Source organism: Sphingomonas sp. ATCC 31555 (assembly GCF_000282895.1).
In the GTDB taxonomy this organism is placed as follows: domain Bacteria; phylum Pseudomonadota; class Alphaproteobacteria; order Sphingomonadales; family Sphingomonadaceae; genus Sphingomonas.
On the sequence record NZ_ALBQ01000042.1, the window covers coordinates 56,532 to 114,202 of the forward strand.

The following is a 57,671-nucleotide window of genomic DNA, read 5'->3' on the forward strand; positions in this document are numbered from 1 at the left end:
GGTATTCGTTCAAAAGCGTCTGGACCGATCCGGACATCCATGACCGAACCAGACGCATCGATTGTGCGGAAGTGCGACGGCGATAGCATTTCCCCATGAGCGAAAACGCTCCGGATGCTTGCTTGCCGCATCCTCCGAGTCGCTGACCTTAAACCGTCAACTTGAAAATGCTTCGGGCGCCCGCCGTAGCGTCCCTGTCGGGCGGCGGCGGGGGCCGCGGCGATTCTGCTGTCCGCCCGCGCATTGCCCGCGCCGATCAGCGCGCGGCGGGAACCACGCCCCTGGGTGCGGCCGACAGCCGCTGGATCAGGTCGACCTCGGCCTGGCGATAGGGCTTGCCGTCGCCGTGGAAGACCTCGTGGAACCAGATGGTTGGCTCCTCATAGGTATAGGGCTTCTTCCAACTGTCCCAGGGCAGCCGGGTCTGCGACTTGCCGTCGACGAAGCCCCAGTTGAACATACCGATGTTCAGGCGCTTGCCGATCGGCAGCGTGCCGTCGAAGGTCGATCCGTTGCCGCGCGCCATATATTCGGTGCACAGCACCGGGCGGCCATAGCTGAGCATCTGGTTGGCGCGGCGCTCGAACGTCTCGGGCCAGCTGTAATCGTGGAAGCTCAGCACGTCGGACTGGGCGATCTGGATCTTCTCGACCGCGTCCAGCTTGCTCTGATCGTCCCAATGCTCGCCGATCCAAACGCCCGAGGTGAGCGGCTGGATCGGATCGGCCGCGCGCGCCGCCGCGAACATCCGGGGCAGCAGCAACGCAACATACTTGTTCTTGTCCGGCGTTGGCGCGTAGTTGCCGCCGCCGCCGTTGTTGGGCTCGTTCCAGATGTCCCAGCCAAGGACGCGCTCGTCCTTCGCAAAAGTGGTGACAAGGTCCTTCACATAGGCTTCGAGCTTCCCGTACTGCGCCGCATCCTTCAGCCGTGCCGCACCAGGCGACTGCGCGGAACCCGAGTTATGGACGCCGGGGATCGGCGGATGCTGTGGGCCGGCCCTGGGATCGGGATCCCAGCAGCTGTCGAAGAAGATCCACAGCGTCTTGATGTGGTGCTTCGCCGCGATCGTCATGAAATCGTCCATGCGCCGCTTGAGCCCCGGCGCATCGGTTTCCCACAGCAGGTGGTGCAGGTTCACGCGCATGACGTTCATGCCGATCTTCTCGGCCCAGCCGAGTTCAAGATCGATGCGCGTCGGATCCCAGGTTTCGGCCTGGAACATCTCGAGCTGGTTGATCGCGGTGGCGGGGGTGAAATTGGCGCCCACCATCCAGGGCTGCTGGGCGTACCAGGCATTGGCCTCGGCCTTGGTCCATTGGTCGCGCGCCTCGGCGCTCGGCACGGTCGCGGCGATCGCCAATGCGGCGCCAGCGAGAAGGCCAGAGGAAAGGAATGTGCGGCGGATCATCATCAGGTCTGCTCCCCTACAGGTTCATTCAGCGCTTCTTCGGCGCGGCCGCCCGGCCGGTGGTCAGGCGATAGGTCATCACGTTGCGATAGGTCTGGCCGGGATCGAGTCGGGCGTTCGGAAAGCCCTTCTGGTTCGGCGAATCCGGGAAGATCTGCGGCTCCATCACGATCGCGTCGCCCTCGCGGTAGATGCGCTTGGCCTTGCCGTGCGTGGTACCGTCCAAGAAGTTGCCCGAGTAGAATTGCAGCCCGGGCTGGTTGGACCACAGCTCGAAACCGCGGCCGGATGCTGGATCATAGACCTTCGCCATCAGATGCTGGTCGCGGGTCACGGCGCGGCCGATCACCCAATTGTGGTCATAGCCTCGGCCAAAGACGATCTGCTGGTCGCGCGCATCGCGGACGCGCTCGCCGATCGGCTGGGGCGTGCGGAAATCGAACACCGTGCCCGCCACGCTCTTGAACTCGCCCGTGGGGATCGCACCGGCATCGGTAGGCAGATAGGTCTGTGCCGGGATGGTGACGCGGTGGCCCATCGCACCGTTCGCGGAGCCCTCGCCAGAGAGGTTCCAATAAGCGTGGTTGGTGATGTTGGCGATCGTCGGCGCATCGGTTTTCGCGACATATTCGATCGTCAGGTTGTTCTGCTCATCGAGCGCATAAGTGGCGTCGACGGTCATCGTGCCGGGATAGCCCTGATCGCCGTCGCGGCTGATCGCGCGCAGCGTCACCGAGGCGGTGGGGCCGTCCTTTACCGACACCACGTCCCACAGCAGCTTGTCGAAGCCGAGGGTGCCGCCGTGCAGCGCGTTCTTGCCGTCGTTGACCGGCGTCTGGAAGCTGCGCCCGTCGAGGCGGAACCTGCCCTCGGCGAGGCGATTGGCGAAGCGGCCCACGGTCGCGCCGAAATACTGCCCCTTGGCGAGATAGTCGGCCATGTTGTCATAGCCGAGGATCACGTCCGCCTTGCGGCCGGCGCGATCGGGCATCACCAGCGACTGGAGCATTGCGCCATAGGCAACGACGGTCGCCGAAACGCCGCGCGCATTGGTGAGCGTGACCGACGTGACGGTGCGACCGTCCGCCATTTGCCCGAACGTGCCGCGCTTGGCGGTCGCCGCCTCGGCCGCGCTGGGAAGCGCAACCATTGCAGCGATGCCGCCGATCGCCGTCAACATTCTCATCGCCTGATCCTCCCGATGTTGTTCCGGCCATCGCTGGCCTCGCCCGCTGACGCGACGCCGCCGGGCAACTGCGTGCCTAACTGCCAGTTCAAGGAGGGCTTATCTATCTTACAAATACCAAAATCACATATGTTATGAAGGTTTTGCCGGTGTTCGGCGTTAGGTCTGATAAATACACGGCAAGCACCGTCCTCGCTGCGGATTGTGCACCATAACAAGCAATCCCACGCAACGACGCGGGAGAACAGGGGAGGTTGCAATGACCATCAAGCCGCTTTTGTGCGCGTCCGTCTCCTTTGTTGTCGGGCTCTCGCTTCCACCGGCGGCATCTGCCCAGAGCGTCCAGGGCGCGCCCCAGCCGCAGACGTCCAGCGCCGACAGCATCAATCCCGCGTCGCCCGCGCCTGCCGTGCAGGAAATGGCGCCCGGGGAGGCGATCATCGTCACCGGCCTTCGTCGCAGCTTGCAGTCGGCGCAGTCGATCAAGCGCAACTCGGACGGCATCGTCGATGCGATCGTTGCGGAGGATATCGGCAAGCTCCCGGACACCTTCGCCTCCTCGGCGCTCCAGCGCATTGCTGGCGTCAACGTCACCCGCGGCGCCGGTGAAGCCGCCGGCGTGACCGTGCGCGGCCTGCCGGACCTGACCACCACCTATAACGGCCGCCAGATCTTCACCGCGGAAGGCCGCTATGTCGCGATCCAGGACTTTCCGGCCGGCACCGTGGCGGCGCTGGAAGTGTACAAGTCCGGCCTCGCCAGTCAGATCGAAGGCGGCATCGCGGGCGCAGTGAACGTGCGCGGCCGGCGGCCCTTCGACTTCAAGGGCTTCGAGGTCTCAGGCTCGCTCAACGGGGTGCTGTCGCAGCAGTCGAAGGGCACGACCTGGAACGGGAACCTCCTGATCAGCGACCGGTGGGACACTGGGATCGGCGAAATGGGCCTTCTGGTGAATGGGTCCTATGTCGGCGTCAACTTCCTCGATTCGACCCGCGAACAGTCGCTGGTGATCGCGACCACCAACGCCGGCAACGCGCCTGCCGGTCAGGCGGGGCTGCGCTATCCCGATGCGCAGGGGATCTTTCTCGGCTATGGCGACCGCTGGCGCCCCTCGGCCAACGCCGCCTTCCAGTGGAAGCCGACGCCCGAGCTCGAAATCTATGCCGACGGCCTGTTTCAGGGGTTCCGCTCGCGCGATTACAACCGCTTCATGTTCATACCGATCTTCGGCGACGGACTGCAGCTGTCGAACATCACGACGCAGCAGAACAGCAACAAGATCGCCAGCATGACGGTGAGCGGCGCGTCGCGGCCGGACGGCTATAGCGGTTCGTTCAACGGCCACACCGATACTTATCAGGGCGGCGGCGGCGCGATTTGGACGCGCGACCGGCTGCGCATTTCGGCGGACGTCGCGTACACCGACAGCACGTACACCGCGAACAACGTGAACATCGACTATGCCGCGGCCAGCTCGCCCGTGCGCGAAGTGCAGTTCGAGGCGCCGGTGGACGGCGGCCCGACCCAGCGCTTCGTCAACTTCAGCCTCACCGATCCGGCCAACTTTATCAGCCGCGGCCTGTGGCAGGAGCTTCTGGTGGTGAGTGGCACCGACTGGCAGGCGCGCACCGATCTGTCCTATGACTTCGATGCCGGCTTCCTCAAGCGCATCGATGTCGGCCTGCGCTATTCCGATCGCAACGCGGGCCGCGACCTCGGCAATCTCTACATCAACAACGAAGCCGGCCGCGTTCCGCTGACGTCCTTGCCGGGCGCCGATGTGCGCCCCACGCGGCCGGGCTTCGCCTATAACGACGTGCAGCCCAACGTCGTCTATGCCGCCAGCACGCGCGACAGCATCCGCGACAATCTTCCGGCGCTGCGCAGCTTCTTCGGTGCGCCGGCCGGCATCCCGCCGTTCAACCCGGCCGAGACGTTCCGCGCCAACGAGAAGTCCTACGCCGCTTATGCCCAGGTGAAATACGGCTTCGATCTGGGCAACACGATCATCGACGGTGTGGTCGGCCTGCGCGCGGTGAAGACCAAGACGCAGATCAACGGTTTCTCCCGCGTGGAGGATGCCGGCGGCGTCGTCACCAACCCGCCGGTGAGCGCCAGCAACGACTATACCGACTATCTGCCGAACGCGAGCGCCCGCATCGCCTTCACCGACAAGCTGCAGCTGCGCCTCGCCTTCACCCAGACGCGCACCCGGCCCAATTTCTTCGACCTGCGGCCGAACACCTCGCTCGGCCAGCCGGTGATCCTCGCCCCCGGCGATCCCTGCCTCGCCGATGCCACCGCCCCCGAATGCGTCGAGCGCCTGCGCCGCGGCGGATCGTCGGGCAATCCGTACCTCAAGCCGCTGACCTCGGACAATTACGACGCCAGCCTCGAATGGTACTTCTCGCGGTCGGGATCGTTCACCGCCGCGATCTTCCGCCACGACGCCAACGGCTTCCTAGCCACGATCGACGATCGCACCCAGCCCGGCCTGCGGCTCGCCTCGCCGGTCAATCTCGGCAAGACCAAGCTGCAGGGCGCCGAGCTGACCTTCACCAGCTTCCTCGACATCGACGGGCTGCCGGACTGGGCCAAGGGCTTCGGCGTCCAGGCCAACGGCACCTATATCGACGCCAAGGGCGACCTGGTCCCCAATTTCGCCGCGACCTATGGCAACCGCCAGCAGGCCTTCCCGGGCGTGTCGAAATGGTCGGGCAACATCGTCGCCCTGTACGAGAAGCCGCAATTCTCGGCGCGGGTCGCCTATAACTACCGCTCGAAGTTCGTGTCCTTCTACAGCCTCGAGGCGCTCGACCCGATCGCCCACCCGGTGATCGAGAAGGGCCGCGGCCAGCTCGACCTGTCGGCGACGGTCACCCCGGTCGAGAACATCACGATCGCGTTCGACGTGATCAACGTGCTCGGCAACCCGCTGCAGCGCTATCGCCAGTTCGACACTGGCGACAGCTACACGCGGCAGGTGCTGTATCTCGAGCGCGCCTATTCGCTGGGCGTCCGCTTCCGCTTCTGACCGGGCGGACGGAAGACCGCAGGGCGCGGCCATGGTGCTGCGCCCTCTTCGACACTGCCAGGTGAGGACATGGCATGCGACGCTTCATCCTGGGATGCGGACTGGCCGCGATCCTCGCGGGCACGGCGCTCGCCGACAATCCGCAATTCACCGGCGCCGACCCCCACGCCGTCTTCATCGGCAACGAGCTATGGATCTTCCCGACCGGCGGCCCCGGCGGCAGTTGGGCCGCAGACCGCTTCGGCGCCTTCTCCTCGCGTGACCTGCGGCGTTGGCGGGCGCGCGGCGAGCTGATCCGCCGCGACCAGATCACCTGGATCCAGGAGGACGGGGCACCCGCTCATTTTCTCTGGGCGCCGGCGATCGCTACACGGGGCGGCCGCTACTATCTTTACTTCTCGGTCGGGCCGCAGAACCCGACGCCCAGCCGCATCGGTGTGGCCGTCGCAGATCGGCCGGAGGGGCCATATCGCGACTTCGGACACCCCTTGATCGACGATGGCGGACACGGGTTCGAAGCTATCGATCCGATGGTGTTTGTCGATCCCCGCACGGGCAAGGCCTTCCTCTACGCAGGCGGCAGCGCGGGCGCGAAGCTGCGCCTTTGGGAACTCCGTGCCGACATGACGAGTATCGCCCGCGAGGTACCGGTCGCGACGCCGCCCCGATTTACGGAGGGTGCGTTCATGCATGTGCGTGGCGGCACCTATTATCTGTCGTACAGTCATGGGCGTTGGAACGGCCCTGACTATTCGGTGCACTATGCCACCGCGCGCTCGCCGACCGGCCCCTGGGTCTATCGTGGCGCGGTTCTGAGGAGCGACGCGCGACATCAGGGACCCGGTCATCACAGCTTCGTGCGTACCCCGTACGGTGAATGGCTGATCGTCTATCACCGCTGGGAGCGTGCGCGCGGCCCGGGCCCCTATGTGGGAAAGCGACAAATAGCGATCGATCGCGTGCGCTACGCAGGCGACGGCAAAATCCGTCCGGTAGTGATGACCGACGGCACGGCAGCACCCACGCTGCGAAAAGACCTCACGGCGCCGCGATCACCGAAGCGAGCTTTTTCAAGGCGGTCCAGCCGACCAGCACGCCTTGACCGCTGCGACAACATCGAGCCGTTCGCAGGATGGCGTTGGGATTCACGCAGCAGCCGAGCGGTACCATCTGACGCAACAGAGAATTGGCTGGCGGTATGGTCCCAGGGGATCCCAGGCCCATTGACGTCTTAGCCCGTCAAACATGGAGCGGCCGCAAACAGCCCGTTGTCGGGAAGGGCGCCCCGAGGTGAAAGCGCCGGGCACTCAGATCATTGGGAAATTCGCTATGAACTAACCCGAGGAGCCAGGTGAGCCGGCGCTTCCGATACAGACGCGTCCGTTCAGGTCCGTAGCGCGTAGAGCGCCGGCAGGAACACCAGCGTCAGGATCGTGCCGCCCAGGGTGCCGCCGATCAGCGTAACCGCCATCGAGCCCCAGAAGACTGACTGGATCAGCGGCATGAAGGCCAGCACCGCCGCCAGCGCGGTGAGGACCACCGGTCGTGACCGCTGCACCGTTGCTTCCACCACCGCGTCATAAGGGTTCATCCCCAGCTTCTCGTTGTCGTGGATCTGGCCGATCAAGATCAGCGTGTTGGGCATCAGGATGCCGGCAAGTGCGATCAGCCCCAAGATGGCGTTGAAGCCGAACGGCTGGCCGGTCACGAGCAGCGTGGGGACGACGCCGATAGGGCCCAGCGAGGCGGTGGCGAGTACGATCCCCATCGCGGACAGGCTGCGAACCTGCAGGATGATCACGATCATCATCAGGAAGATCATGATCGGGAAGATCGGCGCCAGCGCGCTGTTTGCCTTGGCGGCTGCGAGCGCTCGCCGACGATGTTGATCTTGTTGACGCCGGCCACATGGAGCAGCCGCTGACGCAGCGTCTCGGCCTCGCGCGCCAGGTAGCGCTGGGGCTCGCCTTTCGCCTGGAGCGCATAGAGCGCGAAGGTCACGTCGCCATATTCGTCGTTGACGAACGGACCAACTACGCCGCGCGGCAGCTTCGCCGTCTCGTTGGACATGCTCGTCGGTATCGAAGCGTACCATGCCCTTGCGCGTCGCGATCTCGACCGGGACGATCTGTTCCGCGAACCGTCCCTCGGTGATGGCGCGGGCGGCGCGGCGATGCCCCTCGGCGGCGAGCGCGTCCTGCGCCGCGCGGTCAATGCCGTTCCGCGCGGCGACGTTTTCTGCGGTGATGCCCATATGAAACCCGTCGATCGGATCGGCCAGCGTCTGGGTCAGCGCGTCGTGCATCGTCACCGGCCCCATCTTCTGGCCGAAGCGTGCGGCGTGCACGTGGTGCGGTGCCTGGCTCATGTTCTCCGCCCCGCCGGCGACCGCGAATGCGGCATCGCCGAGCAGGATCATCTGGCTTGCGGAAACGATCGCCTGCACCCCCGATCCGCAGAGCCGGTTGAGGGTGAGCGCAGGCGTTCCGACGAGGATACCTGCCGCCAGCGCGGCGACGCGCGCGAGATAGGCGTCTTGAGGTCTTGTGGGGATCACCTGGCCCATCACCACATGGTCGACCTCTGCAAGTGCGATTCCGGCGCGACGCACTGCTTCCGCGATCACGATCCTCCCGAGCTCCGCTGCGGGCACGTCCTTCAGCGTCCCGCCAAAGTCTCCGATAGCGGTGCGAACTCCGGACAAGATCACTACTGCATCGCGCATCCCGTACTCCGCTGATCCGTCGCCATGAATGTCCCCGAAACGGTGCGGCCTATCGGATGCGGGGGCAACCCGCCGAAAGAACAGGGAGGCAATCGGATCGGCGGTCTGCGGAAAACCGTTGGCGCACCCGGCATGAAAGCGTTGGGCACTCAAATCATTGGGAAATCCTGGTCGGGTTTGACCGCTGATGTCTGGAATGCGTTCATCCGGGCGCCTCGCAGCGCAGAAAAACCCTGAATGCGGACTTCGGAGATTGAGCGATCCGCTCAGACCAACTCCACCTTCAAGATCTTGCCCACGCTATGCGCTGCACGTGCGAGCGTTTCGAGCGTCACATTGTGCTCGTTGGGGTCGAGAACACGATCCAGCTGTTTGCGGCTGGTGCTCATGCGCTCGGCCATAGCTGCCTTGGTAAGGCGTTCTGCCTGCATCGCCTCGCGCAGCGCAAAGGGATGACCCGTTTCAGGGCGGCGGCGGTGACTTCTTCGCGGATCCCGTCCTCGTCCAGGAACCGGTCCAAGGTCTTGAATGCGCGGGGATCGCGAGGACCCCTAATTTCGTCCACTCTCAATTCTCCCTGCTAGAGCATTTTCACATTGACCGTTGATACCCGGCGGCGTGGAAGAAGTTGGCACATTCGTGGGGAGGGAAGCGATCAAGCAGGTCGCCGATGCGCTCGATAAGGGCATCGACGGTTCGGGCTGGCTGCTGGTGCAGGAGCGCCTTGAGCTTGGCGAAGGCCATCTCGATCGGGTTCATGTCGGGGCTGTACGGGGGCAGGTAGAAGAGTTGGGCGCGCCGGGCGGTGATCGCCTCGCGGATGCCGGCGACCTTGTGTGCGGGCAGATTGTCGAGCACCACGACATCGCCGCGTCGGAGCGTGGGTGCCAGGACGTCGCGGATATAGACCCGGAAGGCATCGCCATCCATCGGCCCATCGAGCCCCCAGGGCGCGGTCATGCCCGTCAGGCGCAGGCCGGCGATGAAGGTCATCGTCTTCCAGTGTCCGAACGGCACGCGATCGCGGCAACGTTCGCCGACCGGCGCCCAGCCATAGAGCCGCGCCATCTTGGTGTTTACCCCCGTCTCGTCGAGGAAGACGAGGCTCTCAGGGTCGATGAACGGCTGGGCTGCCCGCCACAGCTTGCGACGTGCCGCCACGTCGGACCGCTCCTGCTCGGCTGCGTGCAGGGCTTTCTTTAAACGACAGGCCGAGCCGCCGAACCGCGTTCCACATCGCGCCGGTGCTGAGCCCGATCCCGTGTTCGGCCAGCAGCCACGCTTTCGCCTGCGCCAGCGTGATCCCCGGCTGCGAGCGGATGTGCGCCGCCAGCGCCAGCTCCTGTATTGGGGAGAGCTTGCGCGGGGGACGGCCGCGGTTCGGGTTGATCCCGGCATCACCGGTCAGCCGCCGCCGGATCCGCGCCTTGTAGATGTAGGCAATACTGACCTTGAAGATCACTGCCGCCTCGCGGACCGGCATCCCGCCGTCCACCGCCGCCAGCACCCGATCACGCAAATCCTGCGAGTAGCTCTGCCCAGATCGCCAACCCGTTGCCGCCTTCATCGTGACGGCAGCCTATGAATCACACGATCAGCGAAAAGGGAATCCCTCGCGATTCCGCCCATCGCGAACCCGCTCTAGCGTCAGAAGCCGACATGCGGCGATCGCCTAACCAACAAGCTCCTTAACATTCAAGCTTATCCGCTGGGGATTTTTTGGATTCCCTGGAAAGACCTAGCGTCATCCTACCGGACGGACCGGTGCTGCCGCTAGCCGGATCGAAGCGATGAAGACGACGCGGTTCCAGCCTTTGCCAAGCGCTGGGAGCACGCCTTCCCCTCGGGAACGTGGAGACCGTGCGGAACCGTCCGGTCAGGCCGCGATCGGAAGCGCTGCCGCTTCCGCTTGGCCTACCTTGCGAGCATGGCGTGCCTGAATGGCATTCAGCGCCTTGAGAAGGCTGGTTACCGCACCCTCCGTGCTATCGAAGTCATGGCGCTTGGTTTTGAGGGCGCCTTCATTGATGAGCGTCTCCAGTGCAAGCCGCGCCCGCGAAACACGACTTTTGACCGTGCCCAGCATCACGCCGGTAACCTCGGCGACTTCCTCATAGGACATGCCTGCCGCGGCAACCAAGATGATCGCCTCGCGCTGGTCAGGGGATATCTGCTGGAGCGCCCGCATCAGGTCGCGAAGCTCCACCGTCTTGTCCTGACTGGCCGGCGCGGCCAGGACGCGATCCGCGACGAGGTCGTTCCACTCCCCCACGAAACGCTTGCGACGCGTCTGGCTGAAATAGAGGTTCCGCAAAATGGTGAACGCCCACGCCTTGAAGTTCGTCCCCGCCTGAAACCGGCTACGCGCGGACCATGCCTTGAGCATGGTCTCCTGGACGAGATCGTCCGTCGTATCGCGGTTGCCGCATAGCCCCCGCCCGAAGGCGCGGAGGTGCGGTATGACCTTCTGCAGCTGGTCCTTGAATTCTTCATCGGTGAGCGGCGTAGTGCTCGAACCGTTCATATTAGCCTTTTGCATGGTTTTCCCGCCCTGTGTCCTGTTCCTCGCAAAAACGTTTCGGAAAAGAAACCGTTCCACGGCTTTCCCGTTCTCGCGCTAGTTCACGTCACTACCGTGGTGCCGGAACCGGCCAGGCCCAGCGGTTGCCGCGATTACCGGGTGATGTCGCGAGGCCGAAAATCGGAACCGTTCACGGCTCGATGCGCTGGACCAATACGACAGCGTTGGGCTTCCTCGCTTCCTGTTCAAGCGCGTGCGTTCGCTGATCGAGCAGTTCGCGCACCTTGGTTGCGAGCCCGGCATAGGTGAAGGGCTTGGCGATCAGATCCACCGTCGGCGCCAGCCGACCGTCGCTCATCATGAAGTCGCTAGGGTACCCCGACGCGAACAGCACGCGAAGGCCCGGGCGGAGACTATGGGCCCGGTCCGCGAGCTCGCGACCGGACATCTTGGGCATGACGACGTCCGTCAGCAGCATCGAGATCGCCAGGTCGTCGCGTCCCAGCAGGTTTATAGCATCTGCTCCGTCGTCGGCCTCGATCACGCGGTAGCCGAGCTCGCGCAGGATGCCGGCCGTGTAGGCCCGCACGTCGTCGTCGTCCTCGACGACCAGGATAGTCTCGTCGGCGCTGCCCGTCTCAGGAGCCGCGTCGTCGCTCTTCGTCTCGATCGAAGCCCCTTGCGCCTGGCGCGCGAGATACAGGCAGACGGTCGTGCCTTGCCCCTCCACCGAGGCGATCGAGATGTGCCCGCCTGACTGCTTGACGAAGCCATATACCATCGAGAGCCCGAGGCCGGTGCCCTTGCCTACCTCCTTGGTGGTGAAGAACGGGTCGAAGACCTTGGCCATCGTCTCAGGCGACATGCCGGTGCCGGTGTCTGCGACGGAAATAGCCACGTAAGATCCGGGCGGGCAATCGTCCGAAAGCTGCTCCCGCAGTTCGATGTTCTCTGCCTTGATGGTGAGATCGCCGCCCGCCGGCATGGCATCACGGGCATTCACCGCCAGGTTGAGGATGACGTTTTCGAGCTGGTGCGGGTCCACCTCGACCGCCCAGAGGCCAGGTTCCGCGACGATCCGAACAGCGATCGCCTCGGAAATCGAGCGCGAGAGCAGATCGGTCATACCGTCCAATACACGCGCGACATCGATGGTCTTTGGCTCCAGCGGCTGTCGCCGGGAAAAGGCGAGAAGGCGCTGCGTCAGTGCGGCTGCGCGCTCGGCTCCCTTCAGCGCATGCTCCAGCGAGCGGCGAATGCGCGGGTCTGCGGCGTCCCCCATGCGCCGAAGCGCTGTGTCGACATTGCCGATGATGACGGTGAGCAGATTGTTGAAGTCGTGCGCGATACCCCCGGTCAGCTGGCCGACCGCTTCCATTTTCTGCGCTTGGCGCAGCGCATCTTCGGTCTGCCGGTGCTCGGCCACTTCCTGCTGGACGCGCATCTCCAGCGTTTCCGCGAGCTCGCGCAGGCGGGCTTCCTGATCTTTGGCGTCCGTCACGTCATAGATGACACCGATCAAACGGTAGCCCGACCCTTCGCGCAGCACTTCGCCGCGACGTGCAATCCAGCGATACCTGCCGTCATCGCGGCGAACGACGCAAAACACGCCTTCGAGCGTATCCGGGATCATGCCGCTTCCCGGCTGAGGAAGCAGCGGCGGCTCGCCGGCGGCGAGCACATTGTTGATGGTCTTGACCGGGAGCGCGGTCGCAGGCTGCAGGCCCAGCAACTGGCAGAACTCGGCTGAGACCGCTGCCGTGGCGAAACCGTCGATATATTCGAATGTTCCGACTCCGCCCGCAGACTGGGCGATGCGCAGCCGCTCCTCGGTGCGTTTCCGCTCGGTGACATCAATGAAAAGACCGGTAAAGCGGAGCGGTTCGTCGTCCGCATCGAGATGCAACTGGCCGCGCCCGTGCATCCACAAGGTCGATCCATCCGGCGCGATGATCCGGAATTCCTTGGAGAAGTGCTCTGCACCGGCCAGGATGCCGGCAATGGCGATACGAATGCGCGGTCGATCGGCGCTGTGAATGGCCTTGAAGAAGGTGGACGTCGGGAGCGCCGACACTGCAGCTTCCGCTTCCAGCCCGTATAGTTCCGCGAACGCTGCATCGACGCGCAGCGTGTCGGAAGCGATATCCCAATCCCAGCTACCGCTGGCGCCGACCGCAGCCATGAAGGCGCGATCTTGTCCGCCAGCGTAGAATGGCGATTCAGGCATCATTGCCGACAACTCTTTCGATGAACTCGTCAAGAAGCTCCTTGATCGTTTCAAGCGACGGTAGATCCATGATCATGGCGATGTAGCCGCGAATGTCGCGCTTCCGCACAGCAAAATCGATATAGAGAAAAAGCACCAGACCGTCCGTGGCACCGTCGCCCTCCACATCGAACAGCGTCGCGCTGTCGCCCCGGAGAACCTCCGGGATCGTCATTGTCAGCGATCGCTTCAGCATGTTGGCTATGGTGGCGAGACAGGAATTGAGGATGACGTTGCCCGTTTCGGTCAGGGCCTCGGTCTCCATTTCCATCAGATCTGTACCGGTGAGCGTGTCGCCTGTCACCGCGCGCGCAAGCTCGAGGCTGTTGCCTTCCGGGAAGATTAACAGGGCCCTTCCCGCGAAGGGGCCACTGAAATCCTGGCGTACTGCTACGAGGCCGGAATCCTCGCGTTCTCCGATGAGCCGCGCCGCACGGTGCTGGCTAACCACATCGATCGAGGGCACCGACAGGCTGACCTGATCGCCGATCATTTTACGAAGGCTCGACGCTGCTCGGCTCACGCCGATGTTCACGATCTCGGTAAGCGCGTCCCGCTCGAGCTCTCCGAGCATCACATTGTCGAGAGTCACGCCTTGGCCATCCGCAACCGTAGCGCTGCACCTGAAAGAAACGCTTCGATACTCTCGACCGTCACCGGCTTGGCGACGAAGGCGGCGCCCACTTCCCGGGCTCGCGCGATGATCTCATCCTGGATATTTGCCGTGATGATCGCCAGGGGCATCTCCGGCCGTCGCGCACGAATTGCCGAGGCGAGTTCCAGGCCGTCCATTTCCGGCATGTTGAAGTCGATGAGCGCCACATCAATGGGTTGCTCGTCGATCACCCGCAGCGCCTCGTCGCTACCGCTCGCCTCAACCTTCTGCCAGTCAGGTTTGATCTCCGCCAACGCTTTCCCCGCGACAATGCGCGCTAGCTTGCTGTCGTCGACAATCAACACGGTAACCGGCATGCAAAACTCCGAAATTCGGGCCGACATGCCCCCGCGCAGCCGTTCCCGAAATAACCATACCACCCCGGGGGAGGATTGTCATAGAAGCAGATCAATCAGGTGGCGGGCAACGAAGCCGTCCCGTGGCGGCGCAGCGCGAACCTCAGGCTTTGCAGCCAGTAGAATCTGGAATACTGCCAGATGAAGCCGCTCCACCCTAGCCATGTCGACATGTCCTTTGGGGCACTCCTGCAGATAGACCAGAAGCGTATCGGCGTCCTCGGCAAGGCATCGGCCTTCTAGGTAGATCACATCCCCGGCGAGTCGAACGGTCACGCCGCGAGTTCCCTCAGATCCAAGACGAGCAGGACGCCGCCATCCCCCAACAGGGTGGTTCCGCTGATGCCGCGCACCCCGGCGAGAAGGCCGCTAGGCGCCCGCACGGCGGCCTCCATGCGATCGCCAAAGCCATCCACGCGCAGCGCGACGGTTTCACCGGAAGCGCGCGTGACGAGCAGCCTTGCGACGGACGTCCGAACCTCGTGACCGTCCAGCAATCGCGCCAGGCTCAGCACCGGCACCGTCTGCCCGCGCAGGACGCAGGCCGTGCCCTCACCAACGGGCATCAACGCGGTCTCGTCGAGCCGCACGGTTTCCACGACCTGGTCGAACGGCACGCCATAGCGCTCGCCGGCGGCCTCGACGAGGAGGAGCTGCGTCGTGAGCGCATTGGCCGGAAAGCGAAGCCGGAAGCGGGTGCCTTGGCCCAGGGTGCTATCGACCGTGATCGTCCCGCGAAGCTTCTCGACCGCTGCCCGAACGGCATCCATGCCGACGCCGCGGCCCGAGACTTCGGTAACCTGCCCGGCCGTGGAGAAGCCGGGGGCGAAGATCAGGCGAAGTGCTTCCGCATCCTCCAGCCGCTCGGCCGCCTCGGGTTCGAGCAACCCGCGCGTTGTGGCAACCTCGCGGATTCTGGCAGGATCGATGCCGGCGCCGTCATCGACTAGCTCGATCAGTACCGCGTCTCCCTCGCGCGCCGCCGCAAGGGTGATGTTTCCCTCCGGCGCCTTGCCCGCAGCGCTTCGGTCCGAAGCCAATTCGATGCCATGGTCCACGGCGTTCCGGAGCAGGTGCAGGAGCGGCTCGTACAGACCTTCCGCGATCTGCTTGTCGACCTCCAGCGTTTCGCCCTTGGTGGCGAAGGTCACGGATTTGCTCAGCCCCGCGGCGATCTCCCGAACCATGCGGGGGAAGCGGCGGAATACCGGCGCCAGCGGCACCAGACGAATGGAATGGACACCGCGCCGCAGTTCGGCCGCCGCCCGCTCTACGGCGCCCTGTGTCGTGCGTAGCTTCGCGGCGAGTTGCGGATCGAACTGCTCCGCTTCCCGGGAAAGCGGCGCGAGGGCGTGGACGGCGGCGAGCAGTTCGGCGACGCCGTCCGCCAGCGCGTCGACCCGGGCCGCATCGACCCGGATGATCGACGTCGCCCCTGCCTCGCGTGCCTGGGCGGTCTTGGCTTCGGGTGCGACGGGATGCAACTCGACCTGATCCCGCACGAGACGGAAGGCCCCCTGGAGCGCCTCGATGGGCGCGCCGCTCACGCCTTCCAGGATGGAGATGCACCGGAATGGATCGAGCGCGTCGAGGCTCGGCCAGGTCTCCGCTGCAGGCCGGACATGCAACCAGAGAAGGTCGGGTATCGCGGCGGCGACCGCCAGCGGATCGTCGCCGCGGAAGAAACAGTCCGCATCGGGCGTGTAGCGAAACGCAGTTGCCGGGCCGTTGGCGTGTGCGGCTAGCTGCCTTGCCCATTCCGGCGTCTGCCCGGCAACGGCGGACGGCCCGGGACGCACGTGCCCGGGCAAATCGCCGATGAGCTTCGCCGCGCGGGTCGCCGCCTCGTCCGACAAGGCGCCGGCGGCTTCGAGCTCGTCGATCCAGCGGTCCACCGCGTCGAGACAGGCGACCAGCGCGGCGCTCGCCTTGGCGTCGATTGCCGCGCCTTCCTCGCGGGCGCGTTCCAACACATCTTCGGCGGCATGGAGCGTGCGTTCGGCAGCCGCCATGGGGAAGATCGCGACCGAGCCCTTGAGCGTGTGGATCGCGCGAAAGGCCGCGTCGATCGCTGCCGCGTCTTCGGGATCGTGTGCCAGCGAAGCCAGGGCAGCCGTCGCGGCAGCCATCAGATCGCGTCCTTCGATCAGGAAATGTTCCAGCAACTCGTCCATCACGGCCTACGATAGACGATTGCGTTCTCAAGGCGAGCCATGGCGAAACGATCGGTGATGCGCGCCATCGACTCGCTGTGCCCCAAGCAGACGAAGCCACCGGGGTTGAGGCTCTCGAACATGTTCGCAGCCGCGACGGAACGGGAATCATCGTCGAAATAGATCAGCAAGTTACGGCACAGGATCACGTCGAACCGCCCGAGCCCGGTCAGCGTCGCCCGGTCGACGATATTGGCCGGAACAAAGCGCACGGACTCGCGAAGGTCGTCGATGATCTTCCTGCGATGGCCATGCTCCGCCTCGAAGTAACGATCGACGACGTCCTGGGGGAGCCGGGCCAGTGCCCGGGTGCCATAGCGCCCGGCGCGCGCGAGCTCGATCGCGGCGGTGTCGAGATCCGATCCCACGATCTCGATATTGTAAGCGTCGACGAGTGGCCAGTGTTCAAGCAGCCAGATCGCGATCGAATAAGCCTCCTCGCCGGTCGAGCAGGGCATCGACCAGATGCGGATCAGATCGCCCGGGCGACGCTCCCTGACCAGTTCGGGCAGGATCTCGCGAGCCAGCGCAGCAAGCTGATGGTCCTCCCGGTAGAAATAGGTTTCGTTGATCGTGAAGGCGTTGATCAACGCTTCCCGTTCCGGCCCGTTCGTCTCCGCGAACCCGAGATAGGCCTGCACGTCCTCGATCCCGGCGCGGACCATCCGCGCGCCGATGCGGCGTTCGATATAATAGCGCTTGTTGGCGCCGAAGATCATGCCCGTCCAACGATATAGAAGCGCGCTGACCCGCTGCATCTCGTCGCTTGTCAGTACCGGCAACGGAGCGCTGGCAGTCGGATCACGCCTGCTCATCGCGCGAACAACGCAACCAGTTCAGCGGCCAGGCACTCGAGCGGCGCAACGATGGAGGCGCCTTCGGCCGCAACGAGCGCTCCCGGCATACCCCAGACGACGGCGGTATCGCTGGACTCGGCAAGCGTGGTACCGCCGCGCGTCTTCAGTTCCGTCAGGGCGGCAGCCCCGTCATTTCCCATGCCGGTCATCAGCACGCCAACTAGTTGATCCGGCGGAAGATGCGCCATAGCACTTTGGACCATGCGATCGACGCTGGGATGCCAGAAATGGTCGGCACTGCTGGGCGCGGCAGCCGCCGCAAGGCTGCCCGCGCGACGGGTGACGATCAGGTCCGCGTCGCCGCGACCGATATAGACGTTTCCCGGTTCGAGCGCGGTCGATCTCGCGACTTCGGTGACGGTGAGCGCACACATCTTGTCCAGCCGCCGGGCAAGAGGACCGGTAAAGGTCGCGGGCATGTGCTGGGCGACGAGTACGGGCCATGGGAAATCGGCCGGCAGGCCGCCGAGCAAGGCGTCCAGCGCGGGGGGGCCTCCGGTCGAGCAACCGACCAGCACGAGACCGTCGGCGGGTATTGGACCAGCGGCGGCGCTCCTGCGGACCACCTTTGGTCCCGGCGATGCAACCGTGCGGGGTTTGGCACGCGTCCTCGCTTGCACACGCTCGCGCAGCCGGGTTGCGCGCGAAATGCGGACGGCAGCCGCGGTGCGGACTTTCTCCAGCAGCGCGGGAACGACGGTATCGATCTCGAGCGAAAGCGCTCCCCGCGGCTTGGCGATGAAATCGACCGCACCCAGTTCGATGGCCTGCAGCGTCACATCCGCCCCCGCGGCGGTCAGCGACGAGACCATCACCACCGGGCAGGGCCGCTCGATCATGATGCGATCGAGGCAGGCCAGCCCATCCATGCCCGGCATGTGGATGTCGAGCGTGATCACGTCGGGCGCAAATGCGGCAAGGCGCTGCAGCGCTTCGGCCCCGCTGCGTGCGACCTCGACCTCGAAGTCGCCGGCGTCCGTGAAAATGTCGACGAGAAGACGGCGCATGAGCGGCGAGTCGTCGACGATCAGCAGCTTTATCACGATGCGCCGGCCATGCCTCGCAACAGGTCCTGTTCGGCACCGTCGAGCAGTTCGCGCGGCGACACGATCAGCGCGATTTCCTCGCCCTGGGATAGAGCCGCGACCCATTCGAAGATGCGCGTCCCTTCGGTGCCGAGTTCGGGCGCCGGCTGGAGCGCATCCGATGCGATGCGGACGATCTCGGACGCAGCATCGACGGCGAAGCCAGCGCGAACGTCGCCGATGCGGACGATGATGACGCGTCGCCGCAGTCCCGGGCGGGCCACTTCGCCAAAGCGCTCCGCCTGATCGATCACCGGTACCGCCGCGCCGCGAAGGTTCATCACCCCCTTCACGAAGGAAGGCGCCTTCGGAAGCCGGGCGAGCTTGCCCGAAAGCGCCACGACCTCTTCCACCGCGTCGATCGGCACCCCAAAGACGCCTTCGCCGATCCGAAACAGCAGGAACTGCGCACTGGTCGTATCCATCGCCGCCTCGCCGCCATCGCATTCCATGCTACCCTGCGTCAGACGTGCCGTGATGTCGGGGCGGAGCAAATGCTCGGCCGCCAGCACCGACACCAGCCTGCGTCCGTCATCGAGACGGCAGATCGCCTGTATGCGTGCCTCGGCGTTGCCGCGGGTCAGCACCTGGGGCACCGGATCGATTGCCGTCTCCGGCACGCGCTCGATACCGCGCACCGCGTCCACGAGCAGACCCACGCGGCTCCCGCCGATCCGCGCCACCACGATGCGGGAACGTGCTTCGGGGTCGACAGCCGGCATCGCGAGAAGCGCGCCGAGCGACAACACGGGCAACAGTTCGCCGCGAACGGCCGTGCTGCCGACCACTACTTTTTCCGCATGGGGCATGCGGGCGACCTCGGGTGGCACGCGCAACACTTCGTCGATCGTATCGAGCGGCAGGGCGAATTCCTGACCGGCGAGCCTGAAAACGACCAACGCCACCGTGTCGGCCGGCGTGACACCTGTTCCCTGCTGGTCCTCCACCTCCATACGCGGCGCCCGCCTTGCGTCTCGTGGCGGGGTGCTGGCGGCGATCAGCGCAGCGGCGTCCAGTGGCGTCACATCGGCGGCGTCTTCCGCTTGCGTCAACTGGTCCGCGCGATCGACGGCGAGGGCAAACAGATCGCCGTCTTCTACGACAATCAAACGCTGCTCGCTCCCGCGCGGCCGCTCGATCATCTCGGCCAGCGAGAGCACCGGCACGACCTTGCCCCGGATGTTGGCCAGCCCCAGCAACGCTGACGGACCATGGGGCACGCGCGTCAGCCTCGGCAAACGCGTGACTTCACGTATGATTGCCGCCGGAAGCGAGCGCCGTTGCCCGCCGACGCGCAGCAGCAGGACGTTCTCGGGCGCTTCGGCGGTCCCCGCCATGATCGTCAGTCGGCCTTCTGACTGAGCGCGGCAGCTATCTGGGCGATTTCTTCGATGGCCGCTGCGAGTGTCTCGGCTCCCTGCGCCTGCTGCCGTGCCGCGGCACCCGCCTCGCCCGCCGCAGCATTCGCCAGTTCCGCCGCGTCGGCGATCTGACGCGTGCCACTGCGAATCTCGCGCACGGATCGAAGCACTTCATCGGCCGCAGCAAGCACCGCGTCGTTGACGCCGCCGACAAGCAACAATTCATCCGCGACCGATCGGAATCGATCCACCACGCCCCGGTTGCGGACGATCTCGACCTCCGCAGCGCCGACGACCTGCTCCAAATCCCGGCGGGCCATGGCGACCTGATCCTGGATGGTGCGCACGATGTCCGTGGCGCGCTCGGCATTGCCGGCGGAGTCGCGCGCGAGTTTGCGAATATCACTCGCCACCGTTGCGAAGCCGCGCCCCGCTTCGCCGGCGCGTGTCGCCTCCACCGCACCGCTGACGGCGAGCATGTTGGTCTGAACCGAAATCAGGCCGAGCTGCCCGACAATCTTCTCGATGTCGCGCGCAGTGCCGCGCAGCGCGGAAAGGGCATCCATCACGCCGCGAACTTCCGAAAGACCGTCTTCGACCCCGGCCACCAGGCGGCGGATCGTATCGCCATTCTCCTGGACACCCGCCACGATGCCTGCGATCCGTTCGGCTGCCGCCGAGGCGCCGGCGCGCAGCACCTCCGCCGATTTCTCGATCTGGCCCATGGCGGTATCAGCCTCCATGGTCGATGCAGCCTGGATCTGTGTGCCACGCGCGATCTGTTCGAGCGCGACCTGTATCTCGCCGGACGCGCCCGACAGTTCCTGCACGGTCGCGCTCAGTTCTTCGGCAGCAGCCGCCACCTGATCGACGGCGGCTGCGTCACTCCCATTGGTCTGCAGCGCCTGCACCAGGCCGCCAAGGGCGTCTGCCGTCTGCTGGCTTTGCTCGAGGGAGGCGCTCTGCTGCTCGAGCGCCTGCTGCGCCTGCGCGGTTGCCGCAGACTGTTCCTCGGCTGCGCTCGCGATCTGCTCGGCGCCGCGTTCCGCCTCGCGGGCTGCGCTCTCTGCCTCCATGGACGCCTGAACGATTTCCTGCGTTGTCGCGCGCACGCCCGCCAACGCGTCGCGTGCCTCGCGCAGGCGCGACACGACGTCGCGTCCGGCAGCGGCCTCTCCGGTTGCAAGGCGGGAAGCGGCACGCATCCGCTCGGCGATGTCCGTCACCGCGACGGCAACGCCTTCGGCCAATCGCTGGACATCCCCCGCACCCGTCTCCGAGGTCTCCGCGAGCGCACGCACTTCATCGGCGACGACAGCGAACCCGCTGCCCGCTTCGCCTGCGCGCGCGGCCTCGATCGTCGCGTTGAGCGCGAGAAGGCTTGTCTGATCGGAAAGATCGGCCACGCCGACGCCGATGTCAGCGATCTCTCCCGCGACCTTTTCCAACGCGATGACTGCATCGACGGTGGCCAATTGACGCTGCGCATTCAACTCGATCGCCGCGACCGAAGCTTCGATCTGGCCGCCAACATCCGAGAAGGCGGCCTGCACCGCCTCGATCTTGTGCCGCGCCGCATCGGCCCGCCCGCTGGCGTCCCGGAAACTGGTGTTGAGGGAGGTGATCAGCCCAAGCGACTCATGCGCCGCACCCGCCGCTTCTTCCGCACTGCTCGCAATGTGATCCGCGGAGCGCTGTAGCTCACTGGCCGCGGCGGCGGCCTCGGCGATCCCGCTCGCAAGCTCCTGAACCGCCTGGTCCATACCGTCGACCGCATTGGCCGGGCGTCGCGATTTGCGTCCCGCACGCGCGCGAGGAGGCGTCGGCGGTGAAGAGGGTTGGGGTGCCTCGGCCAGCTGTTTGGCACGGTCCTGCGCGCGGGCACCTAACGTCGATTTCTTCACCAGCGCCATGGGACCTCCGAGCCGAATACGTCCGGCGGCTATGCCTTTCCGAAAGGGGTTAAGCAACTTCTGGGGAATGTCCGTGAACCTCCGTTCCAGAGAGACCTCTTACAACGGTTCTGAGTAGCTAAGGTCGCTCGTGAGCTGTCAGGCCAGCCTATGGCGGGTTACGGCTGCAGCCGACGTGGCGTCGATCTCGGCGGAACGTCGCAGTCGCGGGCCGCCATTGTTCAGTGGTGATCGAACGGCAGCTTCCCGCCTTTCGCGGCCGGGAACCTGCCTTTCAGCGACCGGCCGAGAACGCGCCTTTCGTTCTCATCTTCCTCCCGTCGGGTGAATGCGGAAACGGCGGATTTCTGCGTCTTTGAGGAAATGGCGCACCCGAGGTGAAAGCGCTGGGCACTCAGCTCATTGGGAAATTCTGCTAGCCAGAGCTCCGTAGCGGCGGGGCAGTGCAATGTCGTAGCGTCAGCATGCTTGCTAGCGATGCCTAAATTCATCTGCATTCGAAGCGAAGTTGGTCTGGCGAGGGCTGGGTGATCGTACCGGCATCGTCTGCCTGGGAGCACCCATCTTACCGCCAATCTAATGGGACGTCGGGGAACCACGGCCTTCGAGCTCAGACGCCATCCGATCATCCGGTACGGGTTGACGACCTCTCCCCTAGCGATATCGCAAAACCATGAAGGTCTGGTTTAATCAATCGTTCTCGTTGCGCAACGTCGTGGCTCGCATTGTTCAGGAGCGCCCTGCCGTGCGTCTGGCGGTGAGCGCGATGGACGCCGACTCCCCGGTCAGAGATGTCGCGCCCGAATTCTGGAACGAGCCGGACGTTGCCGGAGACTATCCGCAATGGGTTCTCGACACAGCGATCGAGAAGCGGGTCGAAGCGCTGGTCGCGCAACGGGGACGGGCTGCGCTTGCCGGGATGGCCGATAGATTCCGTTCCAATGGGATTGCCCTACACGTCGCAGCGGATGCCCCGACGCTCGAAATGCTAGAGGACAAGGCAGCATTCACTGCATCGCTGGTCGGCGATCCGATGCTTTGCCCTACCATTCCGGTTCGTTCTGCAGCCATGTTCGATGCGGCAGTCGAAAGCCTCGCCGTCAATGGAGCCCTGGCTTGCGTCAAGCCAGCGATCGGCATCTACGGCGCTGGATATTGGACATTGAATGCGAAAGGATCCTTCGATCATCTGGCCGATCCGGATGCGCGCAGGATCACGCCTGAAGTATATGCGGCGATGCTGCGTCAGGCGCAGGCGACTGGCAAGCAGGTGTCGCTGCTGGTCATGGAACATCTGCCCGGCCTTGAAGCGTCGGTGGATATCGTCGCCGACCGGGCCAAGGTGATGCTTGCCGCCGTGCGAACCAAGCTCGATGCGAACCGGCAGCGCATTCAAACTCGTCATGAACTCATAGCGCATGCCGCCGGGCTTGTCGCGAGGTTCGGCCTGCACGGCGCGATCAACGTCCAGTACAAGCAGGATCGCCACGGTGCCTGGCGGATTCTGGAAATCAACACGCGCGCGGCCGGCGGCGCGTCCTATTGCGACGAGGTGGGCATCCCCTTCAGCACGACCTGGATCGATGTCGCCACGGGCGCGGCACAGCCCTTCGATGCCGAGATCGACGCGGAAATCGTTGCAGTGATCCGTGCAGAGCGCCGGCGCTGATCGCGGTTCCCAGTCAAAACGGGGCTGCCGGGACTAACCACGCATAGGGCACCGGTTCGCGTTGCGCCGGTACGCTCCGCCATCGGCGATGTTCCGTATAGCGACTGGGCGGCAGATCCTGTCCGATCTCGGGCAAGATGCCGCGCGCGGTGAGTACGGCGACCAGTTCGTCGATCACCGCCTGGCGTTCGCGGACGAAGCGCGAAGCGAAGCAGCGCCATATCGTCCAGCCCGCACGCTCCAGCATCCGCTGCCGCGCCATGTCGTCGGGCCATTGTTCGGGGCCGTGATAGCGATCTCCATCGCATTCGATGGCCAGCCGAGAATCGTTGCCGCCTTCCACCACCATGTCGATGCGCTTTGTGCCGACCGGCACCTGGGTATCGACGCGATACCCGCGTTCGATGAGCACATCGTACATTTCGCGCTCGAACGGAGATTCACATTTCGCGCGGCGATCCTCTGTCAGGCTGGACTCGCCGGCGAAGGGAGCGTGGAAATGCTCGATCAGGCTGCGGCGTAACTTGTCGCTCGCGCGCAGGTCCTCCAGCTCGACCGAACGGACCAACACCATGCGGTCCCGCGCGCGGGATGCCGCAACGTTGAAGCGCTGCTCGAAACCGAGGCCGGAGAGACCGGAGCTGCCGCGCTCAGCGACCAGCGACAAGAACATGATGTCACGTTCGTCGCCCTGGAACGCAGCAGGCTCCCCGACACGAATGTTGTGCCGCAGCATTATCTCTGCACCGAGCACCTGTTCGATTGCGGTCAAGATCGCAACGGCCTGTTCCTGACCGAGCAATGTGGTCACACCGATCGAGCGGCTCGCCATCGCGGGATCCTCGGCAATCCGCCCGATCGCATCGATGATGCAATCGACTTCGGGGGGATTGATCTTGCCCTTGCGATAGCCGTCCTCGACCAGAATATCGATCAGGGGCGGGTCAAGCCGTTCCGAGGCCGTGGGCAGGCGCAACGGCACCAACTGGTGGGCATAGAATTGTGCCTTCGAATATTCGATGATCGGGCCGACGCAGCGGAAATGCTCCTTGAGTAGGATTGCGCCACCCGCGAACACCACCGTGCCCAGATCGTAGAGCGATTTCTCTTCGCGAAGCGCCGCGCGGTAATCGGCAACCTGGCCGCCGAGATGGCGGTCCGCGAGCAGGTTCATCCGCGCTTCTTCGCGGAAACCGGCGTCGGGGCTGACCTGGCGGTCATCCCCGACGATCAAGACCTGTTTGGCACGGAGGAGCGCCGGCAAGGCGGCAACGGTCGATTGCGATGCTTCGTCGATCACCACCAGATCGAACAATCCGAGTTCGGCAGGGAGCGATTCCGACACGCGATAATGCGGCATGATCCAGCAGGGCAGCGCGTTCTTGGCACGATCGGCTGCCGCACGCGCATCTTGGCGATAGCGGCCGGCGCGAATGCCCGTGCCGCGCCCGATTTTGCGCATAGCCTGGGCATAGGCGGCGAGCGCGGATCGAACCTGGTCGCTGGCCTTCTCCGCCAGTCGGCACCATGTCCGCAGCTCAATCGATTCCTCATATGCGCGGCGTAGCTGATCTTCATTGTCGCTGCGCTCGCCGCTGAGCGCGGCCAGCCGGTCATGGCAGTCGATCCGCTGGAGCCAGGTTGCCAGCCGGCGCAGCGTCCACCGCGCGCGCCAGTCGCCAGGCGTGAGCGGATCTTCGACCCCCGTCACCGGCTCGCTGCGCAGGCGCTGTGCCCATTGCGGGGCGCCACTTTCCTCAATCAGCATGGTGACGTGCCGTATTTCGGCAAACTGTGGCGCGAGACGGCGAAGAATGGCGCCCTCGGCCAGTACCGCGGCCCAGCGTTGCGCGAGGCGTGTTTCATCGGCGGCGGGCTGACCCACCATCGTCGCCACGATGGCGCGCAGTTCTTCGCCTGCATCGCCCTGGATCTCGGCGATCATGGTCGTGAGCCGCTGGAGTTCGCTTTCCGCCGCCGCGAGCCGCTCGCGCCGCAGATGCCGGTCGAGCAATGCGGCGAGCCTGTCGCTGGCGTCGGGATCGCCTGCTATGCGCGTGCGCCAGCCGGGCAGGACCGTTCGGACCGATATCTGCAGTCGGCGTTCCCGGTCGGCAACGTCGCGCAACTGGGTGAGATGCCGAAGCTGCCGCCGCATCGCTTCGGCAATCCCGGCTCCGTCTCCGGCAACGGGATCGAGTCCCGCCTGTACGCTGGCATGGTTCCACGCCGCTTTCAGCCGCTGCGCTTGATCGAGCGTGGCAAGGTAGCGATTGACATCGGTCCAGTCAGCGGCATTTGCCGGAGCGTGTCCGGAAAGCCGGATCGCGGCGATCTGGCCTTTCAATTGCCGCGCGAAGAGCGACTGGAACAGCCCAAGATCGTCGCCCTGCGCGAGCTTGCCAATCGCTTCGCGCAGCGCAGGGTCGGTGGTGGCTCCCTCGGGCAGCACTACCGGTCGAACAAGGAAATGGCGGCTCTCCTCCGCTAGCGCCGCTATTTCCTCCTCCAACCCGACAAGCGCGACCAGCGTGGCATCGTCCTCGTCCATGCGCCAGCGCAGGAGCACCGCGGCCGTACACGCATAGGGGGCGCTATCGGCGGCAGCGTGCTCGCTGCGTATTCCATCCAGCTCGGCGCGCAGGGCGATCACAGTGTCGATCGTCGAACCGCCGGATAGCGCTTCGGCTTCGGCGATCGACTGGTCGATGCGATCGACTTCGACCAGATCGCGATGCAGCGCCAGCAGGGCCACGCTGTCGGGAAGCGCTTCGGGTGGCGGGGTGACACCCAAGGCGGCCAGCCGTTCGCCAGCGGCTTTTCGCGCCACGCGCAGCCGCGCGATGCAATCGTCGTCGAATTCGGGTTCGTGCGAGGCGATGATGTCGATCGCATCGGGCAGCCATGCGGAGAGCTCGCCCGCGGCGACGACGCGGCGGGCGGCCTCTGCGGGCGTGATGGAAACCCCGTCGATCGTGGCTGCAGTCATCGATCCCCGCCCGATGTCTTGCACCTGGCGATCGATCCCCGCGAGTCCGCGGTGTAGTGCTTCGATGCGTGCGTCGAGTGCAGCAATCTGTCTGCCGATCTCAGCAGGGCGGGTGCGATGCAGGCGATCGGCAATGATGTCTACCGACTCCTGAAATTGCTTGAGACCGTCGCGATCGCTCTCAAGCAGGCTGACCGCCAGCGGGCGCACCGCAGGGGGCAGTTTCTCGCGCAGCACCTTGAGCGGGGGGGCCTTTTGCGAGGTGACCAGCACGCGCTTTCCCTGGGCCAGATAATGGCTGACGATGTTGGCAATCGTGTGCGTCTTTCCGGTGCCCGGGGGGCCTTGGACTACTACGCCCGGTCGCGTCGCGAGGCGCTGGATCACCTCGACCTGCTCGCGATTGAACGGCTTGGGGAAAAACAGGTCTTCGCCTGACCCGTCCGAAGAGGTGATGCCGGGTATCGTCGATACGCCGCGATAGCTTGGATATTCTGCGGCGACGGTCACGTCTGCCGGCGGTTCGATCAGCACGCGCACCGCGGCGGGAATCGCGTCGATGTCGTCGACCTGTTCGATCACCGTACGAAAGCGGCGCAGGTCGTCCATCAGCTGTGTCGCGCGACGGGTGCGCTGGATCAGAACCCAACGATCGTCCACTTGCAGCGTATCACCGGCCGGTGGATGGCGTTCGCCCAAATCGGGCAAATAGTGGCCGTCGGGATCGAGTAGGGCTACCGCCCGGCGCAGTACCGGAGCAAAGCTCTCCGTATCGAACGGACTCAGCCCGTCGCCCTCCAGCCCATCGAGGTGGCGCTGCGTGCTTTTGCGCCATGCGTCGACCGAAGGCGCTTCAAGGGCATCGAGCGGATCGCTTTCGATGCTCACGGGCGATTCGCTGCGCGGACGCACCTCGATCGCATGGGTCTGATCGTTGATCGACAGCTCGACCGGCACCGCAAGCAGCGGATGGTGAAGCTTGGCGCCCCGATGCCCCCACCGGGCGATGCCGATGCCCCACGCCAATTCGATCGGCTGCTCGGCTCCCCCGTCGAGCAGTTGACGAAGCGAGAACAGGCCGTTGTACAGATCGATTGCGTAGCGCCGCGGCCGCTCCTCCAGCACCCAAGGCGACCAGATCTCGCGGACATAGCCGAGCAACTGGGCTTCGAGTCGCGCGCGATCCACCTGTTCGTCGAGCCGAAGCGTAGGATTGCCGCCTGGATCATCGTTCGGGATTTCGGACCGCAGGCGGGGCGCTGCCGTAACATCATCGGATAAGTCGATCCAGGCCCTCAGCACAGTATCAGCGGGCCTCGGCGGTGGCCGACGTACGAGCCGTTCGACGCTCAGCCAAAGAGAGTCATCGCCATCGCGGACATTTACCCGCACGCCCGGAAGCTTGATGATCTCGTCACCATGGCGCCGGAATCCGCGATAGTCGGCCATGTCGATGACGGTGGGCAGGCGATCTCGCTCTGCCGCTTCGATATAGTCGAGGAGCGACAGCAATCGGCCTATTTCGACCTTCATTTAGTGGAGAACCCCTGGGAAGTTGACGACGCCGATATCAGGCAAAAAGTCCGCCTTCGTCAAATCTCCGTTGCTGGAAAATCCGCAGCGAACCGAATGCCTTCATCGCTGTTGCGAGCGACATACGAATTGTAATAGTCCGTTGGCACTTGAAGGTAGCGCGATATCAGAGGGGGAATCTGCTTGGTAAGTCTGCAAAAGGGCCAGTCCGTTCGGCTGGAGAAGACCGGTGGCGGCGCATTGACGCGCGTGTCGATGGGCCTTGGATGGGACGTGCGCAAAACCAAGGGGCTGTTCGGCCTGCTTGGCGGCGGCGGGGGCGACATCGATCTGGACGCCTCCTGCCTGCTGTTCGACGACGGTGGCAATCTCCTCGACCAGGTCTGGTTCCGGCAGCTGGCCAGCAATGACGGCAGCATCGTGCACAGCGGCGACAACCGCACCGGTGCCGGTGACGGTGACGATGAGACGATCAATGTCGATCTGACCCGTCTTCCTGCGAATGTGCGGACCTTGGTGTTCACGGTGAACAGCTTCACCGGCGACAGCTTCGACCGAATCGAGAATGCGTATTGCCGCGTTGTCGATTCCACCAACGGCAAGGAACTCGCGCGCTACGATCTGACCGGTGCGGGCTCGCATACCGGGCAGGTCATGGCGAAACTGGTTCGCTCGGGCGATAGCTGGGAAATGAAGGCGCTGGGGGAGCGCACCTCCGGCCGCACGTTCCAGGAGATGATGGGTTCGATTCTCGCCGCGCTTTGATGGCGTGGCAAGGATCGTCCTCCGGCTAGATTGGCAGGATATTGCATGACCGATCTGCAACAGGGCGGCAACGCCCCTACACCCGGCGATGCGCTGACCATTGGTTTCGCTTGGAAGGTAGCGCCCGGGCGTGATGTCGACGCCGACGCCTCGGCGTATCTGCTGACGGCCTCCGGCAAGGTTCGCGACGATGCGGACATGGTCTTCTACAACCAGCCCGAAGGCGGCGCCGGCGGGATCCGCTTTGTGTCGGCCGGCGGTCGGGGGGCGTTCGAAGTCGATCTCGCGCGGATCCCGAGCGAGATCGAGAAGATCGTTTTCTGCGTCACCATTCACGAGGCGCAGGCCAAAAGCCAGACATTGGCGTTGCTCGACGGCGCGGAGATCACCGTGGCGCCTTCGGGCGGAGCGGCCGCGCTGCGGTTCGCGCCGGCGCTGGCGGGGGCGAGCGAAGCGGCGATGACGTTCGGCGAACTGTATCGCAGAAATGGCCAGTGGAAGTTTCGTGCGGTAGGCCAGGGCTTCAATGGCGGTCTCGCGCCCCTCGCGCGCGCGTTCGGGATCGACGTGGCGGAGGACGCTGCACCGGTCCCGCCGCCAGCGCCGCCGCCGCCGCCGCCGGTAAATTTAAGCAAGGTCACGCTGGAGAAGGCGGGCCAGACCGTCAGCCTGGAGAAGCGGGGAGCCAGTTTCGGCGAGATCATCATCAACCTGAACTGGTCGCGCGGCCGCAAGGGGTTCTTCGGCGGCGGCAGTGCGATCGATCTCGATCTGGGCTGCCTGTTCGAACTTGCCGACGGGCGCAAGGGCGTGGTTCAGGCGCTCGGCAAGGCGTTCGGTTCGTTCAACGATCTGCCCTATATCGCCTTGTCGGGCGACGACCGTACCGGGGACGTTTCGCAAGGCGAAACGCTGCGGGTCAACGGTGCGCAATGGGCACAGATTCGGCGCATCGCGGTGTTTGCCAACATCTATGACGGGGTGCCCAACTGGCAGCAGACCGATGGCGTCGTGCTGGTGACCATGCCCGACCAGCCGCCGATCGAAGTGCGGATGACCGAGGGGCGCGACGATCGGCGACTGTGCGGCATCGTGCTGATCGAAAATGACGCCGGGCGCGTGAAGGTGACGCGGATCGTGGATTATGTGCGGGACCAGCAGGTCCTCGACGAGAAGCTGGGCTGGGGCTTGCGCTGGGTCGCGGGCCGCAAGGATTAAGTCGCTCGCGGCACAAGGGGGAAGAAATTGTTCAAATATTATAAGTGGTCGTTGCTGTTCACGGCATTGTGCCTCGCGCTAGGTACCTGGCTGGGCTGGACGATCACGCACGATGTGGCGGCAACGCTGGGCATCGTGTGGATCGTGCTGGTACTCGGCGTTCTCGAAATATCGCTGTCGTTCGACAATGCCGTCGTCAACGCCACCGTATTGCGCGACATGGATCCGGTCTGGCGTCGCCGCTTCCTCACCTGGGGCATCGTGATTGCCGTATTCGGCATGCGGATCCTGTTCCCGCTGGCGATCGTCGCGATCGCCGCCAAGCTGGGGCCGATCGACGCGGTCAAGCTCGCCGCGACCGATCCGGTGACCTATGAGCGGATCATTACCGGCGCCCATGTCGGCATCTCGGGCTTTGGCGGGGCGTTTCTGGCGATGGTCGGGCTCACCTTCTTCCTCGACGAGGACAAGGACAGCCACTGGATCGGCCCGATCGAGCGCCCCTTTGCCAGCCTTTCGCGCGTCTCGGGCCTTGCGCTCGGCGTGGTACTGCTCGCGCTCTACGGCATTTCGCGCATGATCGCGCCCGAGGATGCGATGACCTTCATCGTCTCGGGCATTTTCGGTCTACTTGCATATATCGGCGTGCAGGCGATCGGCGCGTTGCTGGAACGCGAGGAGGAAGAGGACGTCGTCGGTTCCGGCAATGGCGCCGCAGTCGCCGTCGTGAAGTCTGGGCTCGCCAGCTTCCTCTATCTTGAGGTGCTGGACGCCTCCTTCTCCTTCGACGGCGTGATCGGCGCCTTCGCCTTGTCGAACAATCTGTTCATCATCGCGCTCGGCCTTGGCATCGGTGCGATGTTCGTGCGCTCGATGACGGTGATGCTGGTCGATCGCGGCACCCTCACCGAATATCGCTATCTCGAACACGGGGCATTCTACGCAATCCTCGCGCTCGCAACGATCATGCTGCTGTCGGTCCGATTCGAAATCCCCGAGACGGTGACTGGGCTGATCGGCGCGGGGTTCATCGGCATCGCCTTTGCCGCCTCGCTGCGCAGCAACCGCGCCGAGGCCACCGCTGCCGTGCCGCTGGAAGACGCGGACCCGGTCGGCCCCACCGGCGAGCACCTCAATCGACACTAATCAGGAGAGAACATCATGTCGGTAAGTCTGTCCAAGGGCGGCAATGTCAGCCTGTCGAAGGAAGAGCCCAATCTCAGCAAGATCCTGATCGGACTGGGCTGGGATACCCGCGCCACCGACGGTGCGGATTTCGACCTCGACGCAAGTGCCTTTCTGCTCGCGAGCGGCGACAAGGTGCGCGGCGACAGCGACTTCATCTTCTACAACAATCTGCGCTCCAGCGACGGGTCGGTCGAGCATACCGGCGATAACCGTACCGGGGAGGGCGATGGCGATGACGAGGCGCTCAAGGTCGACCTGACGCGTGTTCCCGAGCAGGTGCAGAAGATTGCGATCGCGGTGACGATCCACGAAGGCGAGAGCCGCCGGCAGAGCTTCGGCATGGTCTCCAACGCCTTCATCCGGATCGTAAATGATGCGACGGGCCGGGAAATCTCGCGCTACGACCTCGCCGAGGATGCCTCGACCGAGACCGCGATGATCTTCGGTGAAGTGTATCGCCACAATGGCGAGTGGAAGTTCCGCGCCGTCGGGCAGGGCTATAAGGGCGGCCTGGCGCCGCTCGCGCGCAACTTCGGTGTCAACGTCGGCTGATCCTGGCCGCAAGGAGTATTCATCATGCCAGTTTCGCTTTCCAAGGGCGGCAATGTCAGCCTCAGCAAAGAAGCTCCGGGCCTCAAGGCCGTGCGTGTCGGACTCGGTTGGGATACCCGCGTCACCGACGGCAGCGGCTTCGACCTCGACGCCAGCGTGTTCCTGCTGAACGATGGCGGCAAGGTTCGCTCGGACGCCGATTTCGTGTTCTACAACAACAAGAATGGCGGCAACGGTTCGGTCGTGCACCAGGGCGACAATACCACCGGCGAGGGCAGTGGAGACGATGAAGTGGTGGCGGTGTCGCTCGACCAGCTTCCCGCGGAGATACAGAAGCTGAGCTTCGCCGTGACGATTCATGAGGCAGAGGGGCGTCGCCAGAATTTCGGCATGGTATCCAACGCGTTCATCCGCGTTCTTAACGCCGATGGCGGCACCGAGATCGCCCGCTACGACCTGTCCGAAGACGCCTCGACCGAAACCGCGATGATCTTCGGCGAGCTCTATCGGCACAATGGCGAGTGGAAGTTCAAGGCGATCGGCCAGGGCTTTGCCGGCGGGCTGGGTCCGCTTGCCCAGTCCTTTGGCGTGAACGTCTGACGCCAGGGAACAGGCCCGCACATGCGTGCCTTGGTTGCGGGCGAACGGGCTGCCATCGCCGGCGCGCAGAGACTTGCGATCGCCTGCGATGGTGGCGCGTTGCCGGCCTTGGCGCTGATCGCGCTGGGGGCCGACCGCCGGATCACACCCGCTTTCCCATTGATCGATACGGTCGCCCGCGAGATGCGCCCGGCAGCGCAGTTCGAGGGCGAATCCCATCTGCGCCTCGATCTCGATGCCGTTCCCCGGCCCGTCGAGCGGCTGATGCTGATCGCCTTCGATCGCGGCAGCCAGCCGATCGGCCGCATCGTCACGGTGGAAACGGGCGTGTTCCGTTTCGCTGCCGACTTGCGGGGCCGCGGCGATGCGGCCGCGATCCTGATCGAATGCTATCGCCACCAAGGTGCCTGGCGCTTATCCGCCAATGGGCAGGGCTTTGCGCTGGGGTTGAACGCGATCGCGGCGGCGCACGGCATCGATCATCGCTGGGTTATGCAGATGATCCCGCGCCTGCAGCCGGCCGCCGGTTCCGGGCAGGACGGCGATCACCGCCCGCCCGGTAGCGGCGCGTCCAGCGGCAGCGGCGTCGCGATCGAGCGGAATCATATTCTCACCAACGCGCATGTCGTCGAGGATGCCCGATCGGTCACTGTCCATGTCGCCGGACGTGCGTTGGCTGCGGAGACGGTGTTTGCCGATGCCCGCAACGATCTGGCCCTGCTGCATGTCGAGGCGGGGCTGCCCGGCGTCGCCCAATTCCGCTCGCAAGTGGGGTTGCATCTGGGCGAGGACATCGTCGCACTCGGCTTTCCGCTCCAGGGGCTGCTCGGCACCGGACCGCAAGCGAGCGCGGGCAACATCGCTGCCTCGTGCGGCATCGGCAACGACAGTAGCGTGTTCCAGTTCACCGCGCCGATCGCCAGCGGCAACAGCGGGGGGCCGATTCTCGACATGGCCGGACATCTGGTGGGATTGGTCAGTTCGTCGCTCAACCTCGATCGCATCCGCGAGCGCGGCGCCATTGCCGAGAACATCAATTTTGGCATCAAGGGCGCGATCCTGCTCAGTTTCCTCGATGCGTTCGGCATAGAGCCGCACATGGCGCGTGAGACCTCCGTGGTTGGCCGTGCGGCGGTGGTGCGCCAGGCGCGTGACGTGATCGCCCGGGTGACCTGCGAATGCTGACACTGGCCGCGCCAACCCGCTCGATTGCGCTGGCGACCGGACGGCTCGATATCGCGATAGAGGAAGCGACCTGGCCGCTCGACAGCCTGTGCGACTTCGCTGCGCGGGAAAATCCGCGGCGCGGCTTCCTGGTCGTGTCGCGGGTACTGGGGCGTCACCTTCCGGCGGCACCGCAGAGGATGCGGCAAAGCGTGCACGATCTCGCGCGGCAGATTCCGGCCGACCTGCCGGGACCCGTGATGGTCGTGGGGATGGCGGAAACGGCCGTGTGCCTTGGCCAGACGTTGCACGAGGAATTGTGCCGTTCGACCGGGCGCGACGACATCCATTTCCTGCATTCGACCCGCCAGCAACTCGACGCACCGTTGCTCTGCCGTTTCGAAGAGCCGCACAGCCATGCCTCGGCGCACCTGATCTACCGTCCCGATCTTCCCGAGCCTCGTGCCCTGGTGCTCGTCGACGACGAGGTCTCGACCGGTACGACGCTGTGCAACCTCGCCGATGCGCTGGTCGCTGTCTGGCCACGCGTGGAAGCGATCGTCGTGGCGACGCTGACCGACTGGTCGGTGGGCAAGCACTGGCCGGCGCAGATGCCGCGCCCGACCCAGATCGCCGCACTGCTCCGCGGCCGGCTCGAATGGACGCAGGGCACGGCGATGACGGCCGATGCCGCGTTCGATAGCGCCGCGGCCTCGCTTGGGCGCATGGCGGCGCATCGCAATTTCGGGCGCTTGGGGATCGCGGCACCGGTCGCGCTGCCGCCCGTCTCGGCGCTGCCCGAAGCTACCGGGCCGCTGCGCATCATCGGCACCGGCGAGTTCACCTATCTGCCATTCCGCCTGGCCGAGCAACTTGCCGCTGACGGGCAGGACGTCGTCGTCCAGGCGACCAGCCGCAGCCCGGCGCGGCTCGGCGCGGCAATGGCGACGAAGCTTTGTTTCTCGGACAATTACGGAACCGGCGTGCCCAATTATCTCTACAATGCCGATCCGGCGGACGGACGCGCGAACTGGATCGCGCATGAAACCGGCGCAGGGACGATCGATCCGGCGCTGATCGCAGCGCTCGACGCCCGGCTGGTGGGCTGGGTCGCATGATCCGCGCCATTGCCCTGGTCGACCTCGACGACACGCTGTTCCAGACCCTGCGCAAATGCCCGCCCGACGTTCCGGCCGACCGCTTGACGCCGCTCGGCTTCGCGCGCGACGGATCTCCGCTGAGCTATGCGACGCCGCGCCAGATGCAGTTCCTCGAATGGCTGGCGGAGACCACCCATCTGGTGCCGGTGACTGCGCGCAGCCTGGACGCGTTGCGGCGCGCACGCATCCCGTTCCGCGCGGCGGTGTGTGCGCATGGCGGCGTGGTACTGGACGACGCGGGCGAGGTCGATCCGGACTGGGCCGAGACGATCGCCAGCCGGGCTGCGCCCCATGCGGGGCAACTCGCTGATCTGGCCGACGCGATCGGCGGCGAGGCGAAGGCGCGGGGCGTGCCGGTCAACGCCCGCGTTCTTACCGAAGGTGCGCTGCCGCTCTATACGCTCGCCAAGCATGACCACGCGGATGCGGACGCGCTGTTCGCCGTGGTGGATGCTGCGGTGCCATCTCTGCCCGCCGGCTGGACCGATCACCGCAACGGCAACAATGTCGCGCTGATGCCGCCCTATCTCGGCAAGGCGCATGCGGTGGCGCATATCCTGCCCGGCCTGCGCTCGCGCTATCCCGATGCGCCGGTGATCGGAATCGGCGACAGCCATACCGACGCACCCTTCATGGGGCTGTGCGATTTCGCGATGATGCCGCCACGGTCGCAGCTGGCGGGCGGGATGTTCGATGGCCGTTGACCCCTCGGTGCGCGCCGGTACCCCCTTTTCGGGCAGCTATGATCCTGCCGATGTCACCTTCCTGCTCAAGCCGGTGGCTATGGCGGCGACTGGGGTTGCCGACAAGGAAGCCGCCATCCAATCCGGCCGCCGCCATTATTCGGAGATGATCGCACCGGAGCGCGTGCCCGACGCCAGCTATCTGGCGCTGTACCGCGCGGCCTTGGCGCGCAACGGTGCCCGGCTGGCGCAGGACGTGGCGAGCCTTGCCGCGCATCTCGCCGGGCGGCGGCCCGGCCACGACGTGGTCATCGTCTCGTTGGCCCGGGCCGGCACACCGATTGGCGTGCTGCTCACGCGGACCCTGCGCGCCTGGGGGCATGTCGCCCATCATTATTCGGTGAGCATCATCCGCGACCGCGGCATCGATGCTGTGGCGCTCGCTCATATCGCCGCGCGTCACGATCCGGCGGATGCGGTGTTCGTCGATGGATGGACCGGCAAGGGCGCAATCGCCGCCGAGCTCCGCGCTGCGCTTGCCGGCCGCCCGATGGGCTTCGTGCCCGAGCTCGCGGTCATTGCGGATCCCGCCGGCCAGGCCGATATCGCTGCTACGGAGGACGATTATCTGATCGCCTCGGGCCTGCTCAACGGTATCGTCTCTGGGTTGGTGAGCCGATCGATCCTCAACGCCGAAATGGTCAAGCCGGGCGATTTCCACGCCTGTGTCACCTACCCGCAACATGCTGGTGCTGATCTGTCGCGGGCCTTTGTCGATGGCATCGCGCCCGCCGCCGCGACCGCGGCTCCCCGGACCATCGATGGTCATGCCGGCCGACGGAAGGTCTTGAGAGAAGGGTGCGAGGCGATGGTTGAAGCGCTTCTGAGACAGGCCGGGACGCGCGACCGCAACCGGATCAAGCCGGGCATCGCCGAGGCGACGCGCGCGCTGCTGCGACGCGTTCCCGAACGGCTTCTGGTCCGCGATCCTCACGACGCCGATGTCGCGCACTTGCTCCACCTCGCGGCCGAACACCAAGTTCCGGTCGATACGCTCGGCCATGACTCACAGTATCGCGCAGTGGCGATCATCCGCAGCCTGGGGCGGGACGCATGAATTCGATTTCGGCGCTGGATCTGGGTGCGACCCTCTATCTTCCCTGCACGCGCGACGACCTAGCCGAAGCGCTGCTCGGCGCAAAGCGGATTCCGGAGCTGCGCTCGGCGGTGTTGTGCCTTGAGGACGCGGTGCTCGAGCGCGATGTGCCGGTTGCGCTCTGCCGGCTTTCCGCGTTCCTCCGAACGCTCGCCCTGCGGTCGCCGGGGCCGGGCGAGCCGTTGCTCTTCGTACGGCCGCGCAATGCCGCGATGCTCGAGCATGTGCTGCGCATGCCGGGGTGCGAGCGATTGTCCGGCTTCGTCATCCCCAAGGCGCATGCCGAGAGCATGCCCGCCTATCTGGTCGCGCCGCTGCACGATCATCACCGGCTGATGCCGACGCTGGAGACGCGCGAGGCCTGCGACCCGCAGGAGATGCGCCGGCTTCGCGATCAGTTGCTGATGGTACAGGAAAGGATCCTGGCATTGCGCATCGGCGGCAATGATCTCCTGCGCGCGATGGGCTTGCGCCGCACCGCAGGGCAGACCGCCTATGAAGGGCCGCTTGGCAGCATCATCGCCAATCTGGTCGCGGGGTTTGCGCCGTGGGGGTTTGCGCTGAGTGCCCCGGTCTTCGAGCAGTTCGCCGACACCGCATTGCTGCGCGAGGAAGTTGCGCGCGATATCGAACACGGCCTGCTTACCAAGACGGCGATCCATCCCGATCAGGTGGCGGTGATCCAGGCGGCACTCGCCGTTCCGGCAGAGCAGATCGAAGAGGCGCGGCTATTGCTCGATGAAGATGCGCCAGCGGTGTTCGCGCATGACGGCGTGATGTGCGAGCCGGCGACGCATCGCGCCTGGGCGGAGCGGCTGCTCGATCGCGCGGCGCTCTTCGGCATTACCGATACCGTCTCCGCGCCGCTTCGGCTCGTTTCGGGAACGGATCGCTGACCGAATTTCGCGCCGAGATCGACGAGCGATAGAGGCCGTGCGTCAACGCAGCGGATCGTCCTTGCCATAGCGATTTTCGATGAAGCGGAGATTGTCGGCGAAGCTGTCCAGATCCTCCTGGGCCAGCGTGCGCGATAGCGTTTCCAGCCGCGCGACCATCTTCTCGAAGCCCTGGTTCAGATTGTAGCTCGCCGAGCGGCCAGTCTGGCGGAAGATCTCCGCACGGTGGCTCGCGGGGATCTCGGCATAGCTTTCTATCAGTCGCGGCAGATGGCTGTCGCGCATCTGCCGCACCTCGGTAAGCGCGGAGACCATGAGCGCGTCGTCATGCGTCCGGGCTTCGATATCGGCGATCAGTGCGAGCAGGCGTGCTACCAGCGGCCGCGACGCGTCGGGCAGCCTCGGGTCTTCGGCCGAAACAGGGGGGGCAAACGGTTTGCTGCTCGCCGGCGCAGGATCCGGGCGTGCTGGACCGCCCAGCCATCCCGCCAATTTGTCCAGAAATCCAGCCAATTGATGTTCTCACCCGAATGCGTATCCTGGCATTGGTAGTGCATCGACTCGTCGTCGCGCTAGAGGGGAGTACCCCGCTGGGCTGTCTGCGCGGCGAGGATTGCGCGACGAACCTGATCGACGGCATCGTCCAGAACGCGCTGGAAATCGCCACGCGTAGCGGGCGCTTCCTCCGCCGCTCGCGCCGTCCGCTCCAGCGCTTCGGCCTGACGGGCCATATCCTGGCTTTGGGTCAGTGCGCGCTGGGCGGCAATCGCGGTGCGTAGCGCCGCGATGCTGGTGTCACGTGCCCGGCCGAGCGCTTGCGCCAGCGCATGTTGGCCATCGATCAGCAATTGCAGGGTGAGGATGCCCTGCTGCGTCACGGCGAGTTGCGTGGCGACGTCCTGCTCACGCGACAGCAGGCGCGTTCGCGCAGTGTCGCAAAGGAATCGGGCGCGGGTCGGCTGGTCGAACATCAGCTCGCGACCTGCCGCATCCACCGCCGCGGCGCACGCACGGATCAACGCCAGCGCGTCGTCCAGTTCGGCTGCTGCCGCGCGCAGTTTTGTGCTGTCCGACTCGATCGTGATCAGCGATCGGGCGACATTGTCGCGTTCGCGATCGAGCGACTCGACCAACGCTTCCAGGCGCGTCTGCGGATCCGCGTGGTTCTTGGGGGCGGCTTTGAAAAGGGATCGCCTGCGAGGCTGGGCCGGCGCGCCAAGATCGGCCATGAGGGCCTGGAGATCATCCAGACTGCTGGCTGCCGACTGGCCGAAAGAGATTGTGCGATCCAGCCGTCTACTCGCTTCGGACGCTCCGCTGACCGCGCGCCTACCCAGCGTGTCGATCGAATCAAGAAGAACGTTGTCATTTGACGCCAACCATTGGCGGAGCAGGCGGCGCGCCTGCTCGCGAAAGGTCTCTTCGGGGCCCGAAGGAGCGCTGGGCAAACTCTGTTCCTTTTGTGGATCCTTCACAGGCGTATGCAAAGCGTGCGGGTTGATGACAATGGTGTAGGGGATGGCTGGCATGCCCCGCAACATGTGTGTCGCTGCATCTAGTAGCACTTTGAAGATCGGAGCCGCCTGACATGGGCTGCTGAGCGCAAGCGGGGATTGCCCAGCGTTGATGGTCTAAGCAGTGCAGCGTGAGCTCCTGCACCAAATCATATAAGGCCTTTGGTTTTAGTGCGATTATTCAGATTCAATAATCGCAAATGGACTGTGATTGACGTGTTGGAATTACCGGGCGGACGATAGGCAATGTCCGCCCGGGTGTCATGGGGCATCGTGGCGCGTCAAAGGGTCGCGGCGAATTCCTCCATAGGCACGCCATCGGCGTAGCGCGCACCATCCGGGACGTGGATCGAACCGACCAGTTTGATGCCCCACGCCTTTTCGGCCGCCTCACGCCACAGCCGGTCGGCTCGCGCCATGCCGCGCGCGATCCGGCTGCGCGGGGGCAGCGGCGAGGCGATCAGACTAGCGCGCGGGCCGATCGACCAGCGGTGCGTGTCGGTCAGCAGCTCGATCGGCGCCTCGTCGGAGGCGGCGTAGAGCCGCACCTGCGGGTGCCAATCGACCCAGTGAGTCGCGCGCGTGGCAAGGGAAACCCCGATCGGCCCGTTCGCGATTGGCGTATCAAACTCCACGTAGACGACGTCCCGGCCGGTATCACTGACAACGTCGGCGACCTGGAGCGCCTCGATGGGGTTCCTACGCCTGCCCGAGGCGAAGTTCACGGGGCTGCCGATGGGGGCGTCCGGATAGCCCATGGCGGTGCGCAGGCCGATGGTCCAGGCCTGCAGGGTGTCGAGCGAATGCTGGATGGTCATGTTGTTAGTCTCCGTTGGGGCCATCGGCCCCGATCATTTGGTTTCCGCCCCCTTTCAGAGGCCGTGATCACCGCGTCAGCCACCAATTCCCGGCGCCAGCGCTTCCAGTTTGCGCGTTTCCGCAGCGAAGGCCTGGGCCATCAGCTCGTCGCCGTAGCGCTGCCAGTCGGCGGCGTAGCTGCGATGGGCGCAGTGGGTGGCGATGAAGGACGTGAGCCGGTGCGTTGCCTCAAGGATGGAGACGGGGCCGCCCGTCAGCGCGCGCCAGCGCATCAGCAGGGCGCACGTCGTCCACACGTCTCCCTCAACCACCGAACGGACGGCCGACCACTTCCCCTGCTGCATCAGCTTTGAGACGAGATCCGGCCGACAGGTGAGTTTGGCAGGGACACCGAGCCGGGCGGCGATCTCGGCAATGTGCGCAGGTGCCGCGCCACCGCACATCTCGGTGCACAGGTCGAGGTGGCCGGACGCATCCCGGCGCCAAGGCGTGACCAGGCGGCCCAAGCTGGATGGCAGTCGCAGGCCGGCATCCATCGCGCCGATCAGGATCTGCGGAAGATCGCTATTGAAGCCGCCCCATGTGACGATCTGAACGCTGCCGAGATGCTCCATGTCGGCGAAGAACGCCGCAAGGACGGCGGCCTCATCCTGTTCCGGCAGGCCGCGGGTCTCCAGCCGTATCGGTCGAAGGCCATCTTCGGCCTCGGTCGTCACCAGCCACGACAGGGCCACCACGCGCTGGCACGGCCAGCGCGGCGTCACCCGGGGGTCATGGGGTGGTAGGTGCTCGGCATATCCCGGTACGAACCGTTCGGATGCACGGTAGCGGGCATGCGCTTCGTGATCATAGGCGCGCTCCGCATCGAGCACGACGACAAAGCGGGGCGTGTCGCTCTTCCAGAGCGAGGTCAGTTCATGATGCATGGTAGGTCTCCGGCGGACGCGCGGGGTCCGCAATTTGTGGGTGCAGAAGGTCAGCGAGGGGTGCGCTGGTCGGCGAGCCAGCGGTCGAGCGCGCGCCGGGCGATCTGGGCGGGGTGCTCGGCATCGTCGAAATAGCCGTGGCCGGCGGCCCAGGCGCGCCAGCCGGCGATGGCCTCACCGATTAATTGCTCGGCGGCGATGCCGGGATCCGGCAGCAGATAGAGGGGCATGGCTGCATCGCACGCCTCGAAATCGGCGTTGGGGCCGCAGAAGCACGGCAGGGGCATTGCCTTTGCCTGGCGCAGATGCGGGGTGTGCTCGCGCGGCAGATCACGCCAGCGTCCGGCGGTGTCGGCCGCTGCGGCGACGATGCCCGGATGCCGCGCCGGATCGGCCAGGGCGAGGAGGCGCCGCGGCACCGAGCCCCAATTGTCCCAGCTGACCACGGTTTGCGTGAGCGGAAGCTGCGGCTCCAGCCAGTCGAGCAGATCGCGAACCGTGTCGCCTTCGCCCAGGCAGCGGGCATCGGTGGAGAAGCGATAGCCGCCGTCGTCGCCCGGCAGGACGGTCAGCGTGCCGATACCGCATAGCAGGCGCGCATCCGGACGATGACCGGCTGCGGGACAGGTAGCGACGGTGCGCACGGCAAGGCCGATCGAGACGGGCGCGAAACCGCGCGCCTCGACCGAAAAGTCGATAAGAGGCATGGGAGTTTTCCTTGATTTCAGCCGCAACGCGGGTGGGTTGATCAGCCGGCGGCGGAGAGCAGGTCCGCGAAGTGCAGCCGGGCGGCGGCGTGGTCCGCCTCTTCGAGCCAAGTGGCGAAATCGGCGCGGAGCGTGGTGGTGATCGACCGGCCGCCCGCCTTGATCGCGACGAGGCGATGGAGGATCAGACGGAGGCAGGCGATGACGTCGATCTGTGCATCCTGCTCGATGGCGTCGACATCGGATCGCACCCAGGACGTGAAGCGGTCGTTGGGGTCGGCATGGGCACAGAAGATCTGGGCCTCGGCGCAGGCCTGCTCGAGGCTCAGCACGCCCGCGTCGCTGCGAGCCGACAGGCTGAGCACGTCGTTTTGGCCGGTCCCGCATATCGTGCGGAGCGCAGGAGACCCGGCCGCGCCGGGCAAGCGACCGAGCAGTGCGGTGGCCTCTGTCAGCCGGTATCCAAAAATGGCCGTGCCGGGGTGCGCAAGATGCTGGTCGAGCCGGTGCAGCAGGGCATCGACGGGATCGGATGGCCGGAGAACGATGCTGTCGAGCGTGAACATAACCCGATCGCCCTGCGGCTGGGCAGACAGGATCGCCGCGCCGACCGGGATGGTGCGGTCGACGCCGAGGTGTGAGCCGACATCCAGTTCAGCGATGTGCACGGTTATGATGGGGGCAGGAATCATGAAGATACTCCGGACGCGCGGCATCGGCCCGGACCGCGCAGGGCGGTGGGCACGAGGACGCGCAGTTGCTGGGGGTGGTCAGCAGCGCCGACCGTGGACGAAGGCCTGAGCAAGGGTAGATCGGAGGATGCCGACCTTCTGTTTTTCCCTTCCTTCAGAACCTTCGCTTGATCCTGACCTGAAATTCACCTTCGTCGGCGTCTTTTCCATGCTGCATCCAGAGATGGGCCTACCTTTTGCAAGGCGTTTCGCGCTGGCTTCCGATATCGGCAGCGCCCGACCTTCTGGTATTCAGCGCGAGATCGTTTCCGCGTTCGTCGCTATCCGCGCGATGCGGCGGGCACCTGCAGGCAATTTGCCGGCGGTGTGATGAGTTGCCGGGACGGCTTGTTCAACCGGAGCCTGCGGAGCAGCGTCCGGTGAGCCGACAGGCAAGGGCGGCTGAGGATCTTCCTTCCCTGTATTCTTTGGTGGCATCTTTGGCGATGGGGCGGCCGGTGTCGCGGCCGAGAAGCGCGCTGCAACATCTGCTAGAACGGTTTGGACCCCTTGGTCGTGCCGCCAGGCTTCGACGAGATGCCGCGCCACTGGAGGTGCTGCTGCCGTAAGCGTCCAGCCGGTTTCCTCCCGCACCAGATCGGCGGGATGCGCTTCGATATGGGCGGCGATCGTCTGGAGTTCCTCGCGCTGCTGCTCTGCGATTGCAGTCAAGCGGCGCTGCACGGCTTCGGTGCGCAAGTCGTTGTCGGTGAGATTGTACGCGGCCAGCAGCTGGGCGTCGGGCATTCTCGTGTTATCGAGTACCGCGATGTAGGCCCGGTTCTGCTCGACGTCGTCCAACATGGCGACAAGCCTGTCGTCACGATCATCCCGCTTGGCGCGCTCGACAAGAGCCGCCTGGAGTATTTGATCGTTGATGCCAACCTTCGTCACCGTTTCGCGCTCTTGGCGAGACAGTACGGACCAGTCGGGCTGCAGCCGGGTGCCGGTTCGGCGATAGGGGCGCGGTCCGGATTGGCGCAGGATACGGCACGCTTCCTCGACCAGCGATTGCCGAGCGGCTTCCGCGGCACGTTCGGCTTCCACGCGTTTCACTTCGGTTTCGCGCGCCTGTCGCTGTTCCTCTTGGTACTTGAGATCTTGGCGATGCCGCTCCCGCAATGCCCTGCCGAGGTCGTCGTGGGGCAAGCTTTCTACCAAGCCACGTTCGCCGTTCGGCATTGCCGACAGGTCGAGGATGAGGCGATTCTGCTCAACGCGATAGGGCGGCATCTTTGCGGTAAGGATCAGTTGTCGCGCCCGATCCGCCGTCTGTTGCAGATCCTGGCGGATGAGTCGTTCACGCAGCGCCAGCGCCTCGCCGCGCTGCTCGACTAGTTTCTTGCGCAACGCCGATGACCTGGTAGCCGCAACCGAGGCAACCACCATGCGATCTGCTACTGTTTGTGCCTGACGGGCAGGCACCCGAAGTGTCGGTGCGGACCTAATCCCGTTTGCCACCTGCCATGCTACAGCCCCCAATTTGACGGCTATGAACTTTGTCTCCCCCAATGGACGGCGCGCCCGCCGCTGGCGGATCAACATCTGTAGGACCGCATGTGCACGATCGCGAACCAGTATGGCGAAATGTCGATGCGCGGTGCGCTTCGCCGGCTGTGTTCGCAAAAGCCCGTTCGCGACGTTGCGGGCGCTGTCTGCTACCGCCCGAGCCCGGCCGGTGATGATGACCACCCGTCGGCGCGCGGCATCCGAATGCATCTGTCGATCGAGAAGCGCAACGAGCTTGCCTTGCGCCTCCACTTGTTTTGCCGCGTGAGCCTGCTCGAAGGCGAGCTCATTGCTTTCCGCGATGAGGGCATTGCGCGCGATCGAGTGCACATGTTCGCCGCGCTCATGTGCCGCCATGGCGGCCGCGCCGACATGTGCTTGTCGCTCAGCGGCGATGCCGCGCTCCTGGTATGTCTGATGGGTGAAGCGTTCCGGCCGTCCAGCCGCGTGGCACGCCCGGTTCATATGCGCGGCTGCAAGCGCACGCATCAATTTGAGCCCGTCCGGATCCGTTAGCCCGTTCAGCTTCTCCTGCGTGATCGACCATTCATGTTCCCCGGTGCGCTCGCAGGGGCGCAGCGAAAAAATAATATGGGCGTGATAGTTGCGCGCATCGCCCTTGGCATCCGGAACATGGATTGCGGCAGCCCACGGAAGGCCCAACCGGCCGAACGTCCGTTCGCAAAACTCCTGCACCATTGCGCGGCGCTCTGCCGCATCGATGTCGTGCGGCAGGTTCCAGATGATGCGGTGCTGAACGATCGCGTTGGCGCGGTAGGCTTCCTCGATTGCTTCGAGGGCGCGCCAGCAAGCCGCGATCTCCTGAGCGTCTTTGCCCATATTGGACATGACGCTCGCATCGACCACCATATCGCCGATGCGTTCGATCGCTTCGTCGCGTAAAATGTACAGTGCGTGGTCTGCAGACAGGCCCGGACGCCAACCCTTCGATTTGAAACCGACGTATCGCACGCGGAAGAAAAGGGCCACGCGCCCACGCTTGTCGACAATCGGGGCTAGGTATGTCCGGACTGCCCGCCTCGAGACGCCGGCCAACTTCTCCATCTTGTGGCGCCGTGCGCAGGATGCCCCATTTTGCTCATTCGTCCGCGAGAAGCGGATGCGGATCGGGTGCCCCCATGCTCGCGCCAGTTCCTGATCCAGTTTGCGATTGGCGGCTGCCTGTTCGGCAGCCGCCGCTACGCGACGCCGCTTGCGTAACGAGTCGACACGCCGGAACGCTGCGGCAATGGTCCGCTCTGCGGCTTGAAGGCGGCGCCCGGTTCGCTCGCCGTCCATGAGCAGGCGAAAGACTTGCGCATCTGCCCGCGCCCATATGCCTTCCTCGGTCTCCAGCAGCATCGCGACACCCTGATCGTGGGGCCACAGGCGGGGTGGGGAACAAGGAGCGGATGCGCAGTTGACCGGGGTCAACATTTCTTTCGCATCCCACCCCACAGATCTTCCCTCGTCTGTGGTCCTCCGCTTCGTAGGTGCCCTTTCTGATTGGTATTGCGGGGGGCGCTCCATCCGACCTGTGCGGGATGCCCCGTCGCACGTCGGTGCCGGTGCGAATCCACGGCGGCCAGCCCATCAGGTGCCAACGCACCGATCACTCGCAAAAGTGGAGCGCCCCCCGCAATCGGCGCGACCTGGGGTTCGTATCGTCAGCCCGTCCGATCACGGACGAGGAGACAACCCATGGAATATGATGCCAACGAAATCCGCCGCCGCCGCGAATATGAGGCGGCCATGGCCGTGAAGCGCAAGGCTGAAGAGCGACTGGCCGAGATCAACCGCAAGGCTCGCAACGCCAAGACGCGCCTTCTATCCACCACCCGGTCGGAGCAGTGGCATCGCATGTCGCTCGCCTGGTTGGAACGCGACGCGGGGTACACAGGCGAGATGGCGTCGGCGCGCGTGTGGCTGCGCCACCAGCCGCTCGACGACTATATCGTGCTGGTCGCGCCGTTCGCGGCCGGGCAGCCTGGCGTCACGAGCATCGCGGCCGAGGTCGCGGCAGTCCGCGCCAACCTGGACGATTGGACGAAGCGCGGCGAGGCGCTGCTGCTCGATCGTGCCAGCCGCGCCTATGCGGAAGAGGTCGCGGGCTTCCGCGTCTGGCAGCGCGACCACGCGGACAGCCATGCGTGGCGGCGCAAGCCGATGACGCGATCGCAGGGATTTCTGATCGGGCGGATGGCGGCGGCGCGAGATCTGGAGCCGCCTGCCCGAATGAATCGTGGCGAGGCGCACGACTGGATCGAACGGCACGGTGGCAATCCCCGACTGGCGGCCTCCCCGGTCGATCCCGATAAGCCGCCTCGGCCGCCCCTAACCGCCGCTGAGGTCGCAGACGCCTCGAGCAACGAGGTGGTGAGCGCATCCAACCGACCCTCGATTGACGACGCGGGCAGTGTGGGAGGCGAGGCGTGACCGATATATTGGGCGAGAGCCGTTCGGTCGTCATCGGCGGGCGCCCTGAACTTTTCCACGGCTACGACGCGCTTGCGCGTCGTGCCGACGAACTGATCGGTCGGATGCAGCGGATCGAGACCATACTAGGCGCGGACCCGCCCGGACTTGACGAGGAATGGCACGATCTGGCGACCGCCGCCGAAGCGCTGGTCGCCGTCAGCATCGCCCAGGAAGCCTGGCTGGCCGACCACGACGCCGCGCTCAACCGCGAAATCGCACGCGTGCGCGATGACATACGATCCCTCAACACTCCGGGAGGTAACGCTGGCGCGGGAGACATACCATGACCATCATCGACGACGTCACTGCGGCGGTCGCGCAGGCTGGCTTCGACGACGGCATCGATCCATCGGCAGGTTACCGGTGCGGCTGGGATTACTGGATCGCCGGACAGCCCGCGACGGACGGCTGCGGCATCGCCCGGACGACCCATCGCTTGCCTATCGATCTCGAGAAGCTGCCGCATGGCGCGGTTGCGATTGTTGACGGCAACATGACCATTTCTCAGTTGGTCGCGTCTCTTTGGCGCCAGTGCTTGATCAGGCCCGACGATAGGGAAGAGCTGAAGCCGAACCCTTTCGCCGTGAGCAGCGCGTCAAAAAATTACGCGAGACTGCAGCATCTCGTCACGCTGATTGGTCACTCGCCGCATGACCTTGCTCTGTATCTCGCTGATCTGCGACTGCGCAACGGTACGCTGTTCCATCGCGTGCTTGCCAAGGACTTCAAGGGCGCTCTCGCGCTGTCTCCAACGATCGCAGAGGATCCGTGGCCGGATCTTGTGCGCGAGCAGTGGGTGAAGCCGGAGACGGACTATCTCCCGCCCTTCCTGGTTGCCGTCCTCTATGCTGAACTGGCGCGGCTAGCCGTCAATCAGGCCGGGCTGCTCGCAATGGCATTCGATGAGGGCGCCGAGCTTTCCACACGGCGTTTCCTGCCCCGCGTCCCATTGGCGAGTACCGCTCATCAGCCTTTCGCAATCAAGCGTGCCATCGAGATGCTGCCCTACCAGTCGATAGCCCTGAGCGCGCCGGGTACCGTCCTGCAACGCGGCGACGCCGAAGCAGCAGCGGCCTGGGCTAAGGTATGTGCCGCGAGCCTGACAGCGGCGGCCGAGGAACTGGACGGCATCGATGTGGCGCCCGCCACGCCGAAGCAGGCCAAGGCGCTCGCCCGGGATTTCGAGTCCAGCCCCGCATTCTGGCTCGAACAGCGCAATGGCCATGGCTGGTCACGCCAGAACCGCCCGGCCGCAACGCGATGGGGGTTGGACTGGCGTCAGCACGCCTCCGTCGGGTTGCTGGAAATCATGATGACGGCCCAGGACTGGAACGAGCGGTACAGGCCGGAAGGACCCAGGCTAGCCTCCATGTCGCTGCGGCGGGTGTCCTGGGCGATCGCGACGATTAACTATGCATGGGTGGCGGAGAGCAACCCGGCGGCCGCACTTTGGCTGTTGATGCAGACACAAGGCAAGAAGGAAGATGCGTTGCCGCTCGTGTTCGGCCCCTTTGGTATGGACCACGCCCTCGAGGCGAAGTCAGGGGACACGCTGCGCAAGAAAGCGATGGCGATGATCGCCGACCGACCCAGACCGGGCGAGCTCGGCTATACGGCGCGCTATCAAGCCCATTTATGGTTGAATGATCGCGGCGACGACATCGCGTATTACCGCCATTATCAATGGGACGCGATCGTGGGCTATATTCGGGCAAAGAAGGGCATCTTGCCCGAGGTTCTGCAGGATACGAGCCGCGTGCCCGAAGAGGTGGTCGCCGTTCTGGGTCGCACGCACGGTGTGTCGCCCAACTACGGCGGGCTCGGGCATAATCAGCTGCCATTCGCCCCCATGACCGACGACATCGCCGCTGCTCGCGGCGCGCAGAACGTCGGCATGATGATCTCGCCTCTATCGACCGATCCGATGCGTGAAATGCCATCGCGAAAACTTGGGCAGCAAAAGAAGGAGGGCAAGACCAAGAAGCGGTGACGTCGTCGGTGCCCCCCTACTCAGCGATGACCTAGACGGCAATACGCACGGGTCCGATCGGCCCGACCCGGCTAATCATAACTGCGCCCTGACAATCGGCAACGTCTAGCGACAGAGATTCAAGATGCTGGAACCCTGTGCGCCCTTGCTGGCCCAATGCGGTAATTCGCTAACAAAAGCTCGTCCGGTGAGAATCGCGAGCGCCCCCCGCAACTGTCTCGCGCGGATCCTGCGATGCCCGGCCCATGAGCCGGCGCGCATCACGTTCGAAGACACAGGCGACATCCGCGTCGCCCGTCCGCGATACGCGCGGTGACGATCCGGGGCTTGTCAGCGCGGCCTGGGACGATTCATGGTCGACCCTCGAACAGGAGGTCGCACTCATCGACCGGCTGTTCGGCGGCGAGATCGCGGCGCTGTTCGAAAAGGACTGAACATGGGAAACGGTAATCTGTCCGGTAAGCGTGTCTTCATCTACGCGCGCGTGTCTCCATCGCGGCAGAATGGCGGGAGCCTGTCGCTGCGCGACCAGGTCGCAGCCGCCGAAGCATGGGTCGAGAACAGCGGAGCTCAGGTGGTCCGTGTATTCTCCGAAAAGGCGAGCGGCACGGTGGATCGTTGCGACGGTATCCATGAGATGATAGCGTCCGCAGAGTCCGACGATCACCCGGTCGATGCCATCCTCGTCGAAACGCCCTCGCGGCTGTGCCGCGATGCACAGGAATTCCGGCGTTATCGCAATCGGCTAGGTCAAAAGAACGTCGAGATCGTCTCCCTCACGCACGATTAACGCAGCGTCGGATCTTCTCATCAATCGAGGCATGTTCGCGGTGAGGGCGAGCACGGCTCGATTATGGGTGGGGGATAATGGCGCCATAAGAGGCCTCATGATGGAAAGTGCCAATTTCGCTGGGAAGCGCGTCTTCGTCTACGCGCGGGTATCGACCACGCGGCAGGAGAAGAACGACCTATCGTTGCCGGATCAGATTGCCACTGCCGAGCGCTGGGTGGAGGATCATGGCGCTCAAACCGTCCGGGTCTTCTCGGAGGCGGGCAGTGCCACCGATGATCATCGTCGTGCCTTTCGCGAAATGATCGCGCTCGCCCAGTCGGATGAGCGCCCGGTCGACATCATTCTCGCGCATTCGCTGTCGCGGCTGTTCCGCAATGCGCTCGATTTCATGCAGTATCGCGAGCGGCTCCGCCGCAGGAAAATCCGCATCATCTCGGTGACGCAAAACTTCGGCGATGATCCGGCGTCCGACCTCGCCGTGTCGATGCTAGCGATCTTCGACGAATATCAATCTGCCGAAAACGGCAAGCACGTCCGTCGCACCATGATCGCCAATGCCGTGAACGGGTTTTGGAATGGCCAGACGCCGCCCATCGGCTTCCGCACCTACAGCGTGCCACAGGCGCGCGGCAAGGACCGCAAGAAGCTGGAGCACGATCCCGAGACCGTCGACATGGTCCGCTACATCTTCAAATCCTATCGCGAAGGCACACCCAACGGCCCGATCGGCATTACGGGCCTTGCCCATCACCTGAACGAGCGCGGCTACCGCATCCGGGGCAAACGGTTCAGCATCGGCACGCTGCACAACATTCTGACCAACACCGCCTATGTCGGCTACGTCATCTTCAACCGGCGGGACTCGCGCACCGGTGAGACGCGGCCGGAAAGCGAGTGGGTGCCGATCCCGGTCCCTCCGATCATCGACGAAGACACGTTCTACGCGGTTCGCCAGCAGATGGCCGATCGTGACCCACGGATGGGCGAGGCTGCCGCGAAGACCAACACAAACCTGCTGACCAGCCGCGCGGTCTGCGGTTGCGGCGGGGACGGCTGTGGTGCGGGGATGATGACCAGCACCGGCAAGTCCGGTCAGTATCGCTATTACGCCTGTTCGGCGCGGATCAAGCGCGGGCCGGAAGCGTGCTCGGGACGCCGCGTTTCGATGGAGCAGCTGGACGATCTGGTTGTCGGCGCAGTAACCCGCCATCTCGTCCAGCCGGAACGCCTGACCGCGCTTCTCCAGACATGGCTGGACCGTTCGGAAACCGCCGTCGCCGAGCGCGCCGCTGAACTGAAGCGGCTGCGAGGCCGGCTAACCCAGCTTGAGGGCGAGAGCGCCCGCGTGATCAAGCTGGTCCGGCTCGAGGTACTCAGCCCGGACGATCCGCAGGTCGCCACCGAACTCGGCAACATCCGCGCGCAGAAGGCCAGCACCCAGGCGGACATCGCTGTCCTCGAACGGCAGATTGATGCTGGCGATCGGCGAATCACGCCTGCGATCATCGCCAAATTCGGCGATCTGCTCCGCCGCAAGCTCCACGAGCCAGACGGCAGGACGCGCAAGGAATACATCCACCTGCTCGTCGACCGCGTCGAGGTCGGCGACCGCGAGGTGCGGATCACGGGCCGCAACGCGATGTTGGAACGCGCCATCATAGCATCCCAGACGCCGGAAGCCGCAGTGCCCAAAGCTGAACAGAAATGGCGCGCCCGGCTGGATTCGAACCAGCGGCCCCAAGCTTAGAAGGCTCGTGCTCTATCCAACTGAGCTACGGGCGCGCGCGGAAGTGCCTTTAGGCGCAGATTGCGTAGCAGGCAAACGCCTCGCATAGTGCGGTGCAATGAACCATCCGCAGCGCCCCGCCCATGTCACCGCCCGCAGCCTTTCCGGCGGGCATTTCCGCTATTTCGACTTCGTGATGGCCGCTTTCGTCGCGATCCTGCTGCTGTCGAATGTGATCGGCGCAGGCAAGGTGGCGCAGATCTGGTTGCCGGGCGTCGGCTATTGGCCGTTCGGAGCGGGCATTCTGTTCTTCCCCATCTCCTATGTGATCGGCGACGTGCTGACCGAGGTCTATGGCTATGCCCGCGCGCGGCGCGTCATCTGGGCGGGCACGGCAGCGGTGCTGTTCATGGCGTTCATGTCGTGGGTGGTCGTCCAACTGCCGCCGGCACCCGATTGGAAGAACCAGGCCGCCTACGAGGTGATCTTCGGCCAGGTGCCGCGGATCGTGCTTGCCTCGGTCTGCGCCTTCTGGGCTGGCGAGTTCGTCAACGCCTTCGTGCTTGCCCGGATGAAGCTCTGGACGGGTGGCCGGATGCTCTGGTCACGGACGATCGGCTCCACTGTGGCGGGGCAGGCGGTGGACAGCCTGATCTTCTACCCGCTCGCCTTCTGGGGCGCCGAAGGCTGGACCAATGCGCTCGTGCTCCAGGTGTTGTTCACCCAGTGGGTGCTCAAGGTCGGTTGGGAAGTGCTGCTGACGCCGGCGACCTATCTGGTCGTGAACTTCCTCAAGCGCGCCGAAGGCGTCGACGTGTTCGACGAGGGCACCGACTTCACGCCGTTCGCCACAGGCGTGTGACATCGGCCAACCGGCGCTGGCGGCCGCCGTGCCGCGTTGAAACCAAATCTATCTGGCGTTCGCGGGGAATCCCCGCATGTTCGGGGGAATAGGTTCCAGGGATTCCCGTGCTCGCGATCAATCCGCTTTATTCTATCGCCGGGGTGCTTGTCGGGCTGCTCGTCGGCATGACCGGCGTCGGCGGCGGCTCGCTGATGACGCCGCTTCTCGTGCTCGCCTTCGGTTTTCATCCGGCAACTGCGGTCGGCACCGACCTGCTCTACGCCTCCGCCACCAAGACGGTGGGGGCGGGGGTGCACGGCCTGCACGGCACGATCGACTGGAAGGTGGTCCGGCGGCTGGCCTATGGCAGCGTGCCGGCGACCGCGCTGACGCTGCTGCTGCTGTCGAGCGCGCAGGAGCATGCGAAGAACAGCGGCGGGCTGATCACCGTGACGCTGGGGTGCGCGCTGCTCGCCACTTCGGTCGCCACCTTCTTTCGCGCGCGGCTTGTCAGCTTCATGGCGCCGAGGTTCGAGCGCCTGGGCGAGGCGCGGATCGGCGCCGTCACCGTGGCGCTGGGGGCCGTGCTCGGGTTGCTGGTGTCGCTCACCTCGGTGGGCGCGGGGGCGCTGGGGATGACGGCGTTGCTGATGCTCTATCCGCACCAGCCGGTGAACAAGCTGGTCGGATCGGACATCGCCCATGCCGTGCCGCTGACGCTTCTCGCCGGAATCGGCCACTGGATGCTGGGTTCGGTGAATGGCGCGCTGCTGGTGTCGCTGCTCGTCGGTTCGGTCCCCGGCATCATCCTAGGCAGCCTGCTGGCGACGCGCACGTCGGACAAGGTGCTGGTGCCGATCCTGGCCGCAACGCTGGCGCTGGTCGGACTGAAGATGCTGTTCTGAGAAAAGCAGCCGCGGTCCCCCGCCGCGGCGCTCTGGTAGAAGGAAAGCCGCGGTCACGCGACCGCGGCGAGCAGCCCTTCGAACAGCCTGCGGCCGTCGCTGCCACCATGCGCGGCTTCGATCCTGCGCTCCGGGTGCGGCATCATGCCGAGCACGTTGCCAGCGGCGTTCATCACGCCCGCGATATTGCGCGCCGAGCCGTTGATGTTCTCACCATAGCGGAACGCCACGCGCCCTTCGCCCTCCAGGCGATCGAGCGTATCGGCGTCGGCAAAGTAATTGCCGTCATGGTGTGCGACGGGAATCGAGAGTTCCTCGCCCGCCTGATAGGCGCTGGTGAAGATCGACTGGGCGTTCTCCACCTTGAGCGGCACGTCGCGGCAGACGAAATCGAGGCCGGCGTTGCGCATCAGCGCGCCCGGCAGCAGCCCGGTTTCGGTGAGGACCTGGAAGCCGTTGCAGATGCCGATCACTGGCGTGCCCGCATTCGCGGCCTCCACCACTGCCTTGACCACCGGCGAGCGCGCCGCGATGGCGCCACAGCGGAGATAATCGCCATAAGAGAAGCCGCCGGGCAGGGCGATCAGTCCCAAGCCTTCCGGCAGTTCGCTATCGCCATGCCACACCATGTGCGGCTTGGTGCCGGTCACGCTCTCCAGCGCGACCGCGATGTCGCGATCGCAGTTGGAGCCGGGGAAGACGATGACCGCGGTCTTCACAGCTTTTCGACCCGGTAGTTCTCGATCACCGTGTTGGCGAGGAGCTTGCGGCACATCTCGTCGATGGCGGCGTCGCCGGTCGAATCGGCAACCTCCAGTTCGAAGATCTTGCCGGCGCGGACATCCTCGACGCCCTCGAAACCGAGGCCGCCGAGCGCGTTCTGAATGGCCTTGCCCTGCGGATCGAGCACGCCGTTCTTCAAGGTGACGATGATGCGGAGTTTCATGGGCGCGCCTATGGCGCGGCGGGGGCAAAGTCGCAATCGGAAATCGCGGGGATCGGGTTCATGATCCTCCCGGAAGCGGGGAGGGGGACCGCCACGGGCAAGTCCCTTGTGGCGATCCCCCTCCACACGCGCTTGCGGCGCGGTGCCCTCCTCCCCCATGCCGGGAAGGATCCAAGGCGTTTACTTGCCCCGCTTCTTGCGGTGCGTCTCCAGGTCCAGCACGTCGGACGCGTCGCCTTCCGGGAACAGGCCGAGGCGGCGAGCCACTTCCTGATAGGCCTCCACTTCGCCACCCAGATCCCGGCGGAAGCGATCCTTGTCGAGCTTCTCGCCGGTGGCGATATCCCAGAGGCGGCAGCCGTCGGGGCTGATCTCGTCGGCCAGGATGATCCGGCCATACTCATTTTCCCAGATGCGGCCGAATTCGAGCTTGAAGTCCACGAGGCGGATGCCGATCCCGGCGAACAGGCCCGAGAGGAAGTCGTTCACGCGGATGGCCATGTCGGCCATGTCGTGCAGCTCTTCCTGGCTCGCCCAGCCGAACGCCAGGATATGCTCGTCGGTGACCATCGGGTCGCCGAGCGCATCGTCCTTGTAGTAATATTCGACGATGGTGCGCGGCAGCGGCGTGCCTTCCTCGATGCCCAGCTTCTTGGCGAGCGAGCCCGCCACGACGTTGCGGACGACGACTTCGATCGGCACGATCTCGACCTGACGGATCAGCTGCTCGCGCATGTTGAGCCGACGGATGAAATGGGTGGGAATGCCGATGCCGGCGAGCAGCGTGAATACATGCTCGCTGATGCGGTTGTTGAGCACGCCCTTGCCGTTGATCGTGCCCTTTTTCTGGGCATTGAAGGCCGTCGCATCGTCCTTGAAATACTGGATCAGCGTGCCGGGCTCCGGACCCTCGTAGAGAATCTTAGCCTTGCCTTCGTAGATTTGCCGGCGGCGTGCCATGTCGGCCTAGTCCCTTGGAAATGCGTTGCCCCGGCGGCACGGGATTTCTCCACGCGACATCCGGGGCTCTGGAAGGTCTGGCCCTATACCGGAAGGGGGGCGGGCACGCAATCCGGGGCGGGGGGCGTTCAGGCCAAGCTCGGGCGGCTACCCGGGCCGGCACCGCGGACCATGGTTGCAAGGGCATCCAACGTGCTCCGGGCTGAATATGCGTAATCAACAAAGGCCGCACCGGAGCATTAACCAGAAATTTCCGGCATCGATCCTGTCTTCCATCGAATATCCTAAAATGGAAACGACCGGACTGAATTGGATTTGACAGATGGTGACGTTTCGCAAGGCGGCGTGGGTCGGCCTGGACCACATGCCAGAAGTAGATGTGTCTTCCTATGTACAGCAGGTCGCAGCGGGGGTCAGACGCGACGGTCAGCTGCGCCGGCTGCGTCACTCCCTCTATGCGAATTACGCCCATAATTATATTTGGGGCCTGCGCACCAAATCGAACGACCCGGCTCGCCTTAGCCGGCTCGGACGCGTGGAACGACTGTTGCGCCAGCCGTTCGCCCGCATCGGTCGCACGCCGCGCGCGGCAGAGTTTCGCGAGCTCGACTTCCATTTTGCCGATAAGATGCTCGATACCGGTCTGGTGGATCGGCTGGCGTCCTCGCTGTTCGCGCCACAGCGTTTCACCGATCCCTATCTCGACGGCTTCGAGCATATCGGCGCGCCGGAAACGGCCCGGCACCCATTCTTGATGATGCAGACCGAGCGTCTATTCGCGGATCCCGCCTTTCTCGAGATCTGCGCGAACCCCGATCTGATCGCATTCTGTCGCGAAGCGCTGGGGCCGAAGGCGGCGTTGAGCTGGGCCTGGGCCTGGATATCGCAGCCGACGAACGCGGCGTACCAGAACCAGAACTGGCATCGCGACTGCGCGGAGCCGCTCAATTGCCTCCGCATATTCGTGCCGCTCACCACCATCGAAGGGCGCGAGGACGGTCCCCTGGAACTGATCCCGAAGACGTCGGCTCTCCGCGCCTTTCACGAGGTGCGACGGTTCGGTGATGGCGAACTCGAGGCGCTGAAGCAGGCCAATGGCGCCGGCGTCGTCCTGGCGGAGAAGGGCGACGTCTATTTCGTCAATACCTTCGCGCTGCATCGGGGCACGCCCCCGCTTCGGCGTCGCGCGATGCTCTCGCTCCTGGTGTCGATCGGCCCGTCGCATCGGACGTCGGCGATCCCAAGGCGCAAGCTGAGCGAGCTGCCTGAACAGGTCCAGGCAACGGTTCGCAAGAACCGCAGCTTCTTCCGCCGGCTCGTCCTGTAATCGACGGCACGCGATGGTAAAGCTCGTCATCTGGGACCTCGACGACACGCTGTGGCGGGGAACCCTGGCAGAAGGCGAAACGGTCACGCCGTTCGCATCGCGCTTCGATCTGGTGCGGCGGTTGAACGACCACGGCGTCGTTTCGGCGATCTGTTCCAAGAACGACCCGCAAGCCGCCGAGTCGCAGTTGCGCGCCTTCGGCTTGTGGGACGCATTCGTATTTCCTCGTATCGCGTTCGTGCCCAAGGGACCGGCGGTCGCGGCGATCATCGACGACATGCAACTGCGCCCTTGCGACGTGCTGTTCGTCGACGACAATCGTGCCAATCTGCAGGAAGTCGGGCATCTTCTGCCGGACGTCCAACTGCTCGATATCACCGCCGCCGATGCGGACGCGACGCTGGAAGCGATCCTCACGCAGCAGAAGCCCTCGCGTAACCGCGTCGCCGAGTATCGCATCCTGGAAGCGAAGAAGCGGGACCAGGCCGCGGGCGACCTGTCGAACGAGGCGTTTCTGCACAGCTGCGGGATCGAGGCTTGTGCTCCGTTCCTGATGGACAATCTCGATTTTCTCGACCGCATCGTGGAGCTGATCAACCGCTCCAACCAGCTCAACTATACGCAGTCACGCGTCGATCGCGCCGTGCTGGAGGCAGCGGTCATCGATGTAGCCCGGCACGACAGCTGGTCGATCTTCGCGTGGGATCGCTACGGCGACTATGGGCTGGTCGGGTTCGTGATGGTTGATCGCGCCAGCCAGCGCTTCGAGCATTTCACCTTTTCCTGTCGCGCGATGCATATGGGACTGGAAGCCTATGCGCTGCGCAAGGTGCGGGAGAAACACCCCTCGATCGATATCTCCCACTGGTCCGATCGCTTCTCGGTGCGCGATCCTGCCTGGGTAACGGATCGTTCCTTCCACGACCCGGACATTCGCGTACGTCGCTTGGCGTCGCTTCGTGGCCAAGCGGTGCGCGAGCCCCGGGCCCGGATCATGTTCGACTGCCAATCCGGGGGTATCGCCCATTTCAGTCGTCATCGAGACGTGCTTGAATTCGACAACAATCCCAGGCTGTTCGGCATGCGCTACGTGCTCGACGGCGAACATGGGCGCCAGCGCTATCCGCAGGCAATCGTGTTTGGTCCCGGCATCGATTACAGCAATCCGCGCTGGCCGTCGCGCGCGCTGCCCCAGCTCGAAAACGGCATCTACCGTGCGTGTGTCGAGCGGTTCTGCAGCTTCTTCGCTGCGCGGGGCACGCGTGCGCTGATCTTCCTGTGCCCGGAGAACATGCCAGAGGACAAATATCGTCCGCACATGGCCCATAGCCGTCAACGGACGATCGCGCTGAACGCGGAATGGCGGCGTGCGGCCGAGTCCTGCAGCTGGATGCACCTGATCGACATCGGCGCGTTCGCGGAAGCGGACATGCTGTCGGACGTGAGCCATTATCATCCGACGCTGCTGCAGCGCATCGCCGCGCACCTGGACGATTGGCTCGACCGGCTTGCGAACGAAAGTGACGCGCCCGCGCTGGACACTCTCGACGATGCCGCGTTCGTGACCGCTGGCCAGGCGGCGCTTGGCGGCAATCAGTTGGTGGTGCTGCCCGACCTGCTCGGCGGGCTGGCGGCACGCCCTGCGCTCGCATCGTCCGAACTGGGGCAGACCCTGCTGATCCAGGCGCTGGTGGCGATCGTCGGCATCTGCGGCAGCGGCGAAATCTCGATCGCGGCTCGTGCCATCGGCGCCGGCGGCCGCGATCTTGCCGAACTCGGCGCATCGTTGCTCGAGCAGGCCGTTTCGCCCGAGGGGAACCTTGCGGTTGAGGCACTGGCGGACGGCACGCTCTTTGCGCTGGCGCTTCTGCTGGGTGCTGCCGGGAAGCAAGATCGTGCGCTCGCGCTCATGACAGCCGCGGAAATGGAGCGCGAAGCGCCGACCTTCCGGCGCGGATCTCTGGCCGTTCGCGGGCAAATCGCACAGCATGCAGGACCGTGATGCCCGCGATCTAGGCGTTTGCATCCGCTGCCGCCCGCTGGTGCGTCCGGCTCAGTTCGCGGGCGTGCGGCGGCGGAGCAGCGCCACGACCGTTGCGCCGGCGGCGAATACCGCCGCCCAGGGCAGCAGATAGATCGCCAGCGACAGCAGCGCCTGCATTCCCCAAACGAACGTAACCGCCGAGCCTTGCGCCGCCATGCCCAGCGCCGCGCCGACACTGGCACCCGATGCTGGTGCCGCGAGCGGTTGATAGCGAATGTCAACTTCCGCCATCGAAATCCGACCGCGCAGTTCGCCGAGCCAGGCGCGGGCCTTATCCAGTTCCTCCTGGGCTGCCG

Annotated in this window: 51 protein-coding genes, 1 tRNA gene and 1 pseudogene (2 of these 53 cut by a window edge); 24 read left to right on the forward strand and 29 right to left on the reverse strand. The window is 65.0% G+C overall.

Annotated elements, in window-relative coordinates:
* A protein-coding gene (locus B215_RS21420; protein WP_156804372.1) for a hypothetical protein crosses the window boundary here: on the forward strand, window positions 1-43 show its 3' end. It extends 110 nt beyond the left edge of the window; only the last 43 of its 153 coding nucleotides appear in the window; its start codon lies beyond the left edge, outside the window; the stop codon is at window positions 41-43.
* Window positions 44-256: 213 nt separating this feature from the next.
* Here the strand turns inward: B215_RS21420 and B215_RS0115655 are convergent, their stop codons facing one another.
* Both B215_RS0115655 and B215_RS0115660 read right to left on the reverse strand, forming a co-directional pair.
* Entirely contained in the window at window positions 257-1,411 is a 1,155-nt protein-coding gene (locus B215_RS0115655) for a cellulase family glycosylhydrolase (RefSeq protein ID WP_026009323.1), read from the reverse strand.
* Window positions 1,412-1,439: 28 nt separating this feature from the next.
* Window positions 1,440-2,591 carry an aldose epimerase family protein gene (locus B215_RS0115660; protein ID WP_019370591.1) on the reverse strand — a complete coding sequence of 384 codons (1,152 nt, stop codon included), beginning with the start codon at window positions 2,589-2,591 and terminating at the stop codon, window positions 1,440-1,442.
* A gap of 265 nt (window positions 2,592-2,856) precedes the next feature.
* Between B215_RS0115660 and B215_RS0115665 the strand changes: the two genes are divergently transcribed.
* On the forward strand, window positions 2,857-5,631 hold the full coding sequence (locus tag B215_RS0115665) for a TonB-dependent receptor (RefSeq protein ID WP_019370592.1): 2,775 nt from the start codon (window positions 2,857-2,859) through the stop codon (window positions 5,629-5,631).
* Between the two features lie 74 nt (window positions 5,632-5,705).
* Window positions 5,706-6,866, forward strand: coding sequence for a family 43 glycosylhydrolase (locus B215_RS0115670; RefSeq protein WP_019370593.1), 1,161 nt, complete (start codon window positions 5,706-5,708; stop codon window positions 6,864-6,866).
* A 149-nt stretch (window positions 6,867-7,015) separates the two neighbouring features.
* On the opposite strand, the gene B215_RS21685 is transcribed toward B215_RS0115670, so the two are convergent.
* From B215_RS21685 to B215_RS0115750, 13 genes are all read right to left on the reverse strand, one after another.
* Window positions 7,016-8,356: an efflux RND transporter permease subunit gene (locus tag B215_RS21685; RefSeq protein ID WP_201785390.1), complete on the reverse strand. Its 1,341-nt coding sequence runs from the start codon at window positions 8,354-8,356 to the stop codon at window positions 7,016-7,018.
* A gap of 266 nt (window positions 8,357-8,622) precedes the next feature.
* The gene (locus tag B215_RS21875; protein ID WP_019370597.1) at window positions 8,623-8,787 is read right to left on the reverse strand and encodes an XRE family transcriptional regulator; all 165 of its coding nucleotides are present in this window, start codon (window positions 8,785-8,787) and stop codon (window positions 8,623-8,625) included.
* Window positions 8,788-8,947: 160 nt separating this feature from the next.
* A protein-coding gene (locus B215_RS20985; RefSeq protein WP_152997812.1) for an IS630 family transposase occupies window positions 8,948-9,923 on the reverse strand; the annotation gives its coding sequence in 2 pieces (ribosomal slippage) (window positions 8,948-9,559 and window positions 9,561-9,923; 975 coding nt in all).
* Between the two features lie 309 nt (window positions 9,924-10,232).
* Window positions 10,233-10,880 (reverse strand): sigma-70 family RNA polymerase sigma factor, encoded by a 648-nt coding sequence (locus B215_RS0115705; protein ID WP_019370600.1) that lies wholly within the window; start codon window positions 10,878-10,880, stop codon window positions 10,233-10,235.
* Between the two features lie 187 nt (window positions 10,881-11,067).
* Entirely contained in the window at window positions 11,068-13,059 is a 1,992-nt protein-coding gene (locus B215_RS0115710; RefSeq protein WP_019370601.1) for a hybrid sensor histidine kinase/response regulator, read from the reverse strand.
* A gap of 37 nt (window positions 13,060-13,096) precedes the next feature.
* Window positions 13,097-13,717: a chemotaxis protein CheX gene (locus tag B215_RS0115715; protein WP_037513969.1), complete on the reverse strand. Its 621-nt coding sequence runs from the start codon at window positions 13,715-13,717 to the stop codon at window positions 13,097-13,099.
* A 14-nt stretch (window positions 13,718-13,731) separates the two neighbouring features.
* Window positions 13,732-14,115 (reverse strand): response regulator, encoded by a 384-nt coding sequence (locus tag B215_RS0115720; protein WP_019370603.1) that lies wholly within the window; start codon window positions 14,113-14,115, stop codon window positions 13,732-13,734.
* Between the two features lie 78 nt (window positions 14,116-14,193).
* Window positions 14,194-14,430, reverse strand: a complete 237-nt coding sequence (locus tag B215_RS20990) for a hypothetical protein (protein ID WP_082664454.1) — start codon at window positions 14,428-14,430, stop codon at window positions 14,194-14,196.
* Entirely contained in the window at window positions 14,427-16,328 is a 1,902-nt protein-coding gene (locus B215_RS0115730) for a chemotaxis protein CheA (protein ID WP_019370605.1), read from the reverse strand. The genes B215_RS20990 and B215_RS0115730 overlap by 4 nt, the downstream gene beginning before the upstream one ends.
* Window positions 16,328-17,182, reverse strand: coding sequence for a CheR family methyltransferase (locus tag B215_RS0115735; RefSeq protein ID WP_026009325.1), 855 nt, complete (start codon window positions 17,180-17,182; stop codon window positions 16,328-16,330). The genes B215_RS0115730 and B215_RS0115735 overlap by 1 nt, the downstream gene beginning before the upstream one ends.
* On the reverse strand, window positions 17,179-18,267 hold the full coding sequence (gene cheB / locus B215_RS0115740) for a chemotaxis-specific protein-glutamate methyltransferase CheB (RefSeq protein WP_019370607.1): 1,089 nt from the start codon (window positions 18,265-18,267) through the stop codon (window positions 17,179-17,181). The genes B215_RS0115735 and cheB overlap by 4 nt, the downstream gene beginning before the upstream one ends.
* Window positions 18,264-19,646: a chemotaxis protein CheW gene (locus tag B215_RS0115745; RefSeq protein ID WP_019370608.1), complete on the reverse strand. Its 1,383-nt coding sequence runs from the start codon at window positions 19,644-19,646 to the stop codon at window positions 18,264-18,266. The genes cheB and B215_RS0115745 overlap by 4 nt, the downstream gene beginning before the upstream one ends.
* A 5-nt stretch (window positions 19,647-19,651) precedes the next feature.
* Window positions 19,652-21,583 (reverse strand): methyl-accepting chemotaxis protein, encoded by a 1,932-nt coding sequence (locus tag B215_RS0115750; RefSeq protein WP_026009326.1) that lies wholly within the window; start codon window positions 21,581-21,583, stop codon window positions 19,652-19,654.
* A 673-nt stretch (window positions 21,584-22,256) separates the two neighbouring features.
* Here B215_RS0115750 and B215_RS20700 point away from each other — a divergent pair.
* Window positions 22,257-23,252 carry an ATP-grasp domain-containing protein gene (locus tag B215_RS20700; RefSeq protein WP_019370611.1) on the forward strand — a complete coding sequence of 332 codons (996 nt, stop codon included), beginning with the start codon at window positions 22,257-22,259 and terminating at the stop codon, window positions 23,250-23,252.
* 13 nt (window positions 23,253-23,265) lie between these two features.
* Here the strand turns inward: B215_RS20700 and B215_RS0115765 are convergent, their stop codons facing one another.
* Window positions 23,266-27,774, reverse strand: coding sequence for an AAA domain-containing protein (locus B215_RS0115765; protein ID WP_019370612.1), 4,509 nt, complete (start codon window positions 27,772-27,774; stop codon window positions 23,266-23,268).
* Between the two features lie 183 nt (window positions 27,775-27,957).
* On the opposite strand from B215_RS0115765, the gene B215_RS0115770 reads away from it, so the two are divergent.
* From B215_RS0115770 to B215_RS0115815, 10 genes are read left to right on the forward strand one after another with little or no spacing between them, the layout of a single operon-like run.
* On the forward strand, window positions 27,958-28,539 hold the full coding sequence (locus B215_RS0115770; protein ID WP_026009327.1) for a TerD family protein: 582 nt from the start codon (window positions 27,958-27,960) through the stop codon (window positions 28,537-28,539).
* Window positions 28,540-28,584: 45 nt separating this feature from the next.
* Complete coding sequence (locus B215_RS0115775; RefSeq protein ID WP_019370614.1) at window positions 28,585-29,757, forward strand: TerD family protein; 1,173 nt, start codon at window positions 28,585-28,587, stop codon at window positions 29,755-29,757.
* A gap of 27 nt (window positions 29,758-29,784) precedes the next feature.
* Entirely contained in the window at window positions 29,785-30,903 is a 1,119-nt protein-coding gene (locus B215_RS20270) for a DUF475 domain-containing protein (protein ID WP_019370615.1), read from the forward strand.
* Between the two features lie 15 nt (window positions 30,904-30,918).
* Entirely contained in the window at window positions 30,919-31,497 is a 579-nt protein-coding gene (locus B215_RS0115785; protein ID WP_019370616.1) for a TerD family protein, read from the forward strand.
* 24 nt (window positions 31,498-31,521) lie between these two features.
* Window positions 31,522-32,097, forward strand: a complete 576-nt coding sequence (locus B215_RS0115790) for a TerD family protein (RefSeq protein ID WP_019370617.1) — start codon at window positions 31,522-31,524, stop codon at window positions 32,095-32,097.
* A gap of 21 nt (window positions 32,098-32,118) precedes the next feature.
* Window positions 32,119-33,282, forward strand: coding sequence for a trypsin-like peptidase domain-containing protein (locus B215_RS20705; protein WP_019370618.1), 1,164 nt, complete (start codon window positions 32,119-32,121; stop codon window positions 33,280-33,282).
* Window positions 33,276-34,379 (forward strand): phosphoribosyltransferase domain-containing protein, encoded by a 1,104-nt coding sequence (locus tag B215_RS0115800; RefSeq protein ID WP_019370619.1) that lies wholly within the window; start codon window positions 33,276-33,278, stop codon window positions 34,377-34,379. Before B215_RS20705 ends, B215_RS0115800 begins: the two co-directional genes overlap by 7 nt.
* Complete coding sequence (locus B215_RS0115805) at window positions 34,376-35,125, forward strand: hypothetical protein (protein ID WP_019370620.1); 750 nt, start codon at window positions 34,376-34,378, stop codon at window positions 35,123-35,125. The genes B215_RS0115800 and B215_RS0115805 overlap by 4 nt, the downstream gene beginning before the upstream one ends.
* A complete protein-coding gene (locus tag B215_RS0115810) occupies window positions 35,115-36,221 on the forward strand; it encodes a cysteine protease StiP family protein (RefSeq protein ID WP_019370621.1) in 1,107 nt (368 codons plus the stop codon). Before B215_RS0115805 ends, B215_RS0115810 begins: the two co-directional genes overlap by 11 nt.
* Complete coding sequence (locus B215_RS0115815; protein ID WP_019370622.1) at window positions 36,218-37,156, forward strand: HpcH/HpaI aldolase/citrate lyase family protein; 939 nt, start codon at window positions 36,218-36,220, stop codon at window positions 37,154-37,156. The genes B215_RS0115810 and B215_RS0115815 overlap by 4 nt, the downstream gene beginning before the upstream one ends.
* A gap of 42 nt (window positions 37,157-37,198) precedes the next feature.
* Here the strand turns inward: B215_RS0115815 and B215_RS0115820 are convergent, their stop codons facing one another.
* From B215_RS0115820 to B215_RS20995, 7 genes are all read right to left on the reverse strand, one after another.
* Window positions 37,199-37,669: a hypothetical protein gene (locus tag B215_RS0115820; protein WP_152997811.1), complete on the reverse strand. Its 471-nt coding sequence runs from the start codon at window positions 37,667-37,669 to the stop codon at window positions 37,199-37,201.
* Window positions 37,670-37,728: 59 nt separating this feature from the next.
* Entirely contained in the window at window positions 37,729-38,604 is an 876-nt protein-coding gene (locus B215_RS0115825) for a toxic anion resistance protein (RefSeq protein WP_026009329.1), read from the reverse strand.
* A 347-nt stretch (window positions 38,605-38,951) separates the two neighbouring features.
* Window positions 38,952-39,488, reverse strand: a complete 537-nt coding sequence (locus B215_RS0115830) for a hypothetical protein (RefSeq protein WP_019370625.1) — start codon at window positions 39,486-39,488, stop codon at window positions 38,952-38,954.
* 75 nt (window positions 39,489-39,563) lie between these two features.
* Window positions 39,564-40,415 carry a hypothetical protein gene (locus B215_RS0115835; protein WP_019370626.1) on the reverse strand — a complete coding sequence of 284 codons (852 nt, stop codon included), beginning with the start codon at window positions 40,413-40,415 and terminating at the stop codon, window positions 39,564-39,566.
* A 50-nt stretch (window positions 40,416-40,465) separates the two neighbouring features.
* Window positions 40,466-41,122, reverse strand: a complete 657-nt coding sequence (locus tag B215_RS0115840) for a hypothetical protein (RefSeq protein ID WP_019370627.1) — start codon at window positions 41,120-41,122, stop codon at window positions 40,466-40,468.
* Window positions 41,123-41,163: 41 nt separating this feature from the next.
* Window positions 41,164-41,814 (reverse strand): hypothetical protein, encoded by a 651-nt coding sequence (locus B215_RS0115845; RefSeq protein WP_019370628.1) that lies wholly within the window; start codon window positions 41,812-41,814, stop codon window positions 41,164-41,166.
* 291 nt (window positions 41,815-42,105) lie between these two features.
* On the reverse strand, window positions 42,106-44,724 hold the full coding sequence (locus B215_RS20995) for a MobA/MobL family protein (RefSeq protein WP_160327950.1): 2,619 nt from the start codon (window positions 44,722-44,724) through the stop codon (window positions 42,106-42,108).
* Window positions 44,725-45,063: 339 nt separating this feature from the next.
* On the opposite strand from B215_RS20995, the gene B215_RS0115870 reads away from it, so the two are divergent.
* The 6 genes and pseudogenes from B215_RS0115870 to B215_RS22155 form a co-directional block, all read left to right on the forward strand.
* Window positions 45,064-45,798, forward strand: a complete 735-nt coding sequence (locus tag B215_RS0115870; protein ID WP_019370633.1) for a hypothetical protein — start codon at window positions 45,064-45,066, stop codon at window positions 45,796-45,798.
* Window positions 45,795-46,127: a hypothetical protein gene (locus B215_RS0115875; RefSeq protein WP_019370634.1), complete on the forward strand. Its 333-nt coding sequence runs from the start codon at window positions 45,795-45,797 to the stop codon at window positions 46,125-46,127. Before B215_RS0115870 ends, B215_RS0115875 begins: the two co-directional genes overlap by 4 nt.
* The gene (locus B215_RS0115880) at window positions 46,124-47,830 is read left to right on the forward strand and encodes a hypothetical protein (protein WP_019370635.1); all 1,707 of its coding nucleotides are present in this window, start codon (window positions 46,124-46,126) and stop codon (window positions 47,828-47,830) included. The genes B215_RS0115875 and B215_RS0115880 overlap by 4 nt, the downstream gene beginning before the upstream one ends.
* 245 nt (window positions 47,831-48,075) lie before the next feature.
* Entirely contained in the window at window positions 48,076-48,264 is a 189-nt protein-coding gene (locus tag B215_RS21430; protein ID WP_019370636.1) for a hypothetical protein, read from the forward strand.
* Window positions 48,265-48,266: 2 nt separating this feature from the next.
* On the forward strand, window positions 48,267-48,620 hold the full coding sequence (locus B215_RS0115890) for a recombinase family protein (RefSeq protein ID WP_019370637.1): 354 nt from the start codon (window positions 48,267-48,269) through the stop codon (window positions 48,618-48,620).
* A 100-nt stretch (window positions 48,621-48,720) separates the two neighbouring features.
* Window positions 48,721-49,764 (forward strand): annotated as a pseudogene (locus B215_RS22155) (recombinase family protein); the annotation flags it as partial.
* Between the two features lie 174 nt (window positions 49,765-49,938).
* Here B215_RS22155 and B215_RS21885 read toward each other — a convergent pair.
* The gene (locus tag B215_RS21885) at window positions 49,939-50,364 is read right to left on the reverse strand and encodes a hypothetical protein (protein WP_236704457.1); all 426 of its coding nucleotides are present in this window, start codon (window positions 50,362-50,364) and stop codon (window positions 49,939-49,941) included.
* Window positions 50,329-50,405 (reverse strand) — tRNA-Arg (locus B215_RS0115910). The genes B215_RS21885 and B215_RS0115910 overlap by 36 nt, the downstream gene beginning before the upstream one ends.
* 62 nt (window positions 50,406-50,467) lie before the next feature.
* Here B215_RS0115910 and B215_RS0115915 point away from each other — a divergent pair.
* A complete protein-coding gene (locus B215_RS0115915) occupies window positions 50,468-51,211 on the forward strand; it encodes a queuosine precursor transporter (protein ID WP_019370638.1) in 744 nt (247 codons plus the stop codon).
* A 107-nt stretch (window positions 51,212-51,318) separates the two neighbouring features.
* Window positions 51,319-52,098: a sulfite exporter TauE/SafE family protein gene (locus B215_RS0115920; protein ID WP_019370639.1), complete on the forward strand. Its 780-nt coding sequence runs from the start codon at window positions 51,319-51,321 to the stop codon at window positions 52,096-52,098.
* Between the two features lie 53 nt (window positions 52,099-52,151).
* On the opposite strand, the gene purQ is transcribed toward B215_RS0115920, so the two are convergent.
* The 3 genes from purQ to purC all read right to left on the reverse strand — a co-directional run bounded on the left by purQ (window position 52,152) and on the right by purC (window position 54,004).
* Window positions 52,152-52,817 carry a phosphoribosylformylglycinamidine synthase subunit PurQ gene (gene purQ, locus B215_RS0115925; protein ID WP_019370640.1) on the reverse strand — a complete coding sequence of 222 codons (666 nt, stop codon included), beginning with the start codon at window positions 52,815-52,817 and terminating at the stop codon, window positions 52,152-52,154.
* On the reverse strand, window positions 52,814-53,044 hold the full coding sequence (gene purS / locus B215_RS0115930; protein WP_019370641.1) for a phosphoribosylformylglycinamidine synthase subunit PurS: 231 nt from the start codon (window positions 53,042-53,044) through the stop codon (window positions 52,814-52,816). The genes purQ and purS overlap by 4 nt, the downstream gene beginning before the upstream one ends.
* Window positions 53,045-53,224: 180 nt before the next feature.
* Entirely contained in the window at window positions 53,225-54,004 is a 780-nt protein-coding gene (purC, locus tag B215_RS0115935; RefSeq protein ID WP_019370642.1) for a phosphoribosylaminoimidazolesuccinocarboxamide synthase, read from the reverse strand.
* Window positions 54,005-54,539: 535 nt separating this feature from the next.
* Here purC and B215_RS0115940 point away from each other — a divergent pair.
* On the forward strand, window positions 54,540-55,331 hold the full coding sequence (locus B215_RS0115940; RefSeq protein WP_236704456.1) for a hypothetical protein: 792 nt from the start codon (window positions 54,540-54,542) through the stop codon (window positions 55,329-55,331).
* Window positions 55,332-55,344: 13 nt separating this feature from the next.
* Window positions 55,345-57,333, forward strand: a complete 1,989-nt coding sequence (locus tag B215_RS20285) for an HAD-IIIC family phosphatase (protein WP_019370644.1) — start codon at window positions 55,345-55,347, stop codon at window positions 57,331-57,333.
* Between the two features lie 51 nt (window positions 57,334-57,384).
* Here B215_RS20285 and B215_RS0115950 read toward each other — a convergent pair whose 3' ends face one another.
* A protein-coding gene (locus tag B215_RS0115950) for a DUF4349 domain-containing protein (RefSeq protein WP_019370645.1) crosses the window boundary here: on the reverse strand, window positions 57,385-57,671 show its final stretch. 556 nt of this gene lie beyond the right edge of the window; 287 of the gene's 843 nt are visible here — the last part of the coding sequence; its start codon lies beyond the right edge, outside the window — the gene reads right to left on this strand; the stop codon is at window positions 57,385-57,387.

Excerpts from the sequence above, each read along its gene's own strand:
- B215_RS20285 (WP_019370644.1), top strand. The coding sequence starts at position 55,345 with ATGGTAAAGCTCGTCATCTGGGACCTCGACGACACGCTGTGGCGGGGA.
- B215_RS0115765 (WP_019370612.1), bottom strand. The coding sequence starts at position 27,774 with ATGAAGGTCGAAATAGGCCGATTGCTGTCGCTCCTCGACTATATCGAA.
- B215_RS0115670 (WP_019370593.1), top strand. The coding sequence starts at position 5,706 with ATGCGACGCTTCATCCTGGGATGCGGACTGGCCGCGATCCTCGCGGGC.
- B215_RS0115880 (WP_019370635.1), top strand. The coding sequence starts at position 46,124 with ATGACCATCATCGACGACGTCACTGCGGCGGTCGCGCAGGCTGGCTTC.
- B215_RS0115710 (WP_019370601.1), bottom strand. The coding sequence starts at position 13,059 with ATGGCTGCGGTCGGCGCCAGCGGTAGCTGGGATTGGGATATCGCTTCC.
- B215_RS0115870 (WP_019370633.1), top strand. The coding sequence starts at position 45,064 with ATGGAATATGATGCCAACGAAATCCGCCGCCGCCGCGAATATGAGGCG.
- B215_RS0115785 (WP_019370616.1), top strand. The coding sequence starts at position 30,919 with ATGTCGGTAAGTCTGTCCAAGGGCGGCAATGTCAGCCTGTCGAAGGAA.
- B215_RS0115890 (WP_019370637.1), top strand. The coding sequence starts at position 48,267 with ATGGGAAACGGTAATCTGTCCGGTAAGCGTGTCTTCATCTACGCGCGC.
- purC (WP_019370642.1), bottom strand. The coding sequence starts at position 54,004 with ATGGCACGCCGCCGGCAAATCTACGAAGGCAAGGCTAAGATTCTCTAC.
- B215_RS0115800 (WP_019370619.1), top strand. The coding sequence starts at position 33,276 with ATGCTGACACTGGCCGCGCCAACCCGCTCGATTGCGCTGGCGACCGGA.
- B215_RS0115660 (WP_019370591.1), bottom strand. The coding sequence starts at position 2,591 with ATGTTGACGGCGATCGGCGGCATCGCTGCAATGGTTGCGCTTCCCAGC.
- B215_RS0115720 (WP_019370603.1), bottom strand. The coding sequence starts at position 14,115 with ATGCCGGTTACCGTGTTGATTGTCGACGACAGCAAGCTAGCGCGCATT.
- B215_RS0115835 (WP_019370626.1), bottom strand. The coding sequence starts at position 40,415 with ATGCATCATGAACTGACCTCGCTCTGGAAGAGCGACACGCCCCGCTTT.
- B215_RS0115705 (WP_019370600.1), bottom strand. The coding sequence starts at position 10,880 with ATGAACGGTTCGAGCACTACGCCGCTCACCGATGAAGAATTCAAGGAC.
- B215_RS0115840 (WP_019370627.1), bottom strand. The coding sequence starts at position 41,122 with ATGCCTCTTATCGACTTTTCGGTCGAGGCGCGCGGTTTCGCGCCCGTC.
- B215_RS21430 (WP_019370636.1), top strand. The coding sequence starts at position 48,076 with ATGAGCCGGCGCGCATCACGTTCGAAGACACAGGCGACATCCGCGTCG.
- B215_RS20705 (WP_019370618.1), top strand. The coding sequence starts at position 32,119 with ATGCGTGCCTTGGTTGCGGGCGAACGGGCTGCCATCGCCGGCGCGCAG.
- B215_RS0115715 (WP_037513969.1), bottom strand. The coding sequence starts at position 13,717 with ATGCTCGGAGAGCTCGAGCGGGACGCGCTTACCGAGATCGTGAACATC.
- B215_RS0115750 (WP_026009326.1), bottom strand. The coding sequence starts at position 21,583 with ATGGCGCTGGTGAAGAAATCGACGTTAGGTGCCCGCGCGCAGGACCGT.
- purS (WP_019370641.1), bottom strand. The coding sequence starts at position 53,044 with ATGAAACTCCGCATCATCGTCACCTTGAAGAACGGCGTGCTCGATCCG.
- B215_RS0115665 (WP_019370592.1), top strand. The coding sequence starts at position 2,857 with ATGACCATCAAGCCGCTTTTGTGCGCGTCCGTCTCCTTTGTTGTCGGG.
- B215_RS0115745 (WP_019370608.1), bottom strand. The coding sequence starts at position 19,646 with ATGGCGGGGACCGCCGAAGCGCCCGAGAACGTCCTGCTGCTGCGCGTC.
- B215_RS0115845 (WP_019370628.1), bottom strand. The coding sequence starts at position 41,814 with ATGATTCCTGCCCCCATCATAACCGTGCACATCGCTGAACTGGATGTC.
- B215_RS0115815 (WP_019370622.1), top strand. The coding sequence starts at position 36,218 with ATGAATTCGATTTCGGCGCTGGATCTGGGTGCGACCCTCTATCTTCCC.
- B215_RS0115735 (WP_026009325.1), bottom strand. The coding sequence starts at position 17,182 with ATGAGCAGGCGTGATCCGACTGCCAGCGCTCCGTTGCCGGTACTGACA.
- B215_RS0115730 (WP_019370605.1), bottom strand. The coding sequence starts at position 16,328 with ATGGACGAGTTGCTGGAACATTTCCTGATCGAAGGACGCGATCTGATG.
- B215_RS20995 (WP_160327950.1), bottom strand. The coding sequence starts at position 44,724 with ATGCTGCTGGAGACCGAGGAAGGCATATGGGCGCGGGCAGATGCGCAA.
- B215_RS21875 (WP_019370597.1), bottom strand. The coding sequence starts at position 8,787 with ATGCAGGCAGAACGCCTTACCAAGGCAGCTATGGCCGAGCGCATGAGC.
- B215_RS0115810 (WP_019370621.1), top strand. The coding sequence starts at position 35,115 with ATGGCCGTTGACCCCTCGGTGCGCGCCGGTACCCCCTTTTCGGGCAGC.
- B215_RS0115805 (WP_019370620.1), top strand. The coding sequence starts at position 34,376 with ATGATCCGCGCCATTGCCCTGGTCGACCTCGACGACACGCTGTTCCAG.
- B215_RS21685 (WP_201785390.1), bottom strand. The coding sequence starts at position 8,356 with ATGCGCGATGCAGTAGTGATCTTGTCCGGAGTTCGCACCGCTATCGGA.
- B215_RS0115915 (WP_019370638.1), top strand. The coding sequence starts at position 50,468 with ATGAACCATCCGCAGCGCCCCGCCCATGTCACCGCCCGCAGCCTTTCC.
- B215_RS0115775 (WP_019370614.1), top strand. The coding sequence starts at position 28,585 with ATGACCGATCTGCAACAGGGCGGCAACGCCCCTACACCCGGCGATGCG.
- B215_RS0115655 (WP_026009323.1), bottom strand. The coding sequence starts at position 1,411 with ATGATCCGCCGCACATTCCTTTCCTCTGGCCTTCTCGCTGGCGCCGCA.
- B215_RS0115830 (WP_019370625.1), bottom strand. The coding sequence starts at position 39,488 with ATGACCATCCAGCATTCGCTCGACACCCTGCAGGCCTGGACCATCGGC.
- B215_RS20700 (WP_019370611.1), top strand. The coding sequence starts at position 22,257 with ATGAAGGTCTGGTTTAATCAATCGTTCTCGTTGCGCAACGTCGTGGCT.
- B215_RS0115790 (WP_019370617.1), top strand. The coding sequence starts at position 31,522 with ATGCCAGTTTCGCTTTCCAAGGGCGGCAATGTCAGCCTCAGCAAAGAA.